This window comes from Desulfovibrio sp. JY (assembly GCA_021730285.1).
Taxonomy (GTDB): Bacteria; Desulfobacterota; Desulfovibrionia; order Desulfovibrionales; family Desulfovibrionaceae; genus Solidesulfovibrio.
Window position 1 is genome coordinate 346,028 of sequence record CP082962.1, and the last position, 53,171, is coordinate 399,198.

The 53,171-nt window shown below is 62.4% G+C and carries 72 protein-coding genes (2 of these 72 running past the window's edge); 13 read left to right on the forward strand and 59 right to left on the reverse strand.

Features of this window, described 5'->3' with window-relative positions; translation table 11 throughout:
- Window positions 1-241, forward strand: the end of a protein-coding gene (locus K9F62_01425) for a purine-nucleoside phosphorylase (GenBank protein ID UJX41388.1). It extends 581 nt beyond the left edge of the window; only the last 241 of its 822 coding nucleotides appear in the window; its start codon lies off the left edge, out of view; the stop codon is at window positions 239-241.
- 12 nt (window positions 242-253) lie between these two features.
- On the opposite strand, the gene K9F62_01430 is transcribed toward K9F62_01425, so the two are convergent.
- The 6 genes from K9F62_01430 to K9F62_01455 form a co-directional block, all read right to left on the reverse strand.
- Window positions 254-940 (reverse strand): MgtC/SapB family protein, encoded by a 687-nt coding sequence (locus K9F62_01430; GenBank protein ID UJX41389.1) that lies wholly within the window; start codon window positions 938-940, stop codon window positions 254-256.
- 413 nt (window positions 941-1,353) lie between these two features.
- Window positions 1,354-1,698: a DsrE family protein gene (locus tag K9F62_01435; protein ID UJX41390.1), complete on the reverse strand. Its 345-nt coding sequence runs from the start codon at window positions 1,696-1,698 to the stop codon at window positions 1,354-1,356.
- A 24-nt stretch (window positions 1,699-1,722) separates the two neighbouring features.
- Window positions 1,723-2,454, reverse strand: a complete 732-nt coding sequence (locus K9F62_01440; GenBank protein UJX41391.1) for a molybdopterin-dependent oxidoreductase — start codon at window positions 2,452-2,454, stop codon at window positions 1,723-1,725.
- Between the two features lie 133 nt (window positions 2,455-2,587).
- On the reverse strand, window positions 2,588-3,538 hold the full coding sequence (locus K9F62_01445; GenBank protein UJX41392.1) for an IS1595 family transposase: 951 nt from the start codon (window positions 3,536-3,538) through the stop codon (window positions 2,588-2,590).
- A 165-nt stretch (window positions 3,539-3,703) separates the two neighbouring features.
- Complete coding sequence (locus tag K9F62_01450) at window positions 3,704-4,057, reverse strand: PqqD family protein (GenBank protein ID UJX43097.1); 354 nt, start codon at window positions 4,055-4,057, stop codon at window positions 3,704-3,706.
- A 49-nt stretch (window positions 4,058-4,106) separates the two neighbouring features.
- The gene (locus K9F62_01455) at window positions 4,107-5,003 is read right to left on the reverse strand and encodes a hypothetical protein (protein UJX43098.1); all 897 of its coding nucleotides are present in this window, start codon (window positions 5,001-5,003) and stop codon (window positions 4,107-4,109) included.
- A 611-nt stretch (window positions 5,004-5,614) separates the two neighbouring features.
- Here K9F62_01455 and K9F62_01460 point away from each other — a divergent pair.
- The 3 genes from K9F62_01460 to K9F62_01470 all read left to right on the forward strand — a co-directional run bounded on the left by K9F62_01460 (window position 5,615) and on the right by K9F62_01470 (window position 8,246).
- Window positions 5,615-7,192 carry an ammonium transporter gene (locus K9F62_01460; GenBank protein ID UJX41393.1) on the forward strand — a complete coding sequence of 526 codons (1,578 nt, stop codon included), beginning with the start codon at window positions 5,615-5,617 and terminating at the stop codon, window positions 7,190-7,192.
- A 15-nt stretch (window positions 7,193-7,207) separates the two neighbouring features.
- Entirely contained in the window at window positions 7,208-7,546 is a 339-nt protein-coding gene (locus K9F62_01465; protein ID UJX41394.1) for a P-II family nitrogen regulator, read from the forward strand.
- Between the two features lie 181 nt (window positions 7,547-7,727).
- The gene (locus K9F62_01470) at window positions 7,728-8,246 is read left to right on the forward strand and encodes an HPP family protein (GenBank protein UJX43099.1); all 519 of its coding nucleotides are present in this window, start codon (window positions 7,728-7,730) and stop codon (window positions 8,244-8,246) included.
- Between the two features lie 168 nt (window positions 8,247-8,414).
- Here the strand turns inward: K9F62_01470 and K9F62_01475 are convergent, their stop codons facing one another.
- From K9F62_01475 to K9F62_01485, 3 genes are read right to left on the reverse strand one after another with little or no spacing between them, the layout of a single operon-like run.
- A complete protein-coding gene (locus tag K9F62_01475; protein ID UJX41395.1) occupies window positions 8,415-8,972 on the reverse strand; it encodes a GNAT family N-acetyltransferase in 558 nt (185 codons plus the stop codon).
- Between the two features lie 48 nt (window positions 8,973-9,020).
- The gene (locus tag K9F62_01480; protein ID UJX41396.1) at window positions 9,021-9,587 is read right to left on the reverse strand and encodes a GNAT family N-acetyltransferase; all 567 of its coding nucleotides are present in this window, start codon (window positions 9,585-9,587) and stop codon (window positions 9,021-9,023) included.
- Window positions 9,588-9,601: 14 nt separating this feature from the next.
- On the reverse strand, window positions 9,602-10,399 hold the full coding sequence (locus K9F62_01485; protein UJX41397.1) for a TrmB family transcriptional regulator: 798 nt from the start codon (window positions 10,397-10,399) through the stop codon (window positions 9,602-9,604).
- Window positions 10,400-10,583: 184 nt separating this feature from the next.
- Here K9F62_01485 and K9F62_01490 point away from each other — a divergent pair, with 184 nt between their 5' ends.
- Window positions 10,584-11,084, forward strand: a complete 501-nt coding sequence (locus tag K9F62_01490; protein UJX41398.1) for a YgjV family protein — start codon at window positions 10,584-10,586, stop codon at window positions 11,082-11,084.
- Between the two features lie 43 nt (window positions 11,085-11,127).
- On the opposite strand, the gene K9F62_01495 is transcribed toward K9F62_01490, so the two are convergent.
- The 5 genes from K9F62_01495 to K9F62_01515 form a co-directional block, all read right to left on the reverse strand.
- Complete coding sequence (locus tag K9F62_01495; protein UJX41399.1) at window positions 11,128-12,564, reverse strand: HAMP domain-containing histidine kinase; 1,437 nt, start codon at window positions 12,562-12,564, stop codon at window positions 11,128-11,130.
- Between the two features lie 73 nt (window positions 12,565-12,637).
- The gene (locus tag K9F62_01500; protein ID UJX41400.1) at window positions 12,638-13,345 is read right to left on the reverse strand and encodes a molybdopterin-guanine dinucleotide biosynthesis protein MobB; all 708 of its coding nucleotides are present in this window, start codon (window positions 13,343-13,345) and stop codon (window positions 12,638-12,640) included.
- Complete coding sequence (locus tag K9F62_01505; GenBank protein UJX41401.1) at window positions 13,342-14,037, reverse strand: energy-coupling factor ABC transporter ATP-binding protein; 696 nt, start codon at window positions 14,035-14,037, stop codon at window positions 13,342-13,344. Before K9F62_01505 ends, K9F62_01500 begins: the two co-directional genes overlap by 4 nt.
- Entirely contained in the window at window positions 14,037-14,729 is a 693-nt protein-coding gene (locus K9F62_01510; GenBank protein ID UJX41402.1) for an ABC transporter permease, read from the reverse strand. Before K9F62_01510 ends, K9F62_01505 begins: the two co-directional genes overlap by 1 nt.
- Before the next feature lie 61 nt (window positions 14,730-14,790).
- Window positions 14,791-15,624, reverse strand: a complete 834-nt coding sequence (locus K9F62_01515; GenBank protein UJX41403.1) for a substrate-binding domain-containing protein — start codon at window positions 15,622-15,624, stop codon at window positions 14,791-14,793.
- A 532-nt stretch (window positions 15,625-16,156) separates the two neighbouring features.
- On the opposite strand from K9F62_01515, the gene K9F62_01520 reads away from it, so the two are divergent.
- Window positions 16,157-17,050 carry a flagellin gene (locus tag K9F62_01520; protein UJX41404.1) on the forward strand — a complete coding sequence of 298 codons (894 nt, stop codon included), beginning with the start codon at window positions 16,157-16,159 and terminating at the stop codon, window positions 17,048-17,050.
- A gap of 75 nt (window positions 17,051-17,125) precedes the next feature.
- Here the strand turns inward: K9F62_01520 and K9F62_01525 are convergent, their stop codons facing one another.
- From K9F62_01525 to K9F62_01695, 35 genes are all read right to left on the reverse strand, one after another.
- Window positions 17,126-18,016, reverse strand: a complete 891-nt coding sequence (locus K9F62_01525) for a LysR family transcriptional regulator (protein UJX41405.1) — start codon at window positions 18,014-18,016, stop codon at window positions 17,126-17,128.
- A gap of 79 nt (window positions 18,017-18,095) precedes the next feature.
- A complete protein-coding gene (gene rplQ / locus K9F62_01530; GenBank protein UJX41406.1) occupies window positions 18,096-18,545 on the reverse strand; it encodes a 50S ribosomal protein L17 in 450 nt (149 codons plus the stop codon).
- Window positions 18,535-19,578, reverse strand: a complete 1,044-nt coding sequence (locus tag K9F62_01535) for a DNA-directed RNA polymerase subunit alpha (protein UJX41407.1) — start codon at window positions 19,576-19,578, stop codon at window positions 18,535-18,537. Before K9F62_01535 ends, rplQ begins: the two co-directional genes overlap by 11 nt.
- A 32-nt stretch (window positions 19,579-19,610) precedes the next feature.
- Window positions 19,611-20,237, reverse strand: coding sequence for a 30S ribosomal protein S4 (gene rpsD, locus K9F62_01540; GenBank protein ID UJX41408.1), 627 nt, complete (start codon window positions 20,235-20,237; stop codon window positions 19,611-19,613).
- Between the two features lie 186 nt (window positions 20,238-20,423).
- On the reverse strand, window positions 20,424-20,810 hold the full coding sequence (rpsK, locus tag K9F62_01545) for a 30S ribosomal protein S11 (GenBank protein ID UJX41409.1): 387 nt from the start codon (window positions 20,808-20,810) through the stop codon (window positions 20,424-20,426).
- Window positions 20,811-20,861: 51 nt separating this feature from the next.
- A complete protein-coding gene (gene rpsM, locus K9F62_01550; GenBank protein ID UJX41410.1) occupies window positions 20,862-21,233 on the reverse strand; it encodes a 30S ribosomal protein S13 in 372 nt (123 codons plus the stop codon).
- 12 nt (window positions 21,234-21,245) lie between these two features.
- Window positions 21,246-21,359 carry a 50S ribosomal protein L36 gene (gene rpmJ, locus K9F62_01555; protein UJX41411.1) on the reverse strand — a complete coding sequence of 38 codons (114 nt, stop codon included), beginning with the start codon at window positions 21,357-21,359 and terminating at the stop codon, window positions 21,246-21,248.
- Between the two features lie 58 nt (window positions 21,360-21,417).
- Window positions 21,418-22,185: a type I methionyl aminopeptidase gene (gene map, locus K9F62_01560; protein ID UJX41412.1), complete on the reverse strand. Its 768-nt coding sequence runs from the start codon at window positions 22,183-22,185 to the stop codon at window positions 21,418-21,420.
- Between the two features lie 5 nt (window positions 22,186-22,190).
- Window positions 22,191-23,501, reverse strand: coding sequence for a preprotein translocase subunit SecY (gene secY / locus K9F62_01565; GenBank protein UJX41413.1), 1,311 nt, complete (start codon window positions 23,499-23,501; stop codon window positions 22,191-22,193).
- An 11-nt stretch (window positions 23,502-23,512) separates the two neighbouring features.
- Window positions 23,513-23,989, reverse strand: a complete 477-nt coding sequence (rplO, locus tag K9F62_01570; protein ID UJX41414.1) for a 50S ribosomal protein L15 — start codon at window positions 23,987-23,989, stop codon at window positions 23,513-23,515.
- Complete coding sequence (gene rpmD, locus K9F62_01575) at window positions 23,986-24,165, reverse strand: 50S ribosomal protein L30 (protein UJX41415.1); 180 nt, start codon at window positions 24,163-24,165, stop codon at window positions 23,986-23,988. Before rpmD ends, rplO begins: the two co-directional genes overlap by 4 nt.
- Window positions 24,166-24,176: 11 nt before the next feature.
- Entirely contained in the window at window positions 24,177-24,671 is a 495-nt protein-coding gene (gene rpsE / locus K9F62_01580) for a 30S ribosomal protein S5 (protein ID UJX41416.1), read from the reverse strand.
- Between the two features lie 19 nt (window positions 24,672-24,690).
- Complete coding sequence (gene rplR / locus K9F62_01585; GenBank protein UJX41417.1) at window positions 24,691-25,050, reverse strand: 50S ribosomal protein L18; 360 nt, start codon at window positions 25,048-25,050, stop codon at window positions 24,691-24,693.
- Between the two features lie 9 nt (window positions 25,051-25,059).
- A complete protein-coding gene (gene rplF / locus K9F62_01590; GenBank protein UJX41418.1) occupies window positions 25,060-25,599 on the reverse strand; it encodes a 50S ribosomal protein L6 in 540 nt (179 codons plus the stop codon).
- Window positions 25,600-25,624: 25 nt separating this feature from the next.
- The gene (gene rpsH / locus K9F62_01595; protein UJX41419.1) at window positions 25,625-26,008 is read right to left on the reverse strand and encodes a 30S ribosomal protein S8; all 384 of its coding nucleotides are present in this window, start codon (window positions 26,006-26,008) and stop codon (window positions 25,625-25,627) included.
- 18 nt (window positions 26,009-26,026) lie between these two features.
- Window positions 26,027-26,212: a type Z 30S ribosomal protein S14 gene (locus K9F62_01600; GenBank protein ID UJX41420.1), complete on the reverse strand. Its 186-nt coding sequence runs from the start codon at window positions 26,210-26,212 to the stop codon at window positions 26,027-26,029.
- Between the two features lie 11 nt (window positions 26,213-26,223).
- Window positions 26,224-26,763 carry a 50S ribosomal protein L5 gene (gene rplE / locus K9F62_01605; protein UJX41421.1) on the reverse strand — a complete coding sequence of 180 codons (540 nt, stop codon included), beginning with the start codon at window positions 26,761-26,763 and terminating at the stop codon, window positions 26,224-26,226.
- Window positions 26,764-26,780: 17 nt separating this feature from the next.
- Window positions 26,781-27,104 (reverse strand): 50S ribosomal protein L24, encoded by a 324-nt coding sequence (gene rplX, locus K9F62_01610; GenBank protein UJX41422.1) that lies wholly within the window; start codon window positions 27,102-27,104, stop codon window positions 26,781-26,783.
- Window positions 27,105-27,132: 28 nt separating this feature from the next.
- A complete protein-coding gene (rplN, locus tag K9F62_01615; protein ID UJX41423.1) occupies window positions 27,133-27,501 on the reverse strand; it encodes a 50S ribosomal protein L14 in 369 nt (122 codons plus the stop codon).
- Window positions 27,502-27,511: 10 nt separating this feature from the next.
- Window positions 27,512-27,772 carry a 30S ribosomal protein S17 gene (gene rpsQ, locus K9F62_01620; protein UJX41424.1) on the reverse strand — a complete coding sequence of 87 codons (261 nt, stop codon included), beginning with the start codon at window positions 27,770-27,772 and terminating at the stop codon, window positions 27,512-27,514.
- Between the two features lie 12 nt (window positions 27,773-27,784).
- The gene (rpmC, locus tag K9F62_01625) at window positions 27,785-27,979 is read right to left on the reverse strand and encodes a 50S ribosomal protein L29 (protein ID UJX41425.1); all 195 of its coding nucleotides are present in this window, start codon (window positions 27,977-27,979) and stop codon (window positions 27,785-27,787) included.
- A gap of 2 nt (window positions 27,980-27,981) precedes the next feature.
- Entirely contained in the window at window positions 27,982-28,395 is a 414-nt protein-coding gene (gene rplP / locus K9F62_01630) for a 50S ribosomal protein L16 (GenBank protein ID UJX41426.1), read from the reverse strand.
- Window positions 28,395-29,036, reverse strand: coding sequence for a 30S ribosomal protein S3 (rpsC, locus tag K9F62_01635; GenBank protein ID UJX41427.1), 642 nt, complete (start codon window positions 29,034-29,036; stop codon window positions 28,395-28,397). The genes rplP and rpsC overlap by 1 nt, the downstream gene beginning before the upstream one ends.
- Before the next feature lie 10 nt (window positions 29,037-29,046).
- A complete protein-coding gene (gene rplV / locus K9F62_01640) occupies window positions 29,047-29,379 on the reverse strand; it encodes a 50S ribosomal protein L22 (GenBank protein ID UJX41428.1) in 333 nt (110 codons plus the stop codon).
- 30 nt (window positions 29,380-29,409) lie between these two features.
- Window positions 29,410-29,691: a 30S ribosomal protein S19 gene (rpsS, locus tag K9F62_01645; protein UJX41429.1), complete on the reverse strand. Its 282-nt coding sequence runs from the start codon at window positions 29,689-29,691 to the stop codon at window positions 29,410-29,412.
- Between the two features lie 12 nt (window positions 29,692-29,703).
- Window positions 29,704-30,534, reverse strand: a complete 831-nt coding sequence (gene rplB, locus K9F62_01650) for a 50S ribosomal protein L2 (GenBank protein UJX41430.1) — start codon at window positions 30,532-30,534, stop codon at window positions 29,704-29,706.
- 2 nt (window positions 30,535-30,536) lie between these two features.
- A complete protein-coding gene (gene rplW, locus K9F62_01655; protein ID UJX41431.1) occupies window positions 30,537-30,827 on the reverse strand; it encodes a 50S ribosomal protein L23 in 291 nt (96 codons plus the stop codon).
- Window positions 30,814-31,446: a 50S ribosomal protein L4 gene (gene rplD / locus K9F62_01660; GenBank protein UJX41432.1), complete on the reverse strand. Its 633-nt coding sequence runs from the start codon at window positions 31,444-31,446 to the stop codon at window positions 30,814-30,816. Before rplD ends, rplW begins: the two co-directional genes overlap by 14 nt.
- A 14-nt stretch (window positions 31,447-31,460) precedes the next feature.
- Window positions 31,461-32,093, reverse strand: a complete 633-nt coding sequence (gene rplC, locus K9F62_01665; GenBank protein UJX41433.1) for a 50S ribosomal protein L3 — start codon at window positions 32,091-32,093, stop codon at window positions 31,461-31,463.
- 12 nt (window positions 32,094-32,105) lie between these two features.
- Window positions 32,106-32,423, reverse strand: coding sequence for a 30S ribosomal protein S10 (gene rpsJ, locus K9F62_01670; protein UJX41434.1), 318 nt, complete (start codon window positions 32,421-32,423; stop codon window positions 32,106-32,108).
- 5 nt (window positions 32,424-32,428) lie between these two features.
- On the reverse strand, window positions 32,429-33,622 hold the full coding sequence (tuf, locus tag K9F62_01675) for an elongation factor Tu (GenBank protein UJX41435.1): 1,194 nt from the start codon (window positions 33,620-33,622) through the stop codon (window positions 32,429-32,431).
- A 67-nt stretch (window positions 33,623-33,689) separates the two neighbouring features.
- Complete coding sequence (gene fusA, locus K9F62_01680; protein UJX41436.1) at window positions 33,690-35,762, reverse strand: elongation factor G; 2,073 nt, start codon at window positions 35,760-35,762, stop codon at window positions 33,690-33,692.
- 18 nt (window positions 35,763-35,780) lie between these two features.
- Window positions 35,781-36,251 carry a 30S ribosomal protein S7 gene (rpsG, locus tag K9F62_01685; protein UJX41437.1) on the reverse strand — a complete coding sequence of 157 codons (471 nt, stop codon included), beginning with the start codon at window positions 36,249-36,251 and terminating at the stop codon, window positions 35,781-35,783.
- A 17-nt stretch (window positions 36,252-36,268) separates the two neighbouring features.
- On the reverse strand, window positions 36,269-36,640 hold the full coding sequence (rpsL, locus tag K9F62_01690; GenBank protein UJX41438.1) for a 30S ribosomal protein S12: 372 nt from the start codon (window positions 36,638-36,640) through the stop codon (window positions 36,269-36,271).
- 171 nt (window positions 36,641-36,811) lie between these two features.
- Window positions 36,812-37,393 carry a porin family protein gene (locus tag K9F62_01695; protein UJX41439.1) on the reverse strand — a complete coding sequence of 194 codons (582 nt, stop codon included), beginning with the start codon at window positions 37,391-37,393 and terminating at the stop codon, window positions 36,812-36,814.
- Window positions 37,394-37,715: 322 nt separating this feature from the next.
- Here K9F62_01695 and K9F62_01700 point away from each other — a divergent pair, with 322 nt between their 5' ends.
- On the forward strand, window positions 37,716-38,000 hold the full coding sequence (locus K9F62_01700) for a hypothetical protein (GenBank protein ID UJX41440.1): 285 nt from the start codon (window positions 37,716-37,718) through the stop codon (window positions 37,998-38,000).
- A gap of 152 nt (window positions 38,001-38,152) precedes the next feature.
- Here K9F62_01700 and K9F62_01705 read toward each other — a convergent pair whose 3' ends face one another.
- From K9F62_01705 to K9F62_01735, 7 genes are all read right to left on the reverse strand, one after another.
- Window positions 38,153-39,304 (reverse strand): hypothetical protein, encoded by a 1,152-nt coding sequence (locus K9F62_01705; GenBank protein UJX41441.1) that lies wholly within the window; start codon window positions 39,302-39,304, stop codon window positions 38,153-38,155.
- 235 nt (window positions 39,305-39,539) lie between these two features.
- Window positions 39,540-40,157 carry a hypothetical protein gene (locus K9F62_01710; GenBank protein ID UJX41442.1) on the reverse strand — a complete coding sequence of 206 codons (618 nt, stop codon included), beginning with the start codon at window positions 40,155-40,157 and terminating at the stop codon, window positions 39,540-39,542.
- Window positions 40,158-40,615: 458 nt separating this feature from the next.
- Window positions 40,616-41,344, reverse strand: coding sequence for an ABC transporter ATP-binding protein (locus tag K9F62_01715; protein UJX41443.1), 729 nt, complete (start codon window positions 41,342-41,344; stop codon window positions 40,616-40,618).
- Window positions 41,344-42,111: an ABC transporter ATP-binding protein gene (locus K9F62_01720; protein ID UJX41444.1), complete on the reverse strand. Its 768-nt coding sequence runs from the start codon at window positions 42,109-42,111 to the stop codon at window positions 41,344-41,346. Before K9F62_01720 ends, K9F62_01715 begins: the two co-directional genes overlap by 1 nt.
- Before the next feature lie 3 nt (window positions 42,112-42,114).
- Window positions 42,115-43,131, reverse strand: a complete 1,017-nt coding sequence (locus tag K9F62_01725) for a branched-chain amino acid ABC transporter permease (GenBank protein ID UJX41445.1) — start codon at window positions 43,129-43,131, stop codon at window positions 42,115-42,117.
- 21 nt (window positions 43,132-43,152) lie between these two features.
- On the reverse strand, window positions 43,153-44,076 hold the full coding sequence (locus K9F62_01730) for a branched-chain amino acid ABC transporter permease (GenBank protein UJX41446.1): 924 nt from the start codon (window positions 44,074-44,076) through the stop codon (window positions 43,153-43,155).
- 141 nt (window positions 44,077-44,217) lie between these two features.
- Window positions 44,218-45,384 (reverse strand): ABC transporter substrate-binding protein, encoded by a 1,167-nt coding sequence (locus K9F62_01735; GenBank protein ID UJX41447.1) that lies wholly within the window; start codon window positions 45,382-45,384, stop codon window positions 44,218-44,220.
- A 479-nt stretch (window positions 45,385-45,863) separates the two neighbouring features.
- On the opposite strand from K9F62_01735, the gene purU reads away from it, so the two are divergent.
- A complete protein-coding gene (gene purU, locus K9F62_01740; GenBank protein UJX41448.1) occupies window positions 45,864-46,721 on the forward strand; it encodes a formyltetrahydrofolate deformylase in 858 nt (285 codons plus the stop codon).
- A 21-nt stretch (window positions 46,722-46,742) separates the two neighbouring features.
- Here the strand turns inward: purU and K9F62_01745 are convergent, their stop codons facing one another.
- Window positions 46,743-47,519 (reverse strand): tetratricopeptide repeat protein, encoded by a 777-nt coding sequence (locus K9F62_01745; protein UJX41449.1) that lies wholly within the window; start codon window positions 47,517-47,519, stop codon window positions 46,743-46,745.
- A 500-nt stretch (window positions 47,520-48,019) separates the two neighbouring features.
- Here K9F62_01745 and K9F62_01750 point away from each other — a divergent pair, with 500 nt between their 5' ends.
- The 5 genes from K9F62_01750 to K9F62_01770 all read left to right on the forward strand — a co-directional run bounded on the left by K9F62_01750 (window position 48,020) and on the right by K9F62_01770 (window position 52,229).
- Window positions 48,020-48,298, forward strand: coding sequence for an RNA-binding protein (locus tag K9F62_01750; protein UJX41450.1), 279 nt, complete (start codon window positions 48,020-48,022; stop codon window positions 48,296-48,298).
- A 124-nt stretch (window positions 48,299-48,422) separates the two neighbouring features.
- Entirely contained in the window at window positions 48,423-49,802 is a 1,380-nt protein-coding gene (locus K9F62_01755) for an NAD(P)-binding protein (GenBank protein UJX41451.1), read from the forward strand.
- Window positions 49,803-50,048: 246 nt separating this feature from the next.
- Complete coding sequence (locus K9F62_01760; protein ID UJX41452.1) at window positions 50,049-51,125, forward strand: Xaa-Pro peptidase family protein; 1,077 nt, start codon at window positions 50,049-50,051, stop codon at window positions 51,123-51,125.
- On the forward strand, window positions 51,122-51,427 hold the full coding sequence (locus tag K9F62_01765) for a DUF4911 domain-containing protein (GenBank protein UJX41453.1): 306 nt from the start codon (window positions 51,122-51,124) through the stop codon (window positions 51,425-51,427). The genes K9F62_01760 and K9F62_01765 overlap by 4 nt, the downstream gene beginning before the upstream one ends.
- A 61-nt stretch (window positions 51,428-51,488) precedes the next feature.
- The gene (locus K9F62_01770; GenBank protein UJX41454.1) at window positions 51,489-52,229 is read left to right on the forward strand and encodes a response regulator; all 741 of its coding nucleotides are present in this window, start codon (window positions 51,489-51,491) and stop codon (window positions 52,227-52,229) included.
- A gap of 164 nt (window positions 52,230-52,393) precedes the next feature.
- Here K9F62_01770 and K9F62_01775 read toward each other — a convergent pair whose 3' ends face one another.
- Complete coding sequence (locus K9F62_01775) at window positions 52,394-52,759, reverse strand: response regulator (protein UJX41455.1); 366 nt, start codon at window positions 52,757-52,759, stop codon at window positions 52,394-52,396.
- Between the two features lie 123 nt (window positions 52,760-52,882).
- Window positions 52,883-53,171: the 3' end of a hypothetical protein gene (locus tag K9F62_01780; GenBank protein UJX41456.1), read on the reverse strand. It continues 353 nt past the right edge of the window; only the last 289 of its 642 coding nucleotides appear in the window; its start codon lies off the right edge, out of view; its stop codon occupies window positions 52,883-52,885.

Sequence of the window (53,171 nt, forward strand, 5' to 3'; positions counted from 1 at the left end):
GACGCCGGCCGAGACCCGGATGCTCAAGCTCCTCGGGGCCGACGCCGTGGGCATGTCCACCGTGACCGAAGTCATCGCCGCCCGGCACGCCGGCATGGAAGTGCTGGCCATCTCGTGCCTGACCAACGTCAACCTGCCGGACTGCATGACCGAGACGACCCTGGAAGCGGTCATCGCCACAGCCCAAAAGGCCGAGGCGACCCTGACGCGGTTGCTCGCGGCCGTGATCCCGGCCTGCTGACCAGGGCGGGGCCTAGCGCATCTTGACCTTCTGCACGTAGTCGATGCCGGCCAGATCCCGAATGCAGCCGACGGCCTCCAGGCAGGACCAGTCGCAACGCAGGGTGAAGCAGTAGGTGGAAAGGCCATCCGTGACCTTGGTCAGGCTCAGGTTCTCCACCTCGAGGTCGCGGGCGCGAAAAAAATGCAGCAGATTGTCGAGGGTCTCCCGGGTCTCCTGGCAGGTGACGCTGATCACCCGGACGACCTCGCGCCGGATCAGGCTCTGGAGGTGCTTGAGGATGGTCAGGGAAACCACGCCGAGAAGGGTGCAGGAAACCGGGATGAGCACCATGCCCGCTCCAAGCGCCATGCCGACGCCGGCGTTGAACCACAGGGTCGCGGCCGTGGTCAGGCCGCGAATCGCGCCCCGGTCCTTGAGGATCACGCCCGCCCCCAGAAAGCCCACGCCGGAGACGATCTGCGCGCCGATGCGCGAGGGATCGAGGCCAAGGGGGATCATCCCCGGGTCTTCATCATTCAAGTAATAGAAATACTTCGAGATAACCATCATGAGGGCGGAGCCGAGGCACACCAGCAGATTGGTGCGCAGGCCGGCGCTTATGCCGTGGCGTTCCCGCTCGTACCCCAGGATCGAGCCACAACAGACCGCAATGACAAGACGCAGCATCAATTGCGCTTCGTATGGATACTCGCTCATGGGCGCTCTCCCGTGTTGGCCATGATGGCGGCGCGGTTTTGCGTCCGGCCGCCGAAAGCCGCCCCCGGGATCGCCCGCCAAAAGGCACGCCCCGGAGACCCCGCAAAGACGCCTGACCACCAGGACCGTCGACAGGCGACGATGCCGGGCGGTCTTTCCAGGAGGTCGTCCATCGAGAGGGAAACGTCAAGAGGGAGCACGGGTTACGCATGGCGTAGGCCATGCGGGCAAGACGATGCGAGAGGGGAAACCCTTTTTAAAGGGTTTCCCCTCTCGCGTTCTCCCCTTCCTAAACTTTTTAGCCTTGCTGGCGCGTTACCGACAACGAGCCATTTACTATTATACGTCTTTGGAAAGGGGGTCCGGGGGGAAACTTTTCTTCAGAAAAGTTTCCCCCCGGTCTCTTCCATTCCCTACACCGTCAGTACCTGCCAGCCTTCCTTCATGTAGCCGGCCAGGAAGTCGTCCGCGTCGATGAGGGTCAGGCCGTAGCGGCGGAACTGCTCGGCCAGGCCGTAATCCGCGACGCTTTCCCGGCAGGCGAAGGTTTCCACCCCGGCCCGACGGCAGGCGGCCACGGCCTCCCGCAAATCAAGGTCGCAGGCCAGCATTTTGGCCGACGGCCCCCAGACGATCAGGATCACCCGTTGCCAAAGACCGTTTTCCCGTGCTTTCCTCGCATGGGGCAGCGCCATTTTGAGCGCCGCCTCCCGGTCGCGGGAGGTCCAGACAACCACCAGCCCCGCCTCGTGTCCCATACCGATTTCCCCTTTTAACGGCGCTTACGACCGGGACCGGCGCGGGTCCGGCCGGCGCAGACGCTCCGGTTCCACCGGCGCGATCCTGTCGTAAATGCCGTTGGCCCGCGTCCACCAGCCGTCCACGGGATCGGCGGCGAATTCCAGGCGCGTAATAAATTTCGCGCCCTTGTAGGCTAAATCGTACGGACACACCAGCCGCATGGGGGCCCCATGCTCCAAGGGCAAAGGGCCGCCGGCCAGGGACAGGGCAAGCAGGTATTCCAGGCGCGGATCAAGCAGATCGGCCAGGGGCAGGCATTCGACATAATGGTCGAGGCCGCCCGGGTGCGAGCGGGTGCGGCCCAGGGAATGGAAGATCACATAGCGGGCTTCGGGGTTCGGTTCGACCAGATCGGCCAGGGTCTTCAGGCGCAGGCCGGTCCAGTGCAGGTCGTCCACGTCCCAGCCCTCGACGCAGTGAAAATCCGACGTCTGGGACTCCTGGGGCAGGGCGCGCACGGCCGCGTAGGAAAGCTGCCGGGGCGTTTTCACCAGCCCGTCCACGGTCAGGGCATAGAGCACGGCCGCGCCGCCGGCATGGGTGACCATGCCCGTGGCCGGCTCGAAGCCGAAATCCTCGATCTCCACCGTGCGCACGGGAAAGGTCGCCAGCACAAAAGCCCACGCCCGGCCCGGCCAGCGCCCCACCACCACCGCCGCGCCCACAAGGCGCAAGAACAACCGCCGCGTGATCGTGATGCTGCTGCTATTCATGGTAGGTGAATAGCAAGGAGATGCGAGAGGGGAAACCCTTTAAAAAGGGTTCTCCCCTCTCGCGCTCTCCCCTTCCTAAATTTTATAATAATAATAAATAGTTATAATATAATCTCATCATTATTAAACCTGGTTACGCACAATCCTCAGCCAGTTTGAGCAGTCTGTAAGGCATGGGCGGCGTCCGCAAGGAGACCCAGGCCAACCGCGTGAGCATTGTCGCCAAGTCATAACGGCGATTGAATCGATATCCGAACGAGGCCAGATAGCGCGACACATGTTTGCCTCTCACGGCACGATATGTTCCCAATAATGCTGACTTCACATTGCCAAGCATGGTGTTGACCCACTTAAATACTGAGTCCTGCACAGCCTTGCGGCCACTGTCTTGAACGGGTTCGTGCCGACAGCCCGCAGCCTGGACCTCGGAAAAACATGGCAACCGGTCCGTCACCACCAATGTCCCGGAACGCAAGATTTTCTGAGATGCCCGCTGCACCTCATTACGCCGAAAACCTTTGACTCGGCACAGCTTCATCTTGTGTGGTTGTCCACTTTTTGTCGTTTCAACTGCCGCAATAAACGGAATTTTTCCTGGGGCACCACGTCCACGTTTCCCACCACGTCGTTTACCGCCAAGGTAAGCATCGTCCATCTCTACGCGGCCGGTGAGACGTTGCTGGTGTTCACGTTCGAGCATGACCTGCATCAGCTTGTGAGACATTTTCCAGGCCGTCGTTTGCGTGACACCAAGTCTGCGGGCTAATTCGACACTGGAGATGCCGCCCTTGCTTTGAGTGAGGTGATAAATGGCGCGGAACCACTTCTTGAGGGGAACTTTGGTGGAAGCGAAGATTGTGCCAGCGGTCACCGAAGTCTGCGTACGGCAATGTGAGCACTGAAAGAGCCGTCGCCTGCCAACAATAAGCAGCGAGTACTTATCCCTGCCGCAAATTGGACAAACGAATCCTTCGGGCCAACGCCATTGCACGAGGTGTGCCCAGCATTTCTCCTCGGTGCCGAATTGCGCCTCAAACGCATCTTCGCTCATACCCTTCTGGAATTGCACAATGTTTCTTGCCATATCCAGCGCCTCCAACCCCCAGAAAATACACAAAACAATGACCGCTGACAATTAGCTGATGATTGTGTGTAAGCAGGTTATTAAAAGTCTTTGGGAGGAGGGTCTGGGGGGAACCCTTTCGGAAGACAAGGGTTCCCCCCAGCCGCCAAGGCATCCCCTACTCCTCTACTCCTCCTCTTCTCCCTCACGTCCTACCACGGCGATAGCGCCGCGCCGGCCGAGCAGGCGCAGAAATTCGGCCACGGCCATCTCGGCCTCGCGGGCGTCGAGGTTGTAGCGCCTGGCCAGGTCGGCGGCGATCTCTCCGGCGGGGCGTTTGCCGTCGATGAGCCGCCACACGGTCGAGCCCATGGCGTCGAGTTCCACGGTCTTGCGCAGCACCTTGCCGTCCCACAGGCCGAAACGCCGGGCCAATCCGGCCAGGGCCGGGCGCACGGCCACGGGCAGGGACAGCTGCACCACGCCGGAGGGAGTCTCTTCGGCGCGCACATCGCGGCTGGCCACCGGGGAAAGCTCCATGGCCTGCCGCCGGGTCAGGCCACCGGGCTCCGGCGGCAAGGGTTTCTTTTTAAAGAGAGACACAGCGCGCCGCCACCTTGGCCAGCCATTGCCGGTCCACGGGTTTGCCCGAGGCGAGCCCCGCGCCGAGCAGTTTGTTGACGCCGGCCTCGTGGCGCAGGACGCAAAGCCGCCCCTGTCGGCCAAGGCCCCGGGCCAGCGCGTCGATGACGCCGGTTCCCTGGCGGCTGGCCAGCCATACCGCCCGGCAGCCGGCCAGACTTCCCTCCTCCCGCCGCGTCCGGTCGTCGCAGCCGAAGGCAAGGGCCGCGACCTCGGCCAGATGGGACCGTTCGAGGAGCACGTCGGCCGGGGCCAGACGCAAAACGTCCAGGCGCTGCCGCCCGGCGGCGAAAGACAGGGAAAAGCGGCCCGGCACGAAGGTGTGGGAACACAGCACGAATCCCGGCGGCGGGGTGAAGGAAAGGCCGAAGAGCCGGAACACCGGCGGCCCGGGATCATGATGGCGCAGGCTGGCCAGCACCTTGGCCACCAGACGGCGCATGACCGCGTCCGGTCCCTCGCCGTCGCCGAAGGCCTGAAACACGGCGGCCATGCCGCACTCCGGGCAAAAAAGCGCCGCCCCCAGCCCGGCCCGGCCGTTTTTGCTCCAGGAAAGCGGCATCAGTTCGAAATCGGCAAGGGGCGCAAGCCAGCTTTCCGGGAGCGTCGCCCCGGCCGAGGCCTCCCCCTTGGGGGTCAGGGCCCGAAGCGCCGCCTCCATCCCCTGGCGTCCGGCCCGGGGCCGCCATTTGAACTCGAAGGCCGGGCCGTCGGGGCCCTCGAAATACAGGTAGCCGAGCCCGAGTCTGGCCGGTCGCCAGTCGCCGGGCACGTCCAGGGACACGCCGTTCCAGGCCATGGGAAAAACGGCCGGGGCACCGGCGGCAAGCTGCTGTGGCGTCATGTCCTGCTTGTAGGCCAGGGCGGCGGCCCGGGGCAAGGCTCGCGGTTTGGGGGGACACGCGACAGCGCGCGGACCGGCCGGCCTGGGCCGGGTGCGCGGCGTCAAAAGCGCTGCAACGCGGCTTTGACAGGGAGCGGCCCGGCTGTCTGGCCGCGCATTCCCCCTATTACAGTTTGGCAATACGCCCGCCAGCCGGTGCCAACCCTGCGACGACAAGAAATATTTTACAATATTGTTCAATATGACAAAGTTGAAACGACACAAAACCGTCTCTTTTCGCTAAACAACAAAAAAGCACCGCACTGGAGTTACGGGATAACAATCCCGTTTCATGGCTTTTTTCCGGAAACCCCATGCGACAACAACACATTTGTCGCACAACAGGCCAAAACCCCTGGCCATGCCGGGCCGGCTTCTCCCATGGCCCTCATGCACCGGGAAAATACAATACGGCCCACCGCCCACGTCGCGGCGGCGCAACACCTTTCGCAGCGGAGACCCAACATGCCCTCCCCCTTCGATTCCTCGTAAACACGGCCCCAAAGGCCCGGGCCGCGCCAGCCCCGGCGCAAGACGCACCATTCCCAACACCCAAGGATTCGGAGGAGAACATGAGAAAGACGCTGAGTTGCCTGCTTCTGGCCCTTTTCATGACCATCATCGCCCTGCCGGCGGTCGCCGGGGCCGAGGAAGCCCCTGTGCCCGATCCCACGGGCGCTTCCGTCGGCACCGCCGCCGACGTTGTGGGAGCCACCGCCGGCGCGCCCACCAAGGAAGACATGGCCACCCTGTCCCAAAACGAGCCCCTGGCCGCCAAACTGGCCGACGTCGTGGGGCATAACCGCATCTCCATCAACGTCGTCTGGACGCTGGTGTGCGGCTTTCTGGTCATGTTCATGCAGGCCGGCTTCGCCCTGGCGGAAACGGGTTTCACCCGCGCCAAAAACGCCGGCCACACCATGGCCATGAACATGATGGTCTACGGCATCGGCATGCTCGGCTACTGGATCTGCGGCTTCGCGCTCCAGATGGGCGGCGTCGGCGGCGTGGCCTCGCTCGGCGGCGGCCAGGTGCTGGCCAACGAGTTTTCCATCAGCCTCGGCGGCCACGACTTCGGGCTTTTCGGCACCACGGGCTTTTTCCTGTCCGGCGTGTCCTACGACGCCATCGTCTTTACGATCTTCCTGTTCCAGATGGTCTTCATGGACACCACGGCCACCATCCCGACAGGCACCATGGCCGAGCGCTGGACGTTCAAGTCCTTCGTCTTCTACGGCTTTTTCATCTCCATGTTCGTCTATCCGCTCTACGCCAACTGGGTCTGGGGCGGCGGCTGGCTGTCCTGCCTCGGCAAGTACTTCAGCCTGGGCCATGGCGTGGTCGACTTCGCCGGCTCGTCGGTGGTGCACATGACCGGCGGCGTGGCGGCTCTGGCCGGCGGCATCATCCTCGGACCGCGCCTCGGCAAGTACCGTGAGGACGGCACGCCCAACGCCCTGCCCGGCCACCACATTCCCATGGCCATCGCCGGCTGCTTCATCCTGGCCTTCGGCTGGTTCGGCTTCAACGCCGGCTCCACCCTGTCCGGCACGGACCTGCGCATCGGCGTCATCGCCACCAACACCATGCTGGCCTCGGCCGCCGGCGCGTTCTCGTCCATGGTCTACATGTGGACCTTCTACGGCAAGCCCGATATCTCCATGGTGGCCAACGGCCTGCTGGCGGGGCTCGTCGCCATCACCGCGCCGTGCGCCTTCGTCAACTCCGTTTCGGCGGTCATCATCGGGGCCATCGCCGGGGTGCTTTTGTGCATCAGCGTCTTTTTCGTGGAGCGTAAACTCAAGATCGACGATCCGGTCGGCGCCATCTCGGTCCACGGCGTCAACGGCGCCTTCGGGGTCCTCTCGGTGGGCCTTTTCGCCGACGGCACCTACGGCGACGCCTTAAACGGCGTGGACGGCACGGTGCGGGGACTTTTCTACGGCGACGGCGGCCAGCTCGTGGCCCAGATCGTCGGCATCTGCACCAACTTTGTCTTTGTCTTCGTGGTGATGTATGTCTTTTTCAAAGTGCTTGACCGGATCGTCCCACTTCGGGTCGATCCCGAGCACGAACTGGAAGGTCTGGACCAGCACGAAGTGGCGGTAACCGCCTATCCGGAATTCGTCCTGCAAAAAACCCACAGGTAAGACGCGGAGTACGCCATGAAAAAAATCGAAGCCATCATCAAGCCGTTCAAGCTTGACGAGGTCAAGGACGCCCTGGACAAGATCGGCATCCATGGGCTCACCGTCACCGAGGTGCGCGGCTACGGCCGTCAGAAGGGCCATGTCGAAGCCTACCGCGGCGTCGAATACCAGGTGCAGTTCAACGCCAAGGTGCGCCTGGACATCGTCGTGCCCGACGAGCTGGCCGAAAAGGCCGTGGACGCCATCCGCACCACGGCCAACACCGGCAATATCGGCGACGGCAAAATCTTCGTCTACCCCGTCGAGGGCGTGGTGCGCATCCGCACCGGCGAATCCGGGGACGCGGCCATCTAGCGCCGCCGGAAACCGGCAGAAAGAAAGGGACGTGGGCGACCGCGTCCCTTTTTCGTTGCCCCGACTTGACTTAAGTCATGCCGCGCTTCCCCGCGCCGGAGCAGGTTGTCCCCGGAGGAAGCAGCACATGACGCACACGCAGGAGCCCGTTCCGACGACCAGGGACGGCTTTTTCCGTAAAATGCGCGGCGGCGGGACCTGCCCGTCCTGCGCCTGTCCGGCCGAGATTCTCTGGTCTTTCATCGGAGCCATGGGCGGCATCGGCCTTGTCGCCTGGCTGCACAGAAATGTGGCCGATCCGGCGGGATTGAGCCTTTTGATCGGCTCGTTCGGGGCCTCGGCGGTGCTGCTCTACGGCGCGCCCAAAAGTCCGTTGGCCCAGCCGCGAAACCTGCTCGGCGGCCATTTCCTGTCCGCCCTGTTCGGAGTCTCGGTCCGCCTGCTCGTGCCGGGGCCGTCCTGGCTGGCCTGCGCCCTGGCCGTGGCCGGGGCCATAGCGCTTATGCACGTAACGGGAACGCTCCATCCCCCCGGAGGCGCGACGGCGCTCATCGCCGTCACCGCCGGGCCGAAGCTCGCCTCCCTGGGCTACCTCTTCGCCCTTATCCCGGCCCTCTCCGGCGCGGTGGTCATGCTGGTCGTGGCCCTCGTCGCCAACAACCTGGCCCCGGGCCGACGGTACCCGGAATACTGGCTTTGAGGGAAGGAAGGGGAGGAGAGGAAAGATGGAAGAGAATGCGAGAGGGGAAACCCTTTGAAAAGGGTTCTCCCCTCTCGCGCTCTCCCTTTCCCAAACTTTTTACCGGGAAGTGTTTCGTACGCGTCGAGGCCTGCTCAAGAAGGGATCGGGGAAAATGCCAAGGCGCTATCAATGCCCGTCGGCGGGCAGGTCGAGCACCATTTTGATGTTCTCGCGCAGCACCGTGTTGCGGGCATCGCTGACGCGTTCGACAATGCGGAACCCGGCTTTCTCGTACATGCGGCGCGACACGGGCAGGCCGTCCACGGTCCAAAGCGACATCCGGCCGCCCCCGCGTTCCCGCCACCAGGCCATGGCACGGGTAAAAAGCGCCTTGCCGATGCCGTTACCCTGCCAGGACGGGTCCACGAGAAAAAAGCGCAAGTGCGCCCCGTCCGCCCCTGAAGCGCGGCCGATGACGGCAATGGACCCGACCAGGACCTCGCCGGCATACGCCGCAAGCATCAGGTCCCTGTCCGGATCGTAGCCCTCGATGAACGCGCACACGTCGCGCACGGCCATCACCTCATACGGCGCGCCCGCGCCCCAGGCCTTGGCGTAATACCGGCCGAGCAGCGCGCCCACGCCGCCGACCAGTCCCGGCGCATAGCCGGCGCGGATGCGCACGCCCCGGCCGGGAACCTCTTGCGGGGACGCGACCGTTTGACCGTCTTGCCAGCGCCGCATGCCTTCCCTCCCCAACGCGTTCGTTGCCTCGCGTTCCAGTCCGTCCTTTCAGTGTCCGGCGGCGGACAGGTCGAGCACCATCTTGAGGTTGTCGCGCAGCACCGTGTACCGGTCGTCCGGCTCCCGGGCGACGATCCGGAAGCCGGCCTTTTCGTACAGCCGGCGCGAGGCGGGCAGCCCGTCCACGGTCCAAAGAAACACCTTGCCGTAGCCCCGCTCCCGGCACCAGGCCAGGGCCTTATGAAGCAGCGCCTTGCCTACGCCATGGCCGTGCCAGGCCGGGTCCACGATGAAAAACCGCAGCTGCACCCCGTCCGGCCCGGGCTTGCGGCCGAGGATAGCGATGGAACCCACCATGCCGCCCTCGCCGTAGGCGCCGAGCATGAGGTCGCGCGCCGGATCGTAGCCCTCGATAAAGGCGCACACGTCCCGCGTGGCCAATATCTCGAAGGGCGCGCCCGATCCCCAGGCCGCAGCGTAATAACGGCCGTGCAACTCGCCCACCCGGCCGACGATGCCCGGCTCGTAGCCGCTGCGGATGGAGACCCCGCCGCCGACTACAACCTGTGCCGCTTCCTCCCGGCGCGTCGCGCCCGTTTCCATTGCGCTTGCCATCGCATCCACTCCTCTCACAGGGGCCTTGCCGCCTGCCACAACGCTTCAAAGGCCAGGGACAGCATGGCCGCCACCCCCCGGTTATGAATGACCACCGCCGTGAAATGCGGCGGCCCGCCTGCCGGATCCTGCATGGAAAGCAACGCCACCTCGTCGTCGAAGGCCTGCATCTTGAGCGGCAGCGAGTCGGCCACGCGAAGCGCCAACCCCTGACCGCAAAGCGTCTCCAGCAGGACGCCCAGTTCCGGATCGTCCATGATGGCCGCGTCGCAAAGGGCCCGGTAGCCGAGCCCCCGGCCAAGCGGCGCCTGCATGAAGGTGGTGTTTTGCTCCACGGACAGGATCATGGGCCGGGTGATGCACGAGGCGACCGACCGCTTGGCCTCCCGGGCCAGGGCCAGCGCCCGGTGGGCGATGCGGGTCGCGCCCGAAAGCACCTCGACATAGGCCAGGGGATCGTTCTGCCCCCGGCCCGAGGCAAAGACAGGCCCCAGGGCCGTGGCCAACCGCGCCGCCAGGGCCTTGGTCGTCTCCCGCTCCCGGGCCAGGGTCGCTTCCCGTTCCCGGGCCAGCATATCGAGCCCCACCGCCGGGTCCACGGCCACAAAGGCCCTGGGCGAAACGTCCCGGGCCAGACACAGCCCCTTGGCGGCCAGGGAGGCCAGCACATCGTACACGCGCTGCCTGGGGATGCCGGCCCGGGCCGCCACCTCGGCCGACGTCAGCTCCGGCCGGCCGAGCAGCGCCAGATACGCCCCGGCCTCGTAGGCCGTCAGCCCCAGGGCCGTCAGTTCCTGCGGATCGATCGTCATTTGTCACCATCCTTCAGTGGTGGCATTTTTAGCACCACTGCCTAGTGGTGTCAACATCCCCGTCAGCCCCTTGCCAGAACGCGTGGCCGGGGCTATTGCGCCGGGGCGCGAAGTTGCCGGACGACCACACACAAGCATCGCCCTTTCCTTCGCCCGCAGCCGTAACCTCAAGTCCGGGACCCGCATGGATTTTACCGCTCCTTCGCAAATCGTCGGTTATGTCGCGTTCGCGCTCGGGATCTTCGCCTTTGCCCAGCGCATCGACTGGCGGCTCAAGTTTCTGGTGGCCAGCGAATGCGTGGCCTATACGCTGCACTTCTACCTGCTCGGCAACAATGCCGCGTCAGTCAGCGCGGCCCTGTCGGCCATGCGGACCTTTGCCTCGCTCAAGACCCGTTCGGCGTGGGTGGCGGGCTTTTTCCTGGTGCTCAATCTGGTGCTCGGCGTGGCCGTGGCCACGTCGTGGACGGCGGTCTTTCCCATCATGGCCGGGCTGTCGGGCACGGTGGCGGTCTTTTTCCTGCGGGGGATCGGCATGCGGCTCGGACTGCTTTGCGCCACGCTTTGCTGGCTGACCAACAACATCCTGTCGGGCTCCATCGGCGGCACGATGCTCGAATCGTCCATCGCCGTGGTCAACGCCACGACCATGCTGCGGCTGTGGCGGGCGGGCAGACTGCGCTAAGGGGAAAGCCGATCCGGAAGGACCGGGCGGAGGAAAACGGACTCTAAAGAATGGGGTCCATGGGCAGGACGAAAAAGAAGTTGTTGCCGAGCGAGGTGGCCTCGTAGCCCTCGACCCCGCCGTGCAGCCGTACCACCTCGCGGATGAAGTACAGGCCGTGGCCGGTGCCGTACTCGCCTGAGGCGTTTTCCCCCCGCACCCCCTCCTCGAACAGGTGCGCGGCGGTTTCCGGCGGAATGGGCGGTCCGGAAGTGAAGACGTTGAGCTTGATGCCGTCGCGGCCGGGTCCGAAGAAATTCTCCTTGCGCTCCCAGCCAAAGGAAATGAACCGGCGCTTGCGGCCGGAACCGTCCACCACCTCGCGGGTGTACTTGACCGCGTTGGAAAAAAGATTGGCGTACACCTGGCTGATGAGCCCGATGTCGACCACCACCTCGATTTCCTGGTCTGGCACGCCGCCAAGGGAAGTGTCGATCTCGATGCCGCGTTCCTCGAAGCGGGGGCGGTAGCGTTCGAGCTGCAGGTCGATGACCTGCTTTTTGAAGTTGCAGGCCCGCTTCTCCAGCACATAGCGCCCTTCCTCGAAATGGGACCGCCGCAAGAGCGTCTCCAGAAAGAGGCTCGTCTGCTCGTAGTGGGTGAGTATCTGACGGTACTGGTCCATGAGCCCTTCATGGATGTAGCCCAGATCCCGCAGGAGTTTGTCCTGGGCGGGGCTTATCGCCTGCCCTTCCCCGGCTTCGCCCTCGAAGGACTGCTTGAGCTTCCACTCGAAGAACTTGAGCAGGTCAATTTTGGAGCGCAACCGCTTGTAATACAGCTTGAAATAGATGTTGGGCACAATGACGTTGTGCCCGATGTCCTTGACCAGGCTGCGGATGAAGTGGAGGTGCTCCTTGTTCTTGTTGGCCAGGATGCGGTTGTGGAGTTGGTAGCCGAAGCGGTTGGCATAGCGCTCGAAAAAGAGCCGGTCGTGTTCGCTCAGGTGACTGGCCGGGAATATCTCGAGCATGCCGAAGACATCTTCCCGGGGCGTGAACGGCAATTGCGAAATGAGTTCGTGGTTGCCCTTGATGGGGATGAAAAGCCTGTCCTCGCGCACCATGGCCTTTTGCGGAAAGGGCAGATCCCCAAACTCCCCGGCGTCCTTGGGCGGGCACTTGTAGGCGCAACGCCGGATCGAGCCGCTTTTGCTGTCCAGGACATACAGGTTGCAGTCGATGTTGAAAAACATCTTGGGGATGAGCAGGCACACCGCATAGAGATGCTCCAGGGTCGGAAACTCCTGGGCCAGATCGAAAAAGATGTTGAGGGAGATACTTTGCAGGGCCGAGAAACTATAGGCCTCGTAGTCGTCCATTTTCTGATGGACGCGGCGGGCCACGGCCTCGAGCACCTCACGGTCGAGGACGGACGGATCTTCCGAAGCGCCAAGGCTTAGGACTGTAAGCGTCTCGGCAACGTCCCTGGCGCTGGTCATGCGGGTCCTCCGGGTAGGGATGCAGTTGATTCCCCCATACCCGCGTTAGACGGTGAAGACAATACGGCGTCACCTAATCGATATGAATTTCAATGGGGCCGGGAGCAAAGCCCTTGAGTTCGGAGAGAAGCCCCCGGATGCCGGAAGCCAGAATGCGCTCCACGAAGGGGTTGACGGTGAGCTGCCTGCCGCCGACGGTCACGGACAGGGCCACGCGGGTGGTGGCGCAATCGTCGGGCGTGGCCCGGCCGGCCAGGATGTCGGCGGCCAGTTCGCCGCAGTCTTCCCGGCCGCAGGCACCGCAGTCGAGACCGGGCAGGACGAAACCTTTTTCCAGGACCGCCTCGGCCACGGCTTCCAGGCTTTCGAAATGGGGCAGCCCGGGGGCGCGCACCGTCCCGTAGGTCCCAAGGACGAGCCCCGGGGCGGAGAGCGCCTCGGCCTCGGCCGGCTCGCGCAACACCAGCACGCGCGGGGCCACGGCATGTTCCCGGCCGCCCTCGATCACCAGCACCTCGCCGTCGAGCATGGCGATCATGTCCGAAATCTTGCGCGGATCGTTCCAGAAAAGCGCGCTCTCCCGGGCGGCGATGGCCCCCACCGTGCGGCAATGCGCCAGGAAGCGGTCGGTGTCCGTATCCTCCTTGTCGAGTCCCGGGTTGTGCGTGCACTTGAGCGCGCACGGCACGACACCAAGGCTTGAGAACCGCGCCAGCAGCGCCTCGCACAAGGCGGTCTTGCCGGATTTCTTGAACCCCAGAACCTGCACCCCTTTTCTCATGCCATCCTCCTGTGCCCGCCTGTTTCCTCGGCCGCATCCGGCGCGAGAAGGCCGCCCTCGCGCAACTTGAGCTTGCTGTCGCACACCGCATCCAGCCAGCGCTGGTCATGGCCGCTTATGACCAGGGTCGTGCCGTACTGCTCCCTGGCGGCAAAGACCGCCCGGCGCACCAGCTCGGCGCTGTCCTTGTCGAGGTTGGCCGTGGGTTCGTCGAGCAGCAGCACCCTGGGCCGCAAGGCGAGCCTGGCCGCCAGGGCCACCCGCTTGACCTCGCCGCCGGAAAGCTGCCGCCAGGACCTTGGCGCGAAACGGCCCGGGTCGAGCCCCACGGCGGCCAGGGCCGTGTCCACGCGCTCCCGGATATCCGCCGCGCCCGCGCCCCGCACCAAAAGCCCGTAGCCCACGTTGGCCCGCACCGAGCGCTTGAGCAGATACGGCTCCTGGGGAAAATAGGTGACTTCGCCGCGCAGGGCAAACTCGCGGCCAAGGGTCGGTTCCCCCCGGTAGCGCACCACGCCCGAGGCCGGGGATTCCAGAAAGGCGAGCAGGCGCAAAAGCGTGCTCTTGCCGCCGCCATTGGGTCCGGCAAGCCCCGTAATGGAGCCCGGCGCGATGACCAGGCGCGGGATATCGAGCACGACCCTTTCGTCGTAGCGCTGGGTGACGTCTTCCAACTCGTAGAGCGCGTCCATCAGCCGGCCCTCCGGCGACAGACCGCCGCGATCAGGTTGACGGCGAAGGCGATGACCATGAGCACCATGCCGAGGGCGATGCCGGTGGCGAATTCACCTTTGCCCGTCTCCAGGGCGATGGCCGTGGTGATGGTGCGGGTGTCCCACTTGATGTTGCCGCCAAGCATCATGGAGATGCCGATCTCGGACACGATGCGGCCGAAGGCGGCGGTGGTGGCGAGCAACATGCCGAAGCGGGCCTCGGCCAGGGTGGCCAGAAACAGATGTCGTGGCCTGGCCCCGAGGGTGAGCAGGGTCGGTCGCAGCCTCGGGTCCAGGCTCTCCACGGCTTGGGCCGTCAGCGCGATGACGATGGGCAGCCCCAGGATGGTGAGCCCCACGGCCATGCCCGGCACGGTAAAAAGAAGCTCCCAATTCCCGAGCGGCCCGCGCCGGGAAATGAAGGCATACACCACGAGTCCGATGACCACCGTGGGAAAGGAAAGAAAGGTCTCGACCAGCAGCCGCACGGCCCGCTTGCCCGGAAATTCGTGGTAGCCGAGCATGAACCCGGCGGGCGCACCGAGCAGGAGGGTGGCGATCATGGCCTCGAAGGTGACGATCAACGTGGTCCAGACAGCGGAAAAGGTTTCCGGATCGCCGTGCGCCAGCAGGACCAGGGCCTGGCGAAGCCCGTCGAGAATATAATTCATAAAGGGCGGTTACCTCCGGCCGGGCCCTTGCGTGCCCGGCCGGTATAGGAATGCGGCGTCCTTATTTGCCGGCATTGGGCGTAAAGAGCTTTTTCCCCTTGAGGGTGAAATCGCCCACGAGCTTCTGTCCCTTTGGTGACGCCAGCCACTCGCGAAACTTCTCGGCGGCCTTGAAGTTGGTGTTCTCGCAATTGTCCGGATTGACGGTGATGACGCTGTACTGATTGAGCAGCGGCTTGTCGCCCTCGACCAGCACGACCAGGGCCGGCTTGCCCCCGGCCTGATCGGCGTATTTGATGTACGTGCCGCGATCGACCAGGGTGTAGGCGCCGCGTTCGCCGGCGATGTTGAGCGTCTTCATCATGCCCTGCCCCACCGAGGCGTACCAGGTATCCTTGTCCGGCACGGCCATGCCGGCGGCCTTCCACAGGGACTTTTCCTTCTTGTGGGTGCCGGAATCGTCGCCCCGGCTCACGAAAGGCGCCTTGGCCGCGGCGATGGCCGCCAGGGCCTCGCCGGCCTTCATGCCCTTGACCTTGGCCGGATCGGCCGCCGGGCCGACCAGCACGAAGTCGTTATACATGACTTGGGTGCGGTTGACGCCGTTGCCGTCCTCCACGAATTTTTTCTCGGCCGCCGGGGCATGGACCAGCAGCACGTCCACGTCGCAGTTCCGGCCATGCTCCAGGGCCTTGCCCGTGCCCACGGCCACCCATTTGAGGGTGATGCCGGTGTCCTTTTTAAAGGCGTCGGCCAGGACCGGCAGCAGCCCGGTATCGTCGGTGCTGGTGGTGGTGGCCATCATCAGGGTTTCTTCCTTGGCCAAAGCCGGCCCGGCGCACAACACGGCAATGGCAACTGCCGCAAGCACCCAGCGCAAGGTTTTCAAACGCATCGCTTCCTCCTCTCTTTTCCAATGGTTAGCAATAGTCCGTCATGATTCTTAAATAGCCTATGAACGCTGTCAAGGCGACCCCTGCGCGAAGTTTTTCGGAAAAAAACATTTCCAGCCCTAATGCCTTTTCCCGACAGGACGATAGGAGCGATGACAAGCCTGTTTTCAGTCATCAACTGCAATACGACTGTCACTCCTTTACAACACCCGTCTTTTCAACAGGTTATTTTCAGCTTCATTCCTGTCATTTATTGCATGAGTGAGAAAAGCCCTGATTTCTCCATCTGCATTCACAAAATTTTTCTTTATTTCGTCCTAAAGGGTTTTTCCATTAGGCCGATAGGTGGGGCATGCAGCCACTCACAGCACGGGAATGGCAGCGATTGATCGGCTAGGGAGGTTTACCAGCGAGTAGATACGATGGAGCAGACCGGCGCAAGCCGTTCAAATCAAGTAACCCCATGCTGCCGGCGAGCTCTTCGCTTACATGGGTAGCAAGCTGGATGCACACACTTTTCAAGGAGGAAAAGCCATGGCTCTCTCAATCAATAACAACCTGATGGCCAACACTGTTTCGCGGAACCTGAACAATTCCTACTCCGCTCTGGCCACTTCGACCCAACGTCTGTCTTCGGGCCTGCGCATCAACACCGCCGCTGACGACGCCGCCGGTCTGGCCATTCGCGAGCTTATGCGCTCGGACGTGGCCGCCATCAACCAGGGCGTTCGCAACGCCAACGACGCCATCTCCATGATCCAGACCGCCGACGGCGCGCTCCAGGTCGTGGACGAAAAGCTCATCCGCATGAAGGAACTGGCCGAACAGGCGGCCACCGGTACCTACACTTCGGATCAGCGCCTCATCATCGACTCCGAATACCAGGCCATGGCCTCGGAAATCACCCGAATCGCCAGCGCCACGGACTTCAACGGCATTTATCTCTTAAACGGCAACCTGTCCGGCAGCACCCACAGCGGCGCGGGGCTTAACGCCGCCGGCAAGCTCAAGGTGCACTTCGGTTCCGGCAACCAAAGCGCCGAGGACTACTACTACGTCCAGATCGGCACTTCCACCGCCTCCGCCCTGGGCGTGGGCCTGGGCGCCGCATCCGGCGCTTCCGGCCGCAGCATCTCCACCCAGGAACTGGCCCAGAAGGCCCTCGACGCCATCCAGACGGCCATCGTGTCCAAGGACAAGATCCGGGCCAACCTGGGCGCCCTGCAAAACCGCCTGGAGAACACCATCTCCAACCTGCAGATCCAGTCCGAAAACCTGCAGGCCGCGGAATCCCAGATTTCCGATGTGGACGTGGCGACCGAAATGACCCATTTCGTCAAGGAGCAGATCCTGACCCAGTCGGCAGTGGCCATGTTGTCCCAGGCCAACTCCCTGCCCAAGATGGCCATGCAGCTCATCCAGGGTTAATAAGAAACGCTTTCCCAAACAACAAAAGCCCGCTCCGGTCCAGGCCGGGGCGGGCTTTTTCGTTTGGGAAAGGTCCTACAGGCTTTCGCTTGCGGCCAGAAAAAAACGCAAGGCCGGGAACATATAGCGCCGGCCGTGATACACGATATAAAAACTGCGCCGCATGACCAGTTGCGGTGTTTCCAAAAGCGTCACCGCACCGCTTTCCAGATACCCGCGCGCGGCCATGCGGGATACGACCGACACGCCGAGCCCGGCGGCCACGCATTCGAGCACCGCCAGCGACGAATGCACTTGCAATACCGTACGCAGGTGCCGCGGGTCCACGCCGGCCGCCACCAGTCCTTCCTCCATGGCCTGCCGTGTGCCGGACCCCGGTTCGCGCATGACCCAGGGCAGTTCGGTCAGGCGTTGCCGCCAGTCGTCGCCGCCAAGACGGACATGGGCCTGGGCGCGGGAACCGACGAGAACCAGCGAATCCTCGAGGATCGAACGGCAGGCGAGCTCCGCTTGGCGCGCCGGCGCGCCGATGATGCCCACATGGGCCTCGCCGGCCGCTACCATGGTCGTGATTTCCGAGGTGTCGCCGCCGCGCAGGTCCACGCGCACTTCGGGATACTGTTTGAGAAAACGGGCCACGAGCCCGGGAATGATGTATTGGGCCGGAATGGTGCTGCCGCCAATGACGAGGTCTCCGGAAACCCGCTGGGACAAGGCCAGGATATCGGCTTTGGCCAGGTCGAGCTGACTGAAGATGGTGGTGCAATAACGATGGAGCACGTCGCCGGCCTGGGTCGGCAGCACGGTGCGGCCGAGACGATCGAAAAGCTGCGCCCCGAGTTCCTCTTCCAAGGCCATGATGTGGGCGCTGATCGTCGGCTGGGACAGCATGAGTTCCTCGCCGGCCTTGGAGAAACTGCGCAGATCATAGACCTTGGCAAACGCCTGCAGACGACGAACATCCATCTCCGCCATCCTTCCTATAGAAAAAATCTATAGATACGCGTAAAAAAAAGCAGGGCCGTATAACCGGCCCTGCCTGATGCTATTCCTGGGACTCGCCTTCGGCCGGCGCGGCCGGCGTCTCGGCGGGAGTGGCAACGGGAGTGGGTTTGGCCTCGACGACCGTCTCGCCCTCGCGGCGGGTCAGCTCGATGATGGCCATGGCGGCGCAATCGCCGTTACGGGGCAGGCTCAGCTTGACCACGCGGGTGTAACCGCCGCCCTGTCCGCGAAAACGGGGACCGATCTCGTCGAAGAGGCGGGCGACCAGCTGGTGGTTCTCCAGAACCTTGTAGGCCAGACGGCGGGCATGCACGCTATCGGTCTGGGACAGGGTCACCAGATGCTCGACAACGCCGCGCAGTTCCTTGGCCTTGTGTTCGGTGGTACGAATGCGCTCGTGGACAAGAAGCGAGCGCGCCATATTACGCAGCATGGCCTTCCGATGGGGGGCGGTCCTGCCAAATTTGCGTCCGGATTTTTTATGTCTCATCGACCTGCTTCCTCTTGAGCCATTCCTGGTATTTTTGCTCGAAGTTCTCGATGCGCATGCCGAATTCCAGGCCCATGTCTTCAAGCACCCGGCGGATTTCCTCAAGGGACTTCTTGCCGAAGTTCTTGGTCTTGAGCATCTCGTTTTCGGTTTTCTGCATGAGTTCGCCGACAGTTTGGATGTTGGCGGACTTCAAGCAATTGGTCGCGCGAACGGAAAGTTCGAGCTCGTCTATGCTTTTGAAAAGGCTGGGATTGAGTTCGATGTCGTCGCGGCGGCGGGCCTTGTCGGCTTCGGACTCTTTCTCGTCGAAGTTGATAAAGACAGTCAGCTGGTCCTTGAGGATCTTGGCGCTGTAGGAAATGGCGTCCTCGGGAGAGATGGAGCCGTCGGTATCCACCTCAAGCACAAGCTTGTCGTAGTTGGTCATCTGGCCGACGCGAGCCTGTTCGATGGTGTAGGCCACCTTCTTGACCGGCGAAAAGCTGGAATCAAGCAGGATCAGGCCGATTTCCGAATCGAGCCCCTCGTGCATGTCGGCCGTGACGTAGCCCTTGCCCATACGCACTTCGAGTTCGATGCGGAAGTCGCGGTCCTCGGAGAGGGTGGCGATGAGCACATCCTCGCTAAGAACCGAGACGTTCTGGTTGCCCTGGATGGCGCTGGCCAGAACCTCGCCTTTTTTATTGGCGAAAAGCGTCAGGCGCTGCGGGTCTTCGGTGGCCATGGCCAGCCGGACCTGTTTGAGGTTGAGGATGATTTCGGTCACATCCTCGATGACTCCCGGGATGGTCGAGAACTCGTGCTGCACGCCCTCGATGCGGGCGGCGACGATGGCCGCGCCCTGGAGGGAAGACAACAGCACCCGGCGCAGCGCATTGCCGAGTGTGGTGCCGAACCCTCGTTCCAGGGGCTCGCACACGAACCGACCGTGGGTATCGGTCGAGTCGGAATCCCGTTCAAGGGTTTCCGGCTTGACCAACTCGGTCCAGTTCCGGGAGTTGATGAGCCGTTGGCCGTTGCGAATCAACATGGCGTCACCTTATGCAAAGCGTACTTTGCCGATTACTTGGAGTAAAGCTCGACGATGAGCTGCTCGTTGATCGGGAACTGCACGTCCTCGCGGGTGGGCAGGGCGTTGACCTTGCCTTTGAGCTTCTCGCCGTCCACTTCGAGCCAGGCCGGGCAGCCGCGACGGGCGATGACCTGCTGGGCCTCCAGGATGATGGGGGACTGGCGATTGCGCTCACGGACTTCGATGACGTCGCCGACCTTGACCTGGAGCGAAGGGATGGTCACGCGGCGGCCGTTGACGGTAAAGATGCCGTGCCGCACGAGCTGGCGGGCCTGGTTGCGCGAAGTTGCGAAACCGAGGCGGTAGATCACGTTGTCCATGCGCCGCTCGAGAAAGCAAAGCAGGTTTTCGCCGGTGACGCCTTTTTTCATGTCGGCGCGCTGGAAATAGGCGCGAAACTGCCCCTCCAGGATGCCATACATGCGGCGGGTCTTTTGCTTCTCGCGCAACATCACAGCGTAGTCGCTCACCTTTTTGCGAATCCGCCCGTGCTGCCCGGGGGCATACGGACGGCGCTCGTAAGCGCACTTATCGGTATAGCAGCGATCGCCCTTCAAAAACAGCTTTGCCCCTTCACGGCGGCAAATCCGGCATTTCGCTTCTGTGTATCGTGCCAAGGTCGTTCCTCCTCAATGTGCCGCGGACCGTCTTGCGTGTTTATTCCCGGTCCCGCTTTCTCGTCTGGTTGCGTGCAGTCGGGCCGGGATGGCCCCGCGGCGAACCGAATGCCACTTCAGGCCCCCAAGGGGCCTGCTCGAAATATTTCCGCTTTTGCCCGGCGCCCCGTTAAGGCGCGTCGCACCTTAGACGCGACGCCGTTTGGGCGGACGACAGCCGTTGTGGGGAATGGGCGTGATGTCGCGGATGAAGCTGACCTTGAACCCGGCATTGTGAATGGCGCGCATGGCGGCCTCACGTCCCGAGCCCGGCCCCTTGACCAGGATGCCGACGGTACGCATGCCGTTTTCCTGGGCCTTGCGGGCAGCGTTTTCAGCCGCAACCTGCGCGGCGAAGGGGGTGGATTTGCGCGACCCCTTGAAACCAGCGCCGCCAGAGGTGGCCCAGCTCACCACGTTGCCCTTCTGGTCAGTGAAGGTCACGATGGTGTTGTTAAACGAGGCCTGAATGTGGGCCACACCCACGGGAATGTTCTTGCGTTCCTTTTTGCCAATGCGGCGCGGTTTCGCCATGGATATATCTCCGAAACGGCCCATAGGGGCTCGTCGCGTGGTTGTTTACGGTTACTTTTTCTTCTTGGCCATCACGCCGCGACGCGGGCCCTTGCGGGTGCGCGAATTGGTGTGGGTGCGCTGTCCGCGGCAGGGAAGCCCGCGACGGTGGCGAAACCCACGATAGCAGCCGATGTCCATGAGGCGCTTGATATTGGCGGTCACATCACGCCGCAAATCGCCCTCGACCTTGTGATTGGCCTCGATTTCCTTGCGGATGGTGTTGGTTTCCTCGGGGGTGAGGGCGTCTGAATTTTTCGTCCAATCGACGCCTGTTGCCTCAAGGATCGTCAGGGCCGTGGAACGGCCGATGCCGAAGATGTAGGTCAGCGCGATATCCATCCGCTTATTTTTGGGAAGGTCGACTCCCGCGATTCTGGCCACGACGTTCCTCCGTTATCCCTGGCGCTGTTTGTGCCGGGGGTTCTCGCAGATCACCCGAACCACGCCGTGACGCCGGATGATTTTGCACTTAGGACAAAGTTTTTTCACCGAAGGCCTGACTTTCATGTCGCTCTCTCCGTATCCCGGCGATGGAAACGACCGGTGCCTACCGGCATCGGTCGCATCAATCAACCAGGCTTAAAATCCGAGGTCCGTTTTTGGTCACTGCCACCGTGTGCTCGAAATGAGCCGACAGGCTGCGGTCCTTGGTCACGGCCGTCCAATTGTCGGACAGCACTTCGACGTCGGGACCACCGGCGGTCACCATGGGTTCGATGGCCAACACCATCCCGGGCTGCAACGGTACGGGATGGGCGTCCTGCGGCTCGAAATTCGGGATTTCGGGCTTTTCGTGGAGCTTCCTCCCAATGCCGTGACCAACAAATCGTCTTACAACACTTAGGCCATGTCCTTCAACATATTTTTGCACGGCTCGCGAAATATCATAGAGGTCATTGCCGGTCCGGGCGTTGCTGATGCCCGTTTCCAGCGATTCCCGCGTCACCTGCAAAAGCGTCGCCGCGGCCTCGTCAATCCGCCCCACCGGGGCGGTCGTGGCCGCATCGCCATAAAAACCGTCGTAGACCACGCCCATGTCGAAACTGACGATGTCCCCTTCCTTGAGCTCCCGGTCGGACGGGAAGCCATGCACGACTTCTTCGTTGACCGAGCAGCACAGGGCGTAAGGAAATCCGTACATGCCCAGAAATGCCGGCTTGACCTTGAAATCATCACACCGTTTGCGCGCGATCTCCTCGAAATGCATGGTCCGCACACCCGGCTTGACCGCTTCCGTCATCTCTTGCAAAATGATGGCCACGATCCGGCAAGCCTGCCGCATGGAAGCAATCTCAAGGTCATTTTTGAGGAATATCCCCCTGACCTTTTTCAAAACGACTACCTGCCCTTGATCCTCCCCTTCTGCATGAGACCCTCATACTGTCGGGAGATCAGATAGGACTCGATCTGCGACATGAAATCCATGGCAACGCCAACAACAATCAAAAGCGAGGTGCCGCCGAAGTAGAACGGCACGTTGAATTGCTGGATCATCACCATAGGCAACACGCAGACCACGGATATATAAAGTGAACCCCAAAGCGTGATGCGCGCCAGGACCTTGTCGATGAACTCCTTGGTCTTGGCCCCGGGCCGAATACCCGGAATAAACCCACCCTGCTTGCGGATATTTTCGGCAATATCGGCCGGATCAAAAATGATGGCCGTATAAAAGTAGCAAAAGAAGACGATCAGCGTCACGAAGATCACATTGTAGGTGATCGTCTGGGGGCTGAAAAAAGCGGCCACGGTTTTCAGCCACGGCACGCTGGAGAACTCGCCCAAGGTCGCCGGGAAAAGCAGGATGGAGGAGGCGAAAATGGGCGGAATCACGCCGGCGGTATTGACCCGAAGCGGCAGATGCGTGGTCTGCCCGCCGTACATTTTACGCCCTACCATGCGCTTGGCGTATTGGATGGGGATGCGCCGCTGCCCGCGCTCCATGAACACGATGGCGGCCAGGACGGCCAGCATCAGCACCACGATGAACAAAAGGACGAAGAGCGAAATCTCGCCGGCCTTGAGCAGATCGAAGGTGGACAGCACGGCCCGCGGCAACCCGGCCACGATACCGGCATAGATGATCATGGAGATGCCGTTGCCGATGCCCTTTTCGGTCATCAGCTCGCCAAGCCACATCAGGAAGATCGTGCCCGTGGTCAAGGTCAGGATGGTCATGAGGCGGAAGCTCCAGCCGGCCATGATGACCACTGGCGCGCCGGTCGGGCTGGCCATGCTCTCCAGGCCCACGGCAATGCCGAAGCCCTGGATGATGGTGATGAGCACCGTGCCGTAGCGGGTGTACTGGGTGATCTTCTTGCGCCCGGCAGCCCCCTCCTCCTTTTGCATCTTGGCCAGTTCGGGGCTGACCACGGTCAGCAACTGGATGATGATGGAGGAGGAGATGTAGGGCATGATCCCCAGGGCGAAGATGGAAAGGTTGCGCAAACCGCCGCCGGAGAACATATCGAAGAGGCCGAACAGGGTGTTCTTGGCGCTCTCGAAGAAATCCGCCAGCGCGGTCGAATCCACCCCCGGTACCGGCACATGCACACCGATACGGTAGATGGCCACCAGGAAAAACGTCCAGAGGAGCTTTTTTTTCAGCTCCGGCAGACGGGCCAGGTTCTCAACTCCGGTAAGTGCCACTGCAACTTCCGTTATGCTTCGGTTTCGGGTTCGGCTTCGGCGGCGCCGAGCATCACGGCCTTGCCGCCGGCAGCGGTGATCTTCTCGGCGGCCTTGGCGCTGAAGCGATGGGCCTCAACGGTCACGGCCGAGGAGACGTCACCCTGGCTCAGGATCTTCACCAACGCGCCCGCACTGGCCAGGCCACGCTCGTAAATGTCGTCCAGGCTGATCTCGGTCTTGCCCTCGAAAGCGCTCAAGAGCCGTTCCAGATTCAGCGGTTGATAGACGATCTTAAACTTGTAGTTCTTAAATCCCCGTTTGGGCAGCCGACGGGCCAAGGGCATCTGGCCGCCTTCGAACCAGGGGCGTTCGGAAACGCCCGCGCGGGCATTCTGGCCCTTGTTACCCTTGCCGGCGGTGCAACCCTGGCCGGTGGCGCGGCCGCGACCGATGCGCTTGCGGCTGACGCGCTCCTCGGGGAACGGATAGATCTCGTGGAGTTTCATGATTCGGTAACCTCAACCAGATGCTTGACCTTCGCGATCATGCCGAGCACGGTGTCGGACTTCTCGAAGGAACGTTCCTGCCGAATCTTTTTCAGCCCCAGCGCGGCCAGCGTGCCGCGCTGTTTGGGCGTATTGCCGAAGCGCCTTTTGAGCAGCTTGACGGTAATGGTAGCCATGGCGGTCTCCCTTATTTGCGCGGGGTGGCCAGAGCCTTGCCGCGCATGGCGCCGACGCTCTCGGCGCTGCGCAGCGAAGCCAGACCTTCCATGGTGGCGCGCAGGACATTGTGCGGGTTGTTGGTGCCGATGGCCTTGGTCAGGATGTCGTTGACGCCGCAGGCTTCCATGATCGCCCGCACCGGGCCGCCGGCGATGATGCCGGTACCCTTGGAAGCGGGTTTGAGCATGACGCGGCCGGCGCCGAACTGGCCAAGGACCTCGTAGGGCAACGTGCCGTCGAGCAGGGGAATGCTGATCATCCCCTTTCTGGCCTGCTCGGTGGCCTTGCGGATGGCCTCGGGGACCTCGTTGGCCTTGCCGAGTCCGCAGCCCACCGACCCCTTGCCGTCGCCGACGACGACCAGGGCGCTGAAGCTGAACCGACGGCCGCCTTTGACGACCTTGGCCACACGGTTGAGGTACACGATCTTTTCGATCTGTCCGAGCTCGGACTGTTGGTCCATGCCGTCATCCTTACGTCGATTAGAATTTGAGGCCGCCATCCCGGGCTCCGTCGGCAAGGGCTTTGATCCTGCCGTGGTAGATGTAGCCGCTTCGGTCAAAGACAACGGCTTCAATTTTGCGTTCCAGGGCCTTTTGCGCCAGATCCTTGCCGACCTTGGTAGCGGCTTCCTTGTCGGCCTTGAGCGGCACGTCGGCCTTGCCCAGGGTCAGGCTCGAGGAAGATACCAGGGTCTGGCCGGTGAGATCGTCGATCACCTGGGCATAGATGTGCCGGTTGGACCGGAACACAACCAGGCGGGGACGCTCGGCGCTGCCGACCAGCTTCTTGCGGATGCGGACTTTCCGGCGCGCACGCGCCAGGGTCTTGCTCATCTTCATGATGCGGTCCTATTTCTTGCCGCCGGACTTACCGGCCTTGCGGCGAATGGTTTCGGTCTCGTACTTGATGCCCTTGCCCTTGAACGGCTCGGGCGGACGCACACGGCGAATACGGGCGGCAGTCTCGCCGAGCAGCACCTTGTCGATGCCGGTCAGCGTGAGCTTGTTGCCCTCGACCTTGGCTTCGATGCCGGTCGGCAGTTTGAAGTCGACCGGATGCGAGTAGCCAACAGAAAGCGTCACGGTGTGGCCGGAGGTGGCGACCTTGTAGCCGACGCCGATGACTTCAAGGGTTTTGGTGAAGCCCTTGCTCACACCCTCGACCAGGTTGGCCAGAAGGGTGCGGCGCAGGCCGTGCTGGGCCCGGGCCAGGCGCGTGTCGTCCACACGGCTCACATGCACCTTGCCGGACTCGACCATGTATTCAATTTTCGGATGCGTGGGCGTGGACAGCTGGCCCTTGGGGCCCTTGACCATCACCGCTTCGGTAGCGACCTCCACGGACACGCCGGAAGGCAGCTCGATTTCGCGTTTTCCTATCCTGGACATGACATCTTCTCCGCGACTTGTCTTCTTACCAGATTTCGCACAGGAGCTCGCCGCCGACGTGGAGCTCCTGGGCCTTGCCGCCTTCCAGGATGCCCCTGGAAGTGGACAGGATGCTGATGCCCAGGCCATTTTGGACCTTGGGGATGGAGCCGGCGCCGACGTAGACACGGCGGCCAGGCTTGCTCACCCGCTTGAGTCCGGAGATGAGCGGCTTGCCGCCATCGTATTTCAAGTTGATGGACAAGGTGCTCTCGTTCACCGCGAAGTCGGCAATATAGCCTTCGTCCTTCAGGATGGCGGCGATAGAGGCCTTGAGTATCGAGGCCGGGATGGCCAATTCCGCATGCAGCGCGTGGTGCGCGTTACGAATGCGGGCCAGCATATCGGAAATGGGGTCGGTCACCGACATGGCGTCCTTCTCCTTAGCTTACCAGCTCGACTTGCGCACGCCCGGCATTTCGCCGGTCAGCGACATGTTACGGAAGCAAATACGGCACACGCCGTACTTACGCAAAAACGCCCTGGGACGACCGCAGATGGGACAGCGGTTATACGCTCTGGTTGAAAACTTCGGCTTGCGGCTGGCTTTCACCATCAAAGATTTGCGGGCCACGTCCGATCTCCTTACTTTTTAAACGGCATGCCGAGTTGGTCGAGGAACATCTTCCCCTCCTTGTCGGACTTCGCCGTCGTGACGATAGTGACGTTCATGCCCTTGACGTGTTCGACGCGATCCACGTTGATTTCCGGGAAAATCGTATGCTCCCGGATGCCGAGGGTGAAATTGCCGCGTCCGTCGAAGCCACGATCGGGCACGCCGCGAAAGTCGCGGACCCGGGGCAGCGCGAAGTTAATCAGTTTGTCAAGGAAATCCCACATGCGCATCCGGCGAAGAGTCACACGGCACCCCACCGGCATGCCCTCCCGGAGCTTAAACGCCGCGATGGACTTGCGGGCACGCGTCACAACGGCCTTCTGTCCCGAAATGGCGGTCAGCTCGACCACAGCTTCCTCAATGAGCTTGTTGTTATTGCCCGCTTCGCCCAAACCCATGTTGAGCGAAATGAAGGAAAGCCGGGGGATTTGCATGCTGGAAGTGTACCCGAACTCTTTTTTGAGCTCCGGGGCGATCTTCTCGGCATAAATTTGTTCCAGGCGGGTCATACCGTGTTCCTTTCTCCTCAAGCGATTTCGCGTCCGCACTTCTTGCAGAAGCGGACCTTTTTGCCGTCGACGGTTTCTTTGTAACCGATCTTGGCAGGTTTAGCGCAACCGTCACACAGAAAAGCCACATTGGAGATGTCCAAGGGCGCTTCCTTCTCGACGATCCCGCCGGGAATCTTGGCGTAGGGATTGGCCTTGGTGTGGCGCTTGACCATGTTCACCTTTTCCACCAGCACGGCATTCTTCTTGGGCAGAATCTTGAGCACCTTGCCCACCTTGCCCTTGTCCTTGCCGGTGGTGACCATCACCTTGTCGTTTTTACGAATCCGATACGTTTTCATGGCGTCCTCGATGGCGCGGGGCGGTGTCCTAGAGGACTTCCGGCGCCAGCGACACGATTTTCATGAAGTTTTTCTGACGCAGCTCGCGGGCTACCGGTCCGAAGATACGGGTGCCGACAGGTTCGAGCTGGGCCGACAGCAGCACGGCCGAGTTGTTGTCGAACTTGATGAAGGATCCGTCGGGCCGCCCCACTTCTTTCTTGGTGCGCACCACAACAGCCTTCATCACCGCGCCCTTTTTCACCTTGGAATTGGGCAGGGCGTCCTTCACGGCCACCACAATGATGTCGCCCACCGAGGCGTAACGACGACGCGAGCCGCCGAGCACCTTGATGCAGCTGACCTTCTTGGCGCCGGAATTGTCCGCCACGTCGAGCTGGGTTTCTACCTGGATCATGGCCTTGCTCCTAAACCGCTTTTTCCATGATTTTCACGAGATGCCAGCGCTTACGGGCAGACAGCGGGCGATGCTCGATGATGCTGACCATATCGCCGACGCCGCAATCATTTTGCGGATCGTGGGCCATGAACTTTTTCCGACGACGAATGTACTTCTTAAACAACGGATGCTTGACCAAGGTCTCGACCATGACCGTGATGGTCTTGTCGGCCTTGTCGGAAACGACGACGCCGGTCAGCACCCGGCGGTTGCTCTTATGTTCTTCCATGGCGAACCCCAGTTAGGCTTGGCGCTTTTTTTCGTTTTGCACGGTCAGGATGCGCGCGATATCCTTACGCACCTGACGCAGGCGATGCGTCTTTTCCAGCTGGGCGGTGGCGTGCTGGAAACGCAGCTTGAAGAGCTCCTCGCGGGACTCGCCAAGCTTTTGGGCCAAGCCGTTTCCGTCGAGTTCACGCAGTTCGGCGGTCTTCATGGCTAAATGCCCTCCTTGGCCACGATCTTGGTCTTGATCGGCAGCTTGTGCTGGGCACGGGTCAAGGCTGCCTTGGCCGTTTCCAGATCAACGCCCTTGATCTCATAGAGCATGCGACCGGGCTTGACCGGAGCAAACCAGCCCACGGGCGCGCCTTTGCCTTTACCTTGACGGACTTCGGCCGGCTTTTCCGTCTTGACGCGATCCGGGAAGACGCGAATCCAGACCTTCCCGCCGCGCTTGATGTGCCGCATGATGGCGACACGGGCGGCCTCGATCTGCTGGCTGGTCAGCTTGCCGTGCTCCAGGGCCTTGATGCCGATATCACCAAAGTCGATGGAGGCGCCTTTGGTGGCCGGACCGCGCAGGCGGCCCTTCTGCATCTTGCGATACTTGGTTTTCTTGGGAGCCAACATTACGCTTCCACCTCATGATCAAGAATCTCGCCTTTGAAAATCCAGACCTTGACCCCGATGACGCCGTAGGTCGTCTTGGCGATGGCAAAGCCGTAGTCGATGTCGGCGCGCAGGGTCTGCAGCGGCACGCGGCCGTCGCGGTACCATTCGGAGCGGGCGATTTCCGCCCCGGCCAGGCGGCCGGCACAGGAAACCTTGATGCCCTCGGCGCCGAACTTGCGCGAAAGGCCGACCGTGCGCTTCATGGCCCGGCGGAAGGCCACACGACGCTCCAACTGCAGGGCGATGTTCTCGGCCACCAGCTGGGAATCGATCTCCGGACGGCGGATCTCGTTGACCTCGACCGTGAATTCACGGCCGAAGCGCTGCTTGAGATCGCCGCGGACCTTCTCGATCTCCGTGCCCTTGCGGCCGATGACGATGCCGGGGCGGGCGGTGTGGATGATCAGGCGGATCTTGCCCCCGGCCCGTTCGATCTCGATTTTGGAAATTCCGGCGTGGTACAGGTTCTTTTTAACGAACTTGCGAATATTGTTGTCCTCGAAAACGAACGCGGGATAATCCTTTTTGGAAAACCAGCGGGACAGCCAATTCTTGTTGTACCCGAGCCGGAACCCGTAGGGATGTACTTTCTGGCCCATAGTGTCGCTCCTAGTTCTCGGCCACGACGACGGTGATATGGCTCGTGCGCTTGACGATCCTAAAGGCGCGGCCCATGGAGCGCGTCATGATGCGCTTCCAGGTCGGCCCGGGATTGACGATCACCTGTTTGACCGTGAGGTTGTCGATGTCAACACCCGAAATCTGCTCGGCATTGGCCACGGCCGAACCTAAGACTTTACCGATGAGCTTGGCCGACTTCTTGGGTGTGAACTTCAGTATATTCATGGCCTCCTCAACCGGACGGCCAAGAATGTTGGCGGCAACGAGCCGCGCCTTCTGGGGCGACACGCGGATGAATTTGGCTCTCGCTTTGGCTTCCATGGCTTTATCCCGGCCGGGAACGATCCCCGGCTACTTTTTCACTTTGCTTTTCTTGTCCGCGGCATGGCCGTGGAAGGTCCGCGTGGGGGCGAACTCGCCAAGCTTGTGGCCGACCATGTTCTCGGAAACGAACACCGGGATGAACTTCTTGCCGTTGTGGACGGCGAAGGTGAGCCCCACCATCTCGGGCAGGATCATGGACCGGCGCGACCACGTCTTGATCACATGGCGGTCCTTGTTCTCCACGGCGTAGGCGACCTTTTTTTCCAGGTGCCCGTCGACGAACGGGCCTTTTTTCAGCGAACGAGGCATAGGCTAATCCCCTTACTTTTGTCCGCGCCGCTTGACGATGAGCTTGGACGAGGGCTTTTTCTTGTTTCTGGTCTTGTAGCCCTTGGTCGGCTTGCCCCACGGAGTGACCGGGTGGCGGCCGCCAGAACTTTTGCCCTCGCCGCCGCCCAGCGGATGGTCGACGGGGTTCATGGCCACGCCGCGGACCTTGGGGCGGTTGCCCAGCCAGCGGTTGCGCCCGGCCTTGCCGATGGAAATATTCTCGTGCATCACGTTGCCGACCTGGCCGACGGTGGCCAGGCAGGTGGCCAGGATGTTGCGCACTTCGCCCGAGGGCAGACGCAACAGGGCATACTTGCCCTCCTTGGCCACGAGCTGGGCGTAGGTGCCGGCGGCGCGGCAGATCTGCCCACCCCGGCCCGGGGTCAGCTCGATGTTGTGCAAAAGGGTACCGACCGGGATCTTCTTGAGCTCCAGCGCATTGCCGGGCTTGATGTCCGAGCCGTCACCGGCGCTCACCTGATCGCCGACGGAAATCCCAACCGGCGCCAAAATGTAACGCTTCTCACCATCGGCGTAATGCAAAAGCGCGATACGGGCGCTACGGTTCGGGTCATACTCCACGGAAAACACCGTGGCCGGCACGCCGAACTTGTCGCGCTTGAAGTCGATGATGCGGTAGACGCGCTTGTTACCGCCGCCCCGACGCCGCGAAGTGATCCGGCCATAGCAGTTGCGGCCGGAAGCGCGGGGAAGTCCCTCGCACAGGGACCGTTCGGGCTCGGTCCGGGTGATCTCCTCGAAGGTGGAGACCGTCTGGAACCGCCGACCGGGCGACGTGGGCTTAAGCTTGCGGATGGACATGACTAAACCCCTTCGAAGAACTCTATTTTATCACCCTGCGCCAGGGTCACGTAGGCTTTTTTGTAGCCCGGGATGCGTCCCGTCACCTTGCCCATGCGCGAGCGGGCCAGCGGACGGCGCCGAACGACCCGGACGGAATCGACCTTGACCGAAAAAGCCTTTTCCACGGCCCGGGCGATCTCGATCTTGTTCGCCTCGGGATGGACGAAAAAAACCACCTGGTTGGCGGCGTCCTTCACCATCGTGGCCTTTTCGGAAACCAGGGGCCGCAAAAGGATGTTAGCGTACTCCATGACCGAGCCTCTCCTGGACCTTCAGGGCCGCGTCCTTGACCATGACCAGATGCTCGTAGCGCAGGACGTCGTACACGTTGAGCATGTCCTCCCGGACCACTTTGATGCCGGGAAGGTTTCTGGCGGAAAGCTCGAGATTGTTATCCGAAGCGGGCAGAACAATCAAGGCTTTTTTCAGTCCGAAATCCGTGGTCACCTTGGCCATGTGCTTGGTCTTGACCTCGGGCACGGAAAGGGCGTCCACCAGGACCAGGGAATCGTCGCCCAGCTTGGCCGACAGGGCCATGCGCAGGGCGAGCAGGCGTACCTTGCGGTTGACCTTGAAGGAGTAGTCCCGGGGCTGGGGCCCGTGCACGACGGCGCCGCCGCGCCAGATGGGCGAGCGGGTGGAGCCGGCGCGGGCACGACCGGTGCCTTTCTGGCGCCAGGGCTTCTTGCCGCCGCCGCGGACGGTGCTGCGGGTTTTGACACTGTGCGTGCCGGCGCGCTTGGCAGCGAGCTGGGCGCGCACGACCAGATGCAGCAACTCGGGCTGCACTTCGACTTCAAAGACCTCGGGGGCCAGCTCGACATCGCCGATTTCCTGGCGGCCCTGGTCATAGAGTTTTACGTTTGCCATGGCGTTTTATCCCGTTATCCCTGCTTGCGCACCAGGACCACGCAGTTGCGCGGCCCGGGGACCTGGCCTTTGACCAGGATCAGGTTCATTTCCGGGCGCACGTCCACGACCTGGATGCCCGACACCGTAACGGTGCGTGCGCCCATGTGGCCGGCCATGTGTTTGCCTTTCATGACCTTGCCCGGTTCGGTGTTGTTGCCGATGGAACCGCCAGAGCGGTGGGCTTTCTCCGTACCATGGGTCTTTTTGAGACCCTTGAAGTTCCAGCGCTTCATCACGCCGGCGAAGCCCTTGCCGATGGAGGTGCCCGTCACTTTGACGACCTCGCCCGGGGCGAAGATGTCCACCGTGACGTCCATGCCCAGCTCGAAAGCGGCCGGGCCGTCGCAGCGCAGCTCACGAAGCGTACGGAAGTAGCCGCGACCGGCCTTGTCCATATGCCCCTTGGCGGGCTTGGTTACCTTGCGTTCCGGGATCGTGTCGAACCCGATCTGCATGGCGTTGTATCCGTCTTTTTCCTCGGTTTTCACCTGGGTGACGGGGCAGGGTCCGGCCTCAATGACCGTGACCGGAATGATCGAACCATCATCGCCGAAAACCCGGGTCATGCCCAGTTTACGGCCGAGAATTCCAAGCGTGGCAGCCATGCCGACCTTCCCTTAGAGCTTGATTTCCACGTCAACACCGGCGGGCAGGCTCAGCTTGCCAAGCGCGTCCACCGTCTGCTGCGTGGGCTCCATAATGTCCAAAAGACGTTTGTGAACCCGCATCTCGAACTGCTCGCGGGACTTCTTGTCCACGTGCACGGAGCGGTTGACCGTGACCTTGTTGATATCCGTGGGCAGCGGGATCGGCCCGGCAACGCCGGCGCCGGTATTGCGCGCGGTATCCACGATCTCGGCCACCGCTTTGTCCAGGATGCGGTAGTCGTAGGCCTTAAGCTTAATGCGAATGCGATCGTTTTGCATGGAAACCATGATATTTACTCCACGATTTCCGACACGACGCCAGCACCGACGGTCCGGCCGCCTTCGCGAATGGCGAAGCGCAGGCCCTTCTCCATGGCGATGGGGGCGATCAGCTCCACGTTGAACGTGGCGTTGTCGCCGGGCATCACCATTTCGACGCCCTCGGCCAGGGTCACGACGCCCGTGATGTCGGTCGTGCGGAAATAGAACTGGGGACGGTAGCCAGTGAAAAACGGGGTGTGGCGGCCGCCCTCTTCCTTGTTGAGAACGTAGACCTCGCCCTTGAACTTGCGGTGCGGGGTGATGGTGCCGGGCTTGGCCAGAACCTGGCCGCGCACGACATCGTCGCGTTTGACACCGCGCAGCAGCACGCCGACGTTGTCGCCGGCCTGGCCCTGGTCGAGGATCTTACGAAACATTTCGACGCCGGTGCAGGTGGTCTTGACCGTGTCCTTGATGCCGACGATCGCCACTTCGTCGCCCACGGTGATGATGCCGCGCTCGACACGACCGGTGACGACGGTGCCGCGACCGGAGATGGAGAACACGTCCTCGATGGGCATGAGGTACGGCTTGTCAATGTCGCGCTTGGGCTCGGGAATGTAGGTGTCGCAGGCGTCAAGCAGCTCGAAGATCGGCTTGGCGTCCGGGCTGTCCGGGCCTTCGGCCTCAAGGGCCTTCAGGGCCGAACCCTTGATGATCGGGATGTCGTCGCCCGGGAAACCGTACTTGGTGAGCAGCTCGCGCACTTCGAGCTCGACGAGTTCGAGCAGTTCGGGGTCGTCGACCAGGTCGACCTTGTTCATGAAGACGACGAGCTGGGGCACGCCGACCTGACGGGCGAGCAGGATGTGCTCACGGGTCTGGGGCATGGGGCCGTCGGTTGCGGCCACCACCAGGATGCCGCCGTCCATCTGGGCCGCGCCGGTGATCATGTTCTTGATGTAGTCGGCGTGACCGGGGCAGTCGACGTGAGCGTAATGCCGCTTTTCGGTCTCGTACTCGACGTGGGCCGTGGCAATGGTGATGCCGCGTTCCTTTTCCTCGGGGGCCTTGTCGATCTGATCGAAAGGAACGTATTCGCCAAAGCCCTTGAGGCTGGCCAGACGCGTGATGGCGGCCGTCAGCGTGGTCTTGCCGTGGTCGATGTGCCCGATGGTACCGATGTTTACGTGCGGCTTTTTCCGCTCGAATTTCGCCTTGCCCATGTCGTCCCCCTGAACATCCGCGCTTGCGGATCGTTAATGTTCCACCTCGCCCGTCTCGTCACGGGCGTTATTTCTTCTTCATTATTTCCTCGGCCAAAGCGGCCGGGACCTTCTCGTAGTGGTCGAACTGCATGCTGAAGGTGGCCCGTCCCTGCGACTTGGAGCGCAGGTCCGTGGCGTACCCGAACATGGACGACAGGGGCACGTGGGCGGTGATGATCTGAGAGCCGGCCCGGGAGTCCATCTTGGCGATGCGGCCACGACGGCCGTTCAAGTCGCCCATGACGTCGCCCATATATTCTTCCGGAGTAACCACTTCCACGGCCATGATCGGCTCGAGCAGCACGGGGGAGGCTTTCTGCACAGCCTCCTTGAAGCACTGGGAGGCGCAGATGAAAAACGCCTGCTCCGAGGAGTCGACTTCGTGGTAGGAGCCAAAGACCAGCTTGGCCCGGACGTCCACCAGGGGGAAGCCGGCGATCACGCCGCCTTTCATGGCATTCTGGATGCCTTTGTCAACAGCCGGAACATATTCCTTGGGAATGACGCCGCCCACGATCTTGTTGACGAACTCGTAGCCGCCGTCTTCCTTGGGCTCGATTTCCAGCACCACATGGCCGTACTGGCCGCGGCCACCGGTCTGCTTGACGTAGCGCAGATCGTTCTTGATCGCCTTGGTGATGGTCTCACGGTAGGCGACCTGGGGCGCGCCGACGTTGGCGTTGACGCCGAATTCGCGCATGAGGCGGTCGACGATGATCTCCAGGTGCAGCTCACCCATGCCGGCGATGAGCGTCTGGCCCGACTCCTCGTCGGACTTGACGCGGAAGGACGGATCCTCCTTGGCCAGCTTGCCGAGCGCCTGGGACAGCGTGTCGCGGTCGGCCTTGGTCTTGGGCTCGATGGCGACCTCGATGACGGGCTCGGGGATGCTCAGCGATTCCAGGGCCACGGGGCGGTTTTCCGCGCACAGCGTGTCGCCGGTGGAGGTGATCTTCATGCCCACGGCGGCCACGATGTCGCCGGCGTCGGCGGACTTGATCTCCTCACGCTTGTTGGCGTGCATCTTGAGCAGACGGCCGATGCGTTCCTTCTTGCCGGTGTTGGCGTTAAGGACCGTCATGCCGGTCTCGATACGACCGGAGTAGAGGCGCAGAAACGTCAGGTGGCCGATGAACGGGTCGCTCATGAGCTTGAAGGCCAAAGCGGCAAGAGGCGCGTCCACGTCGCACGGGCACTCGATGAGCTTTTCCTCGTTGTCCGGATCGTGGCCCTGCATGGGCGGGATATCGAGGGGCGAAGGCAGGAAGTCGACCACCGCGTCGAGCAGGGGCTGCACGCCCTTGTTCTTGAACGCCGAGCCGCACAGCACAGGACAGATGGCCAGCTTGATGGTGGCCTTGCGGATGCCGGCGATCAGGTCCTCGGGGGTGAGCTCCTCGCCGCCAAGATACTTCTCCATGAGGACCTCGTCCTCTTCGGCGATGGACTCGACCATGTGCTGATGCAGCTCTTCGTAGCGCTCCATCAACTCGGCCGGGATGTCCTTGTAGACATACTCCTTGCCGAGGGACTCGGTGTCGAAATAGACGGCCTTGCCCTGGATCATATCCACCACGCCCTGGAAATTCTCTTCGGAGCCGATGGGGATTTGCAGGGGCACGGGCTTGGCGCCCAGGCGGTCGCGGATCATGTCGACGCAACGGAAGAAGTCGGCGCCGACGCGGTCCATCTTGTTGACAAAGCTCATGCGGGGCACGCGGTAGCGCTCAGCCTGCCGCCAGACCGTTTCGGACTGGGGTTCGACGCCGGAAACGGCATCGAACACGGCGACCGCCCCGTCGAGGACACGCAAGGACCGCTCCACCTCGATGGTAAAATCCACGTGGCCGGGCGTGTCGATGATGTTGATGCGATGATCGCGCCAGTAGCAAGTGGTGGCGGCGGAAGTGATCGTAATGCCGCGCTCCTGCTCTTGGACCATCCAGTCCATGGTGGCCTGGCCATCATGGACTTCGCCAATCTTGTGCGACACCCCGGTGTAATAGAGAATACGTTCGGTGGTGGTCGTCTTTCCGGCATCGATGTGGGCCATGATGCCGATATTGCGTTGCCGCTCAATGGGTACAGTCTTAGACACGACGCTATCCTTGTGCGACTACCACCGGTAATGGGCAAACGCCTTGTTAGCGTCGGCCATGCGGTGCGTATCCTCTTTCTTTTTCACGGCTCCGCCGCGATTATGATAGGCATCCAGCAGCTCGCCGGACAACTTCTCCGCCATGCCCTTCTCGCCCCGGGACCGGGCGTTGCCCACCAGCCAGCGCAGGGCCAGGGTGAGCTGTCGCTCGGGCCGGACTTCCATGGGCACCTGATAGGTGGCACCACCGACCCGGCGGGGTTTGACTTCCATGTGGGGCTTGACGTTGGCCACGGCCTTCTCGAAAGCCTTGAGCGGGTCTTCACCGGACTTCTCGGCCAGCACGTCCACGGCCTGATAGAAAAGTCCCTCGGCCACGCCCCTCTTTCCGTCGTACATCAGACGGTTGATGAACTTGGTCACCAGGTGACTGCCGAACTTGGGATCGGGCAGCACCGAACGCTTGGAAACCGGACCTTTACGCGGCATACGCGTCTCTCCTTAACTTACTTGGGCCGCTTGGCGCCGTACTTGGAACGGCCCTGGCGACGATCGGCAACGCCGGCTGTGTCGAGCGTGCCACGAATAATATGATACCGGACGCCGGGAAGGTCTTTGACGCGGCCGCCCCGGATCATCACCACAGAGTGTTCCTGCAGGTTGTGGCCCTCGCCCGGAATGTAAGAGGTCACCTCGATGCCGTTGGTCAGGCGCACACGGGCGACCTTGCGCAAAGCCGAGTTCGGCTTTTTCGGCGTGGTGGTGTACACACGGGTGCACACTCCCCGTCGCTGCGGGCAGGCTTGCAGGGCGGGCGTCTTGCGACGCTTGGTCACCTGGGCCCGCGCCTTGCGAATAAGCTGGTTGATCGTGGGCATAGCCGTCTCCGTTCAAAAAAATCGTAGTGTATGGCAAAGACAGAGGCATATAGACCCATCACCAACCCGTGTCAAGCGGCGATGGGACTCACCATGAAAAAAACAGGCCCTCTCGCCCGATGGTGGGCGGGAGGGCCTGCCTTGTTACCCTAGTTGGCGACGTTTGTCAGCCTAGAATGTGATGCGGATTCCGGCATGACCGCCCCAGGCGTCCAGGCCGTGATCGTCGAAGCCGATGCGCTGGTAGCGTCCAACCAGCTCGAAGGCCACATTCTGGGTCATGGCCACGGAGAAGCCCACGTCCACAGGCAGGGTCGGGTTGCTGTACTGGCCTTGACCACCGTTGCGGTAATAGGGGATGCGGTCGTTGGAGAACAGGCCGCCGATACCGGTTCCGATGAAAAAGGCCGCCTTGTCCGTGTGCACCGGGTAGAAGCGCACCAGGGCGTTGGCGCCAAAAGCCCAGGGATTCTTCTCGTAGCCGCGGTAATTCGTGCCTTCCTTCTTCTGGTCGAACGAATAGGCCAGGGCCTCAGCGCCGATCGACAGGCCGTCCATGATGAAATACCCGCCGCTGGCGCCGAAGGTAATAATCGAGTTCACCTGCTTCTGACTCGTTCCGTAGACGCCGAATTCAGGCGTCACATAAAACGTCCCCGCTTCGCCGATGGCGAAGGACCGGGCCGGCAGCACCGCCAGACCGAGCATGGCGGCCATAAAAAGCACCAGTATCTTTTGCAGTCGCGCGTTCATGGCCTTCCTCCTTGAACAAATACTCTTTAAGCGTTTCTTCCCGTTGGCGAAACCCTCCATGCGCGTCCCCCGGGTGCCTTCACAAGCGGTTCGCCTCGCATGGTCCGTCTGGAGTAAGTCATAAGTCGCCTTGGGAACTTGGAAAGGGGTCGGGACCTTTTTCCCTCTTCGGGAAGGGTTTCTCGCCCGGACTTTCTACCCGACCGCTTCATAGCAGACGGTCGTCAGCCCGGCAAGAGATGTTACAGCCGCCTGAAAATCTTGCTCTCTTTGCGCCCTTCCGGTATCTTTCAGGCCTCACTCGCAGCCTGAGGAGGACGACGTGGAGACAAAAAAACCCTTCGGGGTGGACCTGGAAGAACAGCTGGCCAAGTACAAGGACAAAATCGAGGAGGCGCGCCAGGAAGCCCGGGGCAAGGGGCCGGATTATTTCGACCGCTGGACCGGGGAGCTCGAGCACATGCTCGATACCTACGACAAGGCCCGCTACAAGCTGACGCTTTTGCGCAAAGGCGGCGGCGACGCCCTGGCCGAATTGCGCGAGGGGTTCGAGTCCGCGCTTTCCGACCTCAAGGCGGCCCTGACCCGGGCCAAAAACAAATTTTAGGACGGCGCTGCCAAGCCCCCTCTTCGCAGACCGGCCTTCCCCCGCCGTCTCCTTCCCGCTTTCCTCCCTGTTCAAACGCAAAAGGGCGACCGCCAGGTCGCCCTTTTGTCTGCCCGGGAGAAGCGCCCTTCCCCCGATGGACCGCTTCGGCCCTAGGCTTCCACGGACAGGCTCCCGCTTCCTGAATCGGAACCCGCCTGCGATTGCCCGGAACCGTAGCGGCTTGCGCCATAGCGCTGGAGGTATTGGCCGGTGATGTCGGCCAGGCTTTCCGCATCGGGCTTATTCGAGCCGTAGCTGCTGCCCTTGGCCGAGTTCGAAAAGGGGATGTCCTTGGTCTTTTGGCTTACAATTTTGCCATCGGCGTCCGTGACCGTAATGGTCTCCTGCATGCTCTCGGAAGTGAACGTCGTGGTCACCGTGGTCGTGGTGCCGCCCTTGTCGCCGCCGGAGGACGACGTACCGGAGGCCGCGGAACCGCCTGACGCGTTTTCGGAGCTCGAGTCGCTTTTGGTGCTCGACGCGCCTTCGGAGCTCGACGCGGTCTCGGCCGAGGCGACGGTCTTGGCCGGCGACGTGGTCGAGGTCGTGGAGGACAGCAGGTTGCCGTCGGCGTCGTAGTTTTCGCTTTCGGTCACGGAACCGCCGTCCGGCCCGTTTCGGGTGACGGAGCTGGTGACGCTGCCGTCGGCGGCGGCGAGGTGGGTGCGGCGTTCCAGGACGTTGCCATCGCCATTGGTGAGGATGTCCGTGACCTTGAAGCCGTTGTCCGTGTTCTCGCCGGTGAGGGTCCGGGTGGACGTGTTGCCCCCCGGGTCGGTCATGGTCATGACCGTGTTGAATGTGCCGTCGGCGTTTTCGGTCGTCTTTTCAGTGCCGACCACCTTGCCTTCGGCATTGGTCATGGTGACGTTGCGCGTGGTGCTGCCGTCGTCATTTTTGGTTTCGGTCGCGCTGCGGGTCAGTTCGGGCTTGTCAGCCCCTTGCATGGAGGGGGATGGCGGCATGCCGGCTTCCCCCGACGCCTCGTCCTGGCCGGACGCGGTAAGGGAACCGGTTTCCATATCATAGGACAATCCGTTGCCGTTGAGAAGCGCGGTAAGGATGTCGTTGAAGCTTCCGACGGAGCTGGTCGTGGACGCGGAGGCGTCGGAAGAAGTTGCCGACGTGCCGTCGGTGGCGTCGCTTCCCTGCGACAGGAGACTCAGGATGGACGACTGGCTGGAACGGGTCTGCCCGTAGCTGGCAAGCAACTGCTGGAGCCAATTGTTGCCGGATGATTGCCCAATGGACTGGACGCTCATGCCATACCTCCGGGGGGCGGAATTTTTTGCCGGGTGCATCGCTCCCCGACAGGGAATGGCAAAAGCCGTGCCTGAAAAAGGAAAGGGCTTCCGACGCCGGCGGCGTCAAACGGTTACAAGCAAAGTGCGAGCCAGGGCTTGTTTCGAAGATTTCGGGAAGGAACCCGCGCGAAAGGGGAAAGACCTTGCGGCAAGCAGGGTCCTTCCCCGGTGCTTCTCTTGGCGCCTCAGCTCCCTAGAGGCTGTCGATTTCGATCTCGTATTCGAGTCCGTAGCCACGCTCCAGGCACAGGTTCTTTTCGCTGGAAAAGTCCTTGGGCGTATACTCGTTGGAGCCAGGCGCTTCAGGCAACAACCCCATGCGCTGATAGCCCTCGGCGACAAGCTCGCTGCAGAAAAGGGAACTCAGGTCTTCCTTGTTTTCCCCGAAAAACCCCTCGTACAGGGATTTGATCAATTCGATGAGGTGCTTTTCGTAGGGCCGGCCGCTCACCTCGTGCCGGAAGGCATTGAGGGCCGTCACCATGGCGTCGTCGAGGGGGTTCGTCAAAGGACGCACGACAATCTCGTACCCATTGGCAAAGCAGCGTTCCAGGCGCTCGGAGAGTTCCACACGCTGCACGCCCTTGGTGAGCTTGCCCGTATCGGCATCTTTGACATCGCACAGCGTGGTCGATTCCCAACAAAAGATCGAACCCTGCGGATCAAGCGGGCTGTAAAACCGGTAGACCATACCGACATGAGACCACTTGCTCTTGGAAAAAAACTTGATCCCTTCGGAAATTCTGCTTTTACCCGAAAAAAGTAAAATATCGCCCGTTTTCAACCGATCCCGGATGTCCCTGTACTGCATGCTGTCCTCCTTTTGCTCTATCGACGCTCCTTTTTCCAAAAGTCCGACACGGGTCGCCACACACAAGGGGGCCGCATAGCCATCGGCGGGGACGCATCGCCTTTCGATCCAGGCGACCGCATCACACCGACCTGCCCCCACCGCTTATTTGCAATTAAATATTTTAGGGCGACATCTGCGTCAAACTGTTTTTAACTATTTACGAAACGTACTCATGAATTGCGAAAAAGCCCGGCCCGACAACTGTCGGACCGGGCTTTTTCGGGGCCAGTTTCCTAAAATACGTTGGGAAAAACCGGCTGGCGGGCCTGTCTCTCCGAAACCTCTTTTCCCCAAGGGCAGTCGCCTGCCCACAAAAGGAAAACGTTCGGGAAAGGGCGCGCGCCAAATAAGCGACCCCTTTGCAAAGGGGTTTCCCCGGTCGCGCCGTCTTTTCCTTTTCCCGCGTGCCCCCTTGGCTAACCGCCGAGGTAGGCCTTTTTGACCTCGGGGTCGCGCCGCAGTTCCTCGGCCGTGCCCGACGTCTTGATCTCGCCGGTGTCCAGCACGTAGCCGCGGTGGGCGAAGGACAGCGCCACCTTGGCGTTTTGCTCGATGAGCAGGATGGTGAGTCCCTGCTCGTTGAGTTTTTTGAGCGTGCGGAACATCTCGTACATGAGAAGCGGCGCCAGCCCCATGCTGGGCTCGTCGAGCAAAATGAAGTCGCAGCCCGTCATGATGGCCCGCCCCACGGCCAGCATCTGCTGCTCGCCGCCGGAGAGCGATTCGCTACGCTGCTTGCGCCGCTCGGACAGGCGCGGGAAAAGCGACAGCACCCGCTCGAGGTCGCGGTCGATGGCGTCCTGGTCGGCCTTGCGGGCATAGGTGGCGAGCACCAGGTTTTCCATCACGGTCAGGTTGCCGAAGATGTGCCGGCCCTCGGGCGAAAGGTCCATGTGGAGCTTTCGGACCACATCGTGCGGCTCCATGCCCAGAATGGACGTACCGGCGTACTTGATGTCCCCTTCCACCACCTTGGGGGCTTCGGGGGGCGGCAGCCGCATGATGGAGAGCAGCGTGGTGGTCTTGCCCGCGCCGTTGGCCCCGATAAGGGTCACGATCTCCCCCTTGTTCACATGGAAGGAGATGCCGTGCAGGGCCTCGATGTTCCCATACTTGACCCGGAGGTTTTCAACGGAGAGCAGCATCAGATTGTATCGTCTCCCAGGTAGGCTTTGATGACTTCGGGGTTGTTCTGGATGTCGGTCGGCGTGCCTTCGGCGATGGTGGCGCCGAAGTCGATGACCTTGATCCACGAACACAAGCTCATGACCACGTCCATCTGGTGTTCGATCATCCAGATGGTCAGGCCGAAGTCCTTGTGGATGTCCGTGATGAGCTTGATGAGCCCTTCCACGTCGGCGGAGTTGAGCCCGGCGGCCGGTTCGTCGAGCATCAAAAGAGACGGCCGGATGGAAAGCGCCCGGGCGATCTCCACCAGGCGCTGCACGCCGTAGGGCAGGTTTTTGGGATACTCCCCCACCACATCGCGCAGCCCCAGGCGGGTGAGGATATCCATGGCGTGATCCTCGATCTCGCGTTCGCGCTTCATGTAGCGCGGCGTGCGCAAAAAACAGTCCAGAAGCCCGTAGCCCAGCGCGTGGTATTGGGCGATGCGGATGTTGTCGAGCACCGTCATGTCGAACCACAGCCGGATGTTCTGGAAGGTGCGGGCGATGCCCCTGCTCGTCACCTCATGGGGTTTTTTGCCCTTGATGGATTCGCCCTTGAAGAGGATCTCGCCGCGCGTGGGTTTGTAAAAGCCGCTGACGAGGTTGAACACCGTGGTCTTGCCGGCCCCGTTGGGACCGATAAGCGCCGCCAGCTGCCCTTCCTCCAGGGACACGGAAAACTCCGACACGGCGCACAGCCCGCCGAAGTACTGGGTCATATCCTGTACGTCCAAAAGCGCCACGGCCTACCCCTTGAACTTGTAGAATTTGCGAAGCCCCGGAAACACGTCCGCCAGTTCCCGCCGGCCCATGATGCCCTCGGGCCGAAACTGCATGAGCAGCACGAGCACAAGCGGGATGACCACCCATTTGATGATCTGCAAGGGGCGAAGCGCCTCCATGAGCAGCGTGACGAGGATGGCCGAGAGCACGGAGCCCGTCAGCGAACCCATGCCGCCGAGATAGACCATGACCATGATTTCCGTGGACTTGAGGATGGTGAACGACCCCGGGTTCACGTAGCCGAGGATGTGGGCGAACAGGCCGCCCGCGACCCCGGCCAGGCCGCACGACACCATGAAGGCCACGAGCTTGATGTGGTTGGTGTCCACGCTCATGATCTCGGCCGCGATCTCGTCCTGGCTGATGGCGTCCACGCCCTTGCCGAAGGTGGAATAGATGAAGCGGCGGATGAGCCAGACCGAAAAGACCGTGCCGACGAACACCCAGACCATCATCCAGGGCAGGTTGGCCGTATTCTCCATGGCGTTCATGACCGAACCCATGCCCATGAAGCCTCTGGCCCCGCCGATGATGTTGATGTTCTCGATGGTGGACTTGACGATGTAGGCGGCGGCGATGGTGATGATGGCCAGGTAGTCGCCCCGGGTCTTGAACGAGGGGATGGCCACGAGCAGCCCGACGACCGAGGCGGCCAGCCCGCCGACGAGCAGGATCACCGGAAAAAACCACACAGCCAGCGACGGCGGCAGAAGCGGCTGCCCGAAAGCGGCCGACTTGGCGAAAAGCGCCACGGACAGCACCGAGGACACGTAGGCCCCGACGGCCATGAACCCGGCATGGCCGCAGGAAAACTCGCCCATGTTGCCGTTTATGATGTTGAGGCTCGAGGAAAGGATGATGTTGACGCCCATGAACATGATCACGGACTGCCAATAGATGTTGAGGGCTCCTGTTTGCGAGGCCCAGACCAGCACGGCGAACAGCACGGCCAGCAGGGCGGGAACGGACAGACGTTTCATGCGGAAACTCCCCGACTGGTCCTAGATTTTCGTCGACTTGGCCACGCCGAACAGGCCGGTCGGTCGGATGGACAAAATAAGCAGCAGGATCGAGAAGGCGATGAGGTCACGGAAGGTGGAGGGGAAAAAGGCCACCACCATGATCTCCACGAATCCCAGGAGAAACCCTCCGGCAAAGGCCCCGGCGATGGAGCCGATGCCGCCGACCACGGCCGCGATGAACGCCTTCCAGCCGATCAGCGCCCCCATGTAGGGGTCGAGCACCGGATAGGTCATGGCGAAGAAGATGCCCGCCAGACCGGCGAAGGCCGAGCCCAAAACGAAGGTGAACACGATGACCGTGTCGGCCGGAATGCCCATGAGCGGCACGGCGAAACGGTCGTAGGAAATGGCCCGCATGGCCATGCCGATCTTGGTGCGCGAGACGATGAACTGCAGGAGCAGGAAGCCCAGGATGGCCACGCCGATGACCATGAGCTTCAGGTTGGTCACCGTGACCCCGAAAAAGTGGTAGACGTGGGTCGGGATCAGGGTGGGAAAGCTTTTGCGGCTGGCGCCGAGCAGGGCCAGGTTGCCGTTTTCCAGGATCAGGCCGCACATGAGCGCGGTGATGACCACGTAGAGGCGGTTGACGCCCTTGCGCCGTAGCGGCCGGTAGGCCACCCGCTCGAGGGTCACGCCGACAACGGCGGTCAGGATCATGGTCAGCGGCACGGCCAGGGTCATCACCAGCCAGCCGGGCAGGCCCGGGATAAGGCCGAATTTGCCGAGCAGGAAGGTGCAGACGAAAAAGGCGATGTAGGCCCCGACCATGAAGATGTCGCCATGGGCGAAGTTGATAAGGAGCAGCACGCCGTACACCAGGCAGTAGCCAAGCGCGATCAGGGAATAGAAACTTCCCCACTGCAGGGCGTTAAGGATGTTTTGCAGAAGGCTTTGCAGCAACGGAGACCCCCTTGGCGCGACGTTCGGCCACCCGGCCGGGCGCGAGCCCGTGCCGGCCTGAATGCTTCGACGGTCGCCCGGGACGCCCCGGCGGCGGGGCATCCCGGACAGGCGTTACTACCGGCGGATGCCGGGCGGATGCTACGGGCAGACGGACTTGTAGAAAGCGAACTTGCCGTTGTCGTCGATCTTGACCACCACGGCGCACTTGATGGGATCGTGGGGGCCGGTGGCGGGATAGGACATGTCGCCGGTGATGCCTTCGAACTTCTTGATGCCGGCCATGGCCTTCATGAGGGCCTCGCGGTCCTTGGCCATGTCGCCGGTGATGGCGGGCATGGCCTTGACGCCGTCGAGCATCAGGTTGGCGCCGTCCCAGGTCAGGGCCGCGACGTCGTCGGGGGTCTTGTTGTAGAGCTTGGTGTACTCGTCGATGAATTCCTTGGTCTTACCCTTGGCGCCGGCGGCGGCGTAGTGGGTGACGAAGTAGTAGCCCTTGCAGTCATCGCCGCAAAGGCCCATCAGGTCGCCGGAGCCCCAGGAGTCGCTGCCCATGATGGGCTTTTCGAAGCCGAGCGACTTGGCCTGCTTCACGATCAGCGGCACCTCGTTGTAGTACTGGGGCACGAACAGCACGTCCGCGCCGGACTTGGCGATGTTGGTCAGCTGGGCCGAGAAGTCCACGTCCTTGGTGGTGAAGGTCTCGAAAGCGACCACCGAGCCGGGACCGTGGATCTTTTCGAAGGCGGTCTTGAAGTCCTCGGCCAGTCCCTTGGGATAGTCGGAGGCGATGTCGTAGAGCACGGCGGCCTTCTTGGCCTTGAATTCCTCGGTGGCGAACTTAGCGGCCGTGGGGCCCTGGAAGGTGTCGAGGAAGCAGCCGCGGAAGACGTAGGGTCGATCCTTGGTGGTATTGGGGTTGGTGGACCAGGGGGCCATCATCGGGGCCTTGAGGTCGTTGGAGGCCTCGGCGGCGGGCACGGCCTGCTTGCTGGACTGCGGGCCGACGATGCCGAGGACGTCATCCTGGGTGATGAGCTTGCGCGCGGCGGACAGGGCGGACTCGGCCTTGGACTCGTTGTCCTCGTAGACGAATTCCACCAGGTATTTCTTGCCGCCGACGGTGATCCCGCCGGCATCATTGATCTTCTTTTTGAGCATCTCGGCGGCGTTCTTCGAGGACTCGCCCACATCCGGGATATCACCGGTCATCGGGATGTTGAACCCGAGTTTGATGGTGTCCGCGGCCCGGACCGGAGCGGCCGCCACGAGCACGAGAAAAAGGGCAATGAGCCAGGACCTTTTCATGAACGCCTCCTGTTTGCAGTCAATTTCAACAACTTACACATAAAGTTTCGGTTCCGATCGAAATACAGGAACTTTCGGGCGAAGGGAATCCCCTTCTCGTATCAAACCACATTTTTGTGAAATTTTAAGGGGGTGGAAAAGCCGCTGCGACGCCCCATGCCCCACTGCCCCGTCCCCGGCCAGGCCAGCGCCGCGGACAGCGGGATCGAGCGTTTTGATTTCCTTGGGGATGCCACTGCGCATCGGCCTGCCTCGTCGGGAGCTTTTCACAAAAGTTGGGCATCCCTTCGGTCGTTGCGCCCTCGAAGCAGGGGCGCGCTCGATAGGGATGCCCTTTCGTAAACGAATTTTCGAAAAATGACAATATTGTCCGAAGAATCTTTGGGTAAACCCGGCTGGCCTCAAAAACCGTTCTGGGTTATGGCCTTTCCCCCGGCGATCAGCCGCCGCCAAGAATATTCGGAAAGGATCCCCGCACCATGACCCACAACGCCCGTTTGCGCATCACCTGCCCAGACCGCCCCGGCATCGTTTCGGCCGTCACCACCTTCCTGCACGCCCACGGGGCCAATATTGTCGATCTGGACCAGCATTCGACGGACCCCGAGGGGGGGACGTTCTTCATGCGGCTCGAATTTCACACCCCTTATATGGATATGTCGCGGCCGGCCCTGGAGTCGGCCTTCGGCGAGGTTGTCGGGACGCCGTTTTCCATGGACTGGCGGTTGTCGTATTCCGACGTGCACAAGCGCGCGGTCATTTTGGTTTCGCGCCAGGACCACTGCCTGATGGAGCTGTTGTGGCGGCATGCCCGGGGTGAGCTGCCCTGCGAGGTGGCGATGGTGATCAGCAACCACGAGGACGCGCGCGCAAGCGTGGAGGGCTTCGGGGTGCCGTTTACCTGCGTGCCGGTCGGCGACGGGGGCATGCCAGAGGTCGAGGCGCGCATGGCCGAGATCCTCGGCGACGCGACGGACCTGCTCGTGCTGGCCCGGTACATGCGGGTGCTGTCGGCGGATTTTCTTTCGCCCTACGAAAACCGGGTCATCAACATCCACCATTCGTTCCTGCCGGCCTTTGTCGGGGCCGATCCGTACCGGCAGGCCCACGAGCGGGGGGTCAAGCTGATCGGGGCCACGGCCCATTACGTCACGGCCGAGCTGGACGCCGGGCCGATCATCGAGCAGGACACGGCGCGGGTGACGCACCGGTTTTCGGTGGCCGACCTCAAGGCCACGGGCAGCGAGCTGGAGCGCACGGTGCTGGCCCGGGCGGTCAAATGGCACCTGGAGGACCGGGTCATCGTTTTCGGCAACAAGACGGTGGTGTTTCGGTAAGGCGGCCGGGCGGCGGCGCGATCAACCGGCGTCCGTTGCCGGTGGGGCAGGCGGCGCGGCAGCGGCTTTTTTCTCCGCCGCCGCCTTGAGCTTTTTGGCGATGAGGAAGCCGGGATTAATGGCCAGGCATTTGGCGGCCTCGGCGGCGGCGGCCGCGAAGTCGCCCAGCTCGAAAAGAACCCGCCCCAGGTTGAAATGCAGGTTCTCGTCGGCCTCGGACACGGTCAGCGCCTTGGCATAGTAGGCCTTGGCCATGTCCAGAAGCCCATGCTTGCGCATGCGGATGCCGAATTCATTGAACAGAAACTTGTTCTCCGGCCCGAAGGCCAGCTCGATGGACATGATCTTCTCGAAGATCTCCCCCGCCTCCACCATCTTGCCGGCCGCGAGATACGCGTTGCCCAGGCCGAAAATCGCCCGCAGGTTCTCCGCGTCGTATTCCAGGGCCTTCTGGAAGGACTTCTCGGCCTTGTCCGTGCGCCCGGCCTCGAGCTGCTTGTCCCCCTTTTCCAGCTCGGCGAGCATCGCCTCCATGCGCGGCTTGACCTGATTGTAATAGATCAGCGGCTCGGGCTTGAATTTCTCCAGAAACTCCGGTTCGGAAACCGGCGTCTTCTCGCCGCTCGGTACGCTGTTGGCGTTTAGGGCCTGCACCAGGATGCCGGTCTCGGGCGTCTTCTCGGCGTAATAATAGAGCGCGCGCTCACTGGTCCGGGTGGTCCCGCCAAAGCCGGTCTTGTAGGATTCCCGCAAGGAAACCGCCACGGCGAACCGCGCGGCCGCAAACGCATCAGCCATGCCCACCTCCACGTCGCTGCTGTGAAAGGCCCCCTGTCGGGTCCCTGGCATACACTATTTTTATGCGCCGGGCATTCGTCACCACCCGCCCCAAGTCACTTATAGGAAAGCACATTCGCAAGGCAGAAAGCAAACAGGGTATCATTTCAAGGAGAAACGACAGATACGAACATTTTTTCTTGCTCCCCATTCCGGGTTCCGATATCTTTTGACATCTTCGCTCAAACCCGTGCAGTCGCCTCGCCCGTGGCGGGATACGGCGGCGCGGAAAGTTACGCGAACGACTCGCTTGGGGAGTCAACAGAGAGTGCGCGCCGACTGTTTGCCACTACCTTGCCGTTGTCGAAACCGACGGATGCACTCCAACTATCGGGCCATTCCGGCCGTACGGCCGATGGAATCGTCCTGGGAAGGAGCGTAGCCGGCGGTTTGTTGCCAGACGGACCTCCGTACACGCTTCGCGTTCGCATTGACGTCAACCGTTTGGGAGTCCGTGTCTCATGTCCAAGAACATTTATGTTGGCAACTTGCCCTTCCGTAGCACCGAGGAAAGCGTCCACGATCTCTTCGCTCAATACGGCGAGGTCCAATCCGTCAAACTGATTTCCGACCGCGAAACAGGCAAACCGCGCGGCTTCGGTTTCGTAGAGATGGATGACGACAGCGCCGCGGACGAAGCGATTCGGGCGCTCGACGGGACGGAGTTCGAGGGCCGCAGCCTCAAGGTCAACGAGGCCAAGCCCCGCGCCCCAAGGCCCCCGCGTCGTCCGGCCTGGTAGTCCCCCGGAGTAACCTCTCTTTCCCGGAGTCGTCGGCTGGCAGGCGACTCCGGGTTCCTTTTTTTCATCCCCCTATACTGGCCCCATTCTTGCTACCCCATGCGACACCCCAGAGGAGGCACGCATGCGCGTCAAATATCTGATCATCGGGGCCGGCCCCACAGGACTTGGCGCCGCTTGGCAGCTGCAGCAAAGCGGCGAAAACGATTTTCTCGTCCTCGAACGCCACCCCTACAGCGGCGGCCTGTCCGCCAGCTTCACCGACAATACGGGCTTTACCTGGGACGTGGGCGGCCACGTGGTCTTTTCCCACTACCCGGCCTTCGACAAACTGCTCGACGAACTCTTGGGCGACGACGTGCTCAAGCACCAGCGCGAGTCCTGGATACGCGTGGCCGGCACCTTCGTGCCCTACCCCTTCCAGAACAACATTCGCCGCCTGCCGCCCGAGCTCGCCTGGGAGTGCGTGGAAGGGCTGCTCGCGGCCGGACGGGCCGCCGCCGCCGATGCGCACAAAACACCCCCGGCCCATTTCCGCGAGTGGATCGACCGGGTCTTCGGCCCGGGCATCGCCCGGCTGTTCATGGTCCCCTACAACTTCAAGGTCTGGGCCCATCCGGCCGAGTTCATGTCCCACCGCTGGATCGGCGAACGCGTGTCCGTGGTGGACGCCGACCGGGTGATCAAGAACATCATCCTCGGCCGGGACGACGTGGCCTGGGGGCCCAACAACACGTTTTCCTTCCCGCTGCACGGCGGCACCGGCGAAATCTACCGCCGCCTGGCCGCGCGCTTTTCCGACCGGGTGCGCCTGGGCGACGGCGCTTTCCGGCTCGACGCGACCGCCAAAACCCTGCGCACCACCTCCGGCGACACCGTGGCCTATGAACACCTCCTCTCCACCATGCCCCTCGACCGGCTGGTCGTGGACGTGCTGGAGGGGTCGACCCCGGCCATGACCGCCGCCGCCGGCCGGCTCAAACACAGCGGCTCGGCCATCCACGGCCTGGGCTTTGACGGCGCGCCGCCCGATCCCCGCTGCTGGATGTATTTTCCCGAAGCCGACTGCCCCTTTTACCGGGTCACCAACTTCCACAACTATTCCTACAACAACACCCCGGACCCGGACGGCGCGCGCCCCCGAAAACGGGCGATCATGACCGAAACGAGCTACTCCGAACACAAGCCCGAAAACCTGGACGACCTGCCCGGACGCACCGTGGACGGGCTCGCCGCCACCACGCTTATCGCCCCGGACGACCGCGACCGCCTCGTTTCCACCTGGGAGATGCGCGTGGACTACGCCTATCCCATCCCCTGCCTGGAACGCGACGCCGCCCTGGCCGTCCTCCAGCCGGCCCTCGAGGCCCGGGGCGTGTTCTCCCGGGGACGCTTCGGCGGCTGGAAATACGAGGTCGGCAACATGGACCATTCCTTCATGCAGGGCGCGCAGTGGGCCGACCGGATACTCACCGGGGCACAGGAAACGGTGTATACGCTTTAGGGATACGATGCGGTGCGAGAGGGGAAACCCTTTAAAAAGGGTTCTCCCCTCTCGCGCTCTCCCTTTCCTAAACTTTATATCGATAATACCATATAACCCTTAATGATTTTTGAGAGGAGGGGACGGACAAAAACCTCTGCGCTGGACATGGGTCCGTCCCATCGCGGTGTTGACGTCGCCGTCCGATCTGGGACAGGGTCGGGCACCGGATATGAACCCGGCGCATAGAAGGAGCAACGTTTCACCGTGATTACGACCATCCCCCCCTACGCGGCCCGGCGCGAACGGCTGCGCCAACGCCTGGCGGAAATGGGGCACACCGCCCTGCTCGTCACCCATGCGGCCAACCGCTACTATCTGAGCGGCTTCGAACTGCACGACCCCCAATGCAACGAATCGGCCGGCTGGCTGTGCGTGGCGGCGAACGGCCGCGACACGCTTTTCACCGACGCCCGCTACCGCGACGCGGCCCTGCGCCTTTGGCCGGCCAAGGACCTGTGCATCTACGGCAGCAACCGTTACGCCGCCATCGCCGCCTTTCTGGCCCAGCGCGGCATCACCCACGCCGCCTTCGAGGCCACGAGCATCTCCTTCGACACCCACGCCAAGCTGGCCGAGCACATGGGTCTCGTCCCGGTCACCGGGGCGGTGGAGCCGCTGCGCCTGATCAAGGACGCGGACGAGATCGCCCGGATGCGCCGCTCGGCAGCCGTCAACCACGCCGTCATGCAGCGCCTGCCCGACGTACTGGTGCCCGGCCGCACCGAGGCGCAAGCCGCCTGGGAAATCGAAAAACTCTTCCGGGAATTCGGAGCCAACGAACTGGCCTTTGCCTCCATCGTGGCCGTGAACGCCAACGCGGCGCTGCCCCACGCCATACCGGGCGAAACCGTCATCACCGACGATTGCATGGTGCTGATCGACGTGGGCGGCCGGCGAGACGACTACTGCTCGGACCAGACCCGCACCGTGTGGGTGGGCAAAAATCCCCCCGAGCGTTTCCGGACCATGCTCGACCAGGTCAAGGAGGCCCAGGCCGCCGCTTTGGCCGGGCTGCGGCCGGGACTGCCGTTTCGTGACGCCTATGCCCTGGCCCGGGACGTTTTCGTCAGGGCCGGGGTGGCCGATCGCTTCACCCATTCCCTGGGGCATGGCGTCGGCCTGGAAACCCACGAAGGCCCGAGCCTCAACCCGTCCGCGAGAGGCGTGCTGGAACCGGGCATGGTGGTCACGGTGGAGCCGGGGCTCTACTATCCCGACTGGGGCGGGGCGCGCTGGGAGCATATGGCCCTTATCACCGAGAACGGCTGCGAGACGCTGTGAAACGCCGCCGTCGCCGCCAGCCCCCCTACCGCCCGGCCACGGCCTCGGCCCGCCTGTACGTGCGCCTGGAGGCGCGCCACGTGGCCCTGCTCAAGTTCCTGCTCGAAGCCGAGGACAACCTAGCCCTGCCCACGGTGGTCGACCGCTTCGCCGCCGTGGTGCGCCTCGCCTACGCCCCGCAGGCCGCCGACCGGGTGGAAGGATTCGTGCGCGATCTGACCGTCATGTGTCCGGAGGTCACGGTTTGCCTGCGCCCCGAAGCGCCTTTTCCATTGCCAACCGGGCACGCCTCCTCTAACTAGATTTCCCTGACGGGTTGACCCCCGGCCGGCCCCGGACGCAACTGCAACAGGCGGCGTGCCCATGCCTCCCGTATCCGCGCCACCCCGCATCCTGCTGGTGGACGACAATGCCGACAACCTGATCCTGATGCGGCTTTTCCTCGGCTGCAACTACCACGTCGACGAGGCCGCCAACGGCCGCGAGGCCGTGGACCGGTTCGCCGCCATGGCCTACGACCTCATTTTCATGGACCTGGAAATGCCGGTTCTCGACGGCCACGACGCCACCCGGGCCATCCGGGCCCTGGAACTGCGGCAAAAGCGCCCGCCCACCCCCATTCTGATTCTCACCGCTCATTCCCTGGACGAGCAGCGGGACCGCTGCCGCGCGGCGGGCTGCTCGGACTTTCTGGTCAAGCCCGTACGCAAGGCCGCCATCCTGGCCGTCTTAGAGCGGTTCCTCGGCCGTGACGCCCCCGCGCCCAGCATGCCGGCTCCCGCGCCCCCCCAGGCTGCCGGGCCGTCCCCACGCGCCCTTCTCGTGGACCAGGAACGCCTGCGCCTGTTGCTGCCGCTTTTTTTCGACACCGCAGCCCAAACCCTGGACATGGCGCGCCTGGCCCTGGACCGGGGCGATCTGGAAACCGCCCGCCGGCAAGGGCACAAGCTCAAGGGATCGGCACTGTCCTACGGATTCGAGGAAATCGGACTGGCGGCCAAGGACCTGGAACTGGCCGGCGAGGCGGGCGACGCGCCCCATGCCGCGGCCGCCCTGGACCGGGCTGCGCGGCTGCTCGAAGAAGCCGGGGGGAAACCTTTCTGAAGAAAGGTTTCCCCCCGGCCCCCCTTTTCAAAGACTTTCAATGGTTACGGCGTGTTGGCGCTACGGAACCTGTAACCCGTTAGAAGTTTTTGGGAAGGGAGAGCGCGAGAGGGGAACCTTTTTTTCAAAAAAGGTTCCCCTCTCGCACTGTCTTCTCCTAAAGCTTAGCCGATGAGGGCCGCGACTTTTTCCAGCAGGATCTCGGAAGTGAACGGTTTTTCCAGCACGTCGTCGGCGCCGAAAATGGTGGCATGGCCCAGCAGGTCCATGCCGACCTTGGCCGAACCGCCGGAAATGGCCATGACCTTGCACGTCCGGCAGGTCTCGCGCAGCACCTGCAGGACCTCCAGCCCGTCCATCTCCGGCATGAAGATGTCGAGCACCACGAGGTCGGCCGGCTGCCCGGCCAGGGACTGCATGGCCAGCTTGCCGTCGGCGGCCTCCCGCACCGCGTAACCCGCGCCTTCCAGATACAGCCGGATAAGCGCCCGGATGCTCGGGTCGTCGTCCACGACCAGTACGGTTTTCACGAGCTGCCTCCAGAATGCCGCGTATGGCGCATTGGCTCAAAACTACCTGTTATCGAAGAAAAAATCGCACCAGCACCCCGCCGGGGCGGAGCTGGTCACGCCCGAAGGATTTCGGCGCGGCGCCTAGGCGAAATCATACATATCGAGCAGCTGGCCGTCGCGGCTTATCAGCAGCGGGTCGATCATGTTCTTGCCCCGCGACTCCCCGGTTTCCATGGACAGCATCCGTCCATCGTAGGCCATGCCGGTGATGACCGACTCCTCGCAGTAAAGGTCCGAAAGCCGGTCCACGTGGATGGCCAGCTTCTCCGAATCGAAGGGGCCGTCGACGTCGTCCAGGGTGAAGACCATTTCCCCCTTGTCCACCGCTCCGAGCAGGCACAGCACCTCGTCCTCGGCCAGACGCGCGGTG

Coding starts and splice junctions, on each gene's coding strand:
- K9F62_01430 (UJX41389.1), bottom strand. CDS start 940: ATGAGCGAGTATCCATACGAAGCGCAATTGATGCTGCGTCTTGTCATT.
- K9F62_01435 (UJX41390.1), bottom strand. CDS start 1,698: ATGGGACACGAGGCGGGGCTGGTGGTTGTCTGGACCTCCCGCGACCGG.
- K9F62_01440 (UJX41391.1), bottom strand. CDS start 2,454: ATGAATAGCAGCAGCATCACGATCACGCGGCGGTTGTTCTTGCGCCTT.
- K9F62_01445 (UJX41392.1), bottom strand. CDS start 3,538: ATGGCAAGAAACATTGTGCAATTCCAGAAGGGTATGAGCGAAGATGCG.
- K9F62_01450 (UJX43097.1), bottom strand. CDS start 4,057: ATGGAGCTTTCCCCGGTGGCCAGCCGCGATGTGCGCGCCGAAGAGACT.
- K9F62_01455 (UJX43098.1), bottom strand. CDS start 5,003: ATGACGCCACAGCAGCTTGCCGCCGGTGCCCCGGCCGTTTTTCCCATG.
- K9F62_01460 (UJX41393.1), top strand. CDS start 5,615: ATGAGAAAGACGCTGAGTTGCCTGCTTCTGGCCCTTTTCATGACCATC.
- K9F62_01465 (UJX41394.1), top strand. CDS start 7,208: ATGAAAAAAATCGAAGCCATCATCAAGCCGTTCAAGCTTGACGAGGTC.
- K9F62_01470 (UJX43099.1), top strand. CDS start 7,728: ATGCGCGGCGGCGGGACCTGCCCGTCCTGCGCCTGTCCGGCCGAGATT.
- K9F62_01475 (UJX41395.1), bottom strand. CDS start 8,972: ATGCGGCGCTGGCAAGACGGTCAAACGGTCGCGTCCCCGCAAGAGGTT.
- K9F62_01480 (UJX41396.1), bottom strand. CDS start 9,587: ATGGCAAGCGCAATGGAAACGGGCGCGACGCGCCGGGAGGAAGCGGCA.
- K9F62_01485 (UJX41397.1), bottom strand. CDS start 10,399: ATGACGATCGATCCGCAGGAACTGACGGCCCTGGGGCTGACGGCCTAC.
- K9F62_01490 (UJX41398.1), top strand. CDS start 10,584: ATGGATTTTACCGCTCCTTCGCAAATCGTCGGTTATGTCGCGTTCGCG.
- K9F62_01495 (UJX41399.1), bottom strand. CDS start 12,564: ATGACCAGCGCCAGGGACGTTGCCGAGACGCTTACAGTCCTAAGCCTT.
- K9F62_01500 (UJX41400.1), bottom strand. CDS start 13,345: ATGAGAAAAGGGGTGCAGGTTCTGGGGTTCAAGAAATCCGGCAAGACC.
- K9F62_01505 (UJX41401.1), bottom strand. CDS start 14,037: ATGGACGCGCTCTACGAGTTGGAAGACGTCACCCAGCGCTACGACGAA.
- K9F62_01510 (UJX41402.1), bottom strand. CDS start 14,729: ATGAATTATATTCTCGACGGGCTTCGCCAGGCCCTGGTCCTGCTGGCG.
- K9F62_01515 (UJX41403.1), bottom strand. CDS start 15,624: ATGCGTTTGAAAACCTTGCGCTGGGTGCTTGCGGCAGTTGCCATTGCC.
- K9F62_01520 (UJX41404.1), top strand. CDS start 16,157: ATGGCTCTCTCAATCAATAACAACCTGATGGCCAACACTGTTTCGCGG.
- K9F62_01525 (UJX41405.1), bottom strand. CDS start 18,016: ATGGATGTTCGTCGTCTGCAGGCGTTTGCCAAGGTCTATGATCTGCGC.
- rplQ (UJX41406.1), bottom strand. CDS start 18,545: ATGAGACATAAAAAATCCGGACGCAAATTTGGCAGGACCGCCCCCCAT.
- K9F62_01535 (UJX41407.1), bottom strand. CDS start 19,578: ATGTTGATTCGCAACGGCCAACGGCTCATCAACTCCCGGAACTGGACC.
- rpsK (UJX41409.1), bottom strand. CDS start 20,810: ATGGCGAAACCGCGCCGCATTGGCAAAAAGGAACGCAAGAACATTCCC.
- rpmJ (UJX41411.1), bottom strand. CDS start 21,359: ATGAAAGTCAGGCCTTCGGTGAAAAAACTTTGTCCTAAGTGCAAAATC.
- rplO (UJX41414.1), bottom strand. CDS start 23,989: ATGAAACTCCACGAGATCTATCCGTTCCCCGAGGAGCGCGTCAGCCGC.
- rpmD (UJX41415.1), bottom strand. CDS start 24,165: ATGGCTACCATTACCGTCAAGCTGCTCAAAAGGCGCTTCGGCAATACG.
- rpsE (UJX41416.1), bottom strand. CDS start 24,671: ATGGACCAACAGTCCGAGCTCGGACAGATCGAAAAGATCGTGTACCTC.
- rplR (UJX41417.1), bottom strand. CDS start 25,050: ATGAAGATGAGCAAGACCCTGGCGCGTGCGCGCCGGAAAGTCCGCATC.
- rplF (UJX41418.1), bottom strand. CDS start 25,599: ATGTCCAGGATAGGAAAACGCGAAATCGAGCTGCCTTCCGGCGTGTCC.
- rpsH (UJX41419.1), bottom strand. CDS start 26,008: ATGTCGGTGACCGACCCCATTTCCGATATGCTGGCCCGCATTCGTAAC.
- rplE (UJX41421.1), bottom strand. CDS start 26,763: ATGACCCGCCTGGAACAAATTTATGCCGAGAAGATCGCCCCGGAGCTC.
- rplX (UJX41422.1), bottom strand. CDS start 27,104: ATGAAAACGTATCGGATTCGTAAAAACGACAAGGTGATGGTCACCACC.
- rplN (UJX41423.1), bottom strand. CDS start 27,501: ATGATCCAGGTAGAAACCCAGCTCGACGTGGCGGACAATTCCGGCGCC.
- rpsQ (UJX41424.1), bottom strand. CDS start 27,772: ATGGAAGAACATAAGAGCAACCGCCGGGTGCTGACCGGCGTCGTCGTT.
- rpmC (UJX41425.1), bottom strand. CDS start 27,979: ATGAAGACCGCCGAACTGCGTGAACTCGACGGAAACGGCTTGGCCCAA.
- rplP (UJX41426.1), bottom strand. CDS start 28,395: ATGTTGGCTCCCAAGAAAACCAAGTATCGCAAGATGCAGAAGGGCCGC.
- rpsC (UJX41427.1), bottom strand. CDS start 29,036: ATGGGCCAGAAAGTACATCCCTACGGGTTCCGGCTCGGGTACAACAAG.
- rplV (UJX41428.1), bottom strand. CDS start 29,379: ATGGAAGCCAAAGCGAGAGCCAAATTCATCCGCGTGTCGCCCCAGAAG.
- rpsS (UJX41429.1), bottom strand. CDS start 29,691: ATGCCTCGTTCGCTGAAAAAAGGCCCGTTCGTCGACGGGCACCTGGAA.
- rplB (UJX41430.1), bottom strand. CDS start 30,534: ATGTCCATCCGCAAGCTTAAGCCCACGTCGCCCGGTCGGCGGTTCCAG.
- rplW (UJX41431.1), bottom strand. CDS start 30,827: ATGGAGTACGCTAACATCCTTTTGCGGCCCCTGGTTTCCGAAAAGGCC.
- rplD (UJX41432.1), bottom strand. CDS start 31,446: ATGGCAAACGTAAAACTCTATGACCAGGGCCGCCAGGAAATCGGCGAT.
- rplC (UJX41433.1), bottom strand. CDS start 32,093: ATGGCTGCCACGCTTGGAATTCTCGGCCGTAAACTGGGCATGACCCGG.
- rpsJ (UJX41434.1), bottom strand. CDS start 32,423: ATGGTTTCCATGCAAAACGATCGCATTCGCATTAAGCTTAAGGCCTAC.
- tuf (UJX41435.1), bottom strand. CDS start 33,622: ATGGGCAAGGCGAAATTCGAGCGGAAAAAGCCGCACGTAAACATCGGT.
- rpsG (UJX41437.1), bottom strand. CDS start 36,251: ATGCCGCGTAAAGGTCCGGTTTCCAAGCGTTCGGTGCTGCCCGATCCC.
- rpsL (UJX41438.1), bottom strand. CDS start 36,640: ATGCCCACGATCAACCAGCTTATTCGCAAGGCGCGGGCCCAGGTGACC.
- K9F62_01695 (UJX41439.1), bottom strand. CDS start 37,393: ATGAACGCGCGACTGCAAAAGATACTGGTGCTTTTTATGGCCGCCATG.
- K9F62_01705 (UJX41441.1), bottom strand. CDS start 39,304: ATGAGCGTCCAGTCCATTGGGCAATCATCCGGCAACAATTGGCTCCAG.
- K9F62_01710 (UJX41442.1), bottom strand. CDS start 40,157: ATGCAGTACAGGGACATCCGGGATCGGTTGAAAACGGGCGATATTTTA.
- K9F62_01715 (UJX41443.1), bottom strand. CDS start 41,344: ATGCTGCTCTCCGTTGAAAACCTCCGGGTCAAGTATGGGAACATCGAG.
- K9F62_01725 (UJX41445.1), bottom strand. CDS start 43,131: ATGAAACGTCTGTCCGTTCCCGCCCTGCTGGCCGTGCTGTTCGCCGTG.
- K9F62_01735 (UJX41447.1), bottom strand. CDS start 45,384: ATGAAAAGGTCCTGGCTCATTGCCCTTTTTCTCGTGCTCGTGGCGGCC.
- purU (UJX41448.1), top strand. CDS start 45,864: ATGACCCACAACGCCCGTTTGCGCATCACCTGCCCAGACCGCCCCGGC.
- K9F62_01745 (UJX41449.1), bottom strand. CDS start 47,519: ATGGCTGATGCGTTTGCGGCCGCGCGGTTCGCCGTGGCGGTTTCCTTG.
- K9F62_01750 (UJX41450.1), top strand. CDS start 48,020: ATGTCCAAGAACATTTATGTTGGCAACTTGCCCTTCCGTAGCACCGAG.
- K9F62_01755 (UJX41451.1), top strand. CDS start 48,423: ATGCGCGTCAAATATCTGATCATCGGGGCCGGCCCCACAGGACTTGGC.
- K9F62_01770 (UJX41454.1), top strand. CDS start 51,489: ATGCCTCCCGTATCCGCGCCACCCCGCATCCTGCTGGTGGACGACAAT.